The sequence below is a fragment of the Pleomorphovibrio marinus genome, assembly GCF_003347495.1.
GTDB lineage: Bacteria > Bacteroidota > Bacteroidia > Cytophagales > Cyclobacteriaceae > Pleomorphovibrio > Pleomorphovibrio marinus.
On the sequence record NZ_QCXY01000002.1, the window covers coordinates 346,029 to 403,699 of the forward strand.

The window sequence follows — 57,671 nt, forward strand, 5'->3', positions numbered from 1 at the left end:
CAGGGTTTGTCCAAAATTATCAGGCATTAATGTAACCTTGACGGGGGTTTGATCTTCAATTTCGGCTTTATTCAATTTAAATTCTTCTCCATTTTGATTTGCCAAGACCAATTGTTGCCCCTCCTCCCTTCTAAAAAGCCCCGAAACCTTTTCCCCATTTTTTAGAGAAATATTGTACATCCTGAAATTCTCGGAAATATTTCGGTTGGGATCCAGGATTTTTGTAGCCAAGGCATCAATTCCCCAGTTGCCTATACCATCCAGTTGAGGACCTATCATTCCTCCACGATTAGCAATTTGATGACAGCTCTGGCAATTTTTTTCATAGAGTTGTGCACCACTGACCAAACCATCCTCCATTCGCTTAAAGTCACTGGTTCGGCTTTTCACCAAAGCTTCTTTTTCTTTACTTACAGGTAAAAGGTTGGCAGTCAATCGATGAAACTCATTTTTTTGGGTCGTATTGGCAATTTTTAAAAATGTATCTTCTACGTTTCTTGCTTTTAGGATTCTGGCAGGAGCATTTCCTTCCCTTATATTTTCCAATACCAATTGCACACCTTCCTTGGTCTGTACCAATTGACTGGCAATGTTTTCTTGTAAAGAAATAGGGCTCCCCTTGATACTTTCTACTAGTACCCTTTGGGTGGCTGGATGAGCGTTTGCCCCTAAGGATTGAATTATTTTCTGCTTTAAGGAAACTTCCACATTAGGATTATTTATAAGCTCAATAATGTAGGAAGAATGGGCATCTGCGTCTGATGCCATAAGGTTTCCAGCAGCCATTGCTTTGGTCTCTTCATCGGCACTGTTTAGAGAAAGCAGGGTTTTATAGGAACTATCCGTATCCTTTAAGCGGTTTTTTCTAGCTTTTTGTAAGGCGAATTGGTATTTCTGTTTGGTATGATCTGTCCAGTTAAGATCCTTTGCGGGAGCTTCTTTTAAAATATCCCTGCTCACCTTTTCTCCCCATAAGTTTAAGGAACGAGGGATTTCTTGACCCCGTTGGTTTAACCCTTCTTCTATGGCGATGATCCATTCATGTTCAGTGGAGAAATGCTCTTTTGCAAAATCAATTAGCTCCTCTAGTTTTTGCTCCGAAATACCACGGGAAACGCTGCTTAGGTAAACCAATTGCTGTTCAGGAGAAACTTCCTCTTTTTTCAATTGCTGGAATAAAAACTCACTGGCTAATGGATGTTCTATATCTGACAAGGCAAGATTTAGTAGGGAGATATCCTTATTCTCCCAAGATTGGTTTACGGCCATCTCCAATATTTCCTCCTTTGACAAGTGATGGAATAAAGCCAATTTTGCAGTATATCTCAAGTGGGAGTCATATTCCGGAGTTCTTTCGTATAACTCCATCAGCTTTTTGTATCCTCCGGGGTGGGGATGCCTACTGAGTAAGGCTGCTGCTGCTCGCTGGACATGTGGATTTTTGTCGTCAAGAGCTGCAATGCCCCATTGATGCTGGTTCTCGTTTAACTCCGTGTGATTTGCCAAAGCCGTTAGGGTATGTACCTTGACAAGCGGAGATTCATGGGAAAGAGCCAGAAGGACCTGTTGTTCATCGAGTTCATTAATCCTGAATAGCGCCCAAATCGCCTGAATGAATTGTTCTTCACTGGTCTCTTCGGTTTCTATCATACTTCTTAGCCTATTGCTGGCTTTATTGCCATGGTAATCCACAAGGGCGTCTGTTGCACTCATCCTGGTATGTAGTATGGAGCTTCCCATACCGTCTAAAATTTCGTTCAAATCCGCCTTCGACCAATCTTTTGGTTTCCTTTCATTGCCTTTATAGGTTATTTTCCAAATACGACCACTTTCCCTGTCCCTTTCCGGATGATCTAAAGGGACCTCGTAATGTCCAATGATTTTATTGTAGAAATCAGCAACGTACATGGCTCCATCTGGGCCTATTTTTATATCAACAGGCCTGAACCAAGGATCTTTGCTTACCAAAAAATCCACCTTACGCCTTGCCTTGGGGGTGGTGCCTTCAAAATCCATGACACTTCGGCTGATTCTGCAGGTAACCACGTCTCCGGAATAAAAGCTGTTTTGGAAGGCTTCAGGAAATTGGTCATCGGTATAATATACCAATCCGGATAAAGCCGTAGAATTTAAACCATAATCCATCATCGAAGGGGCAAACCCCAAATTAGGTTCCTTTTTGCCCCATTGGGTATAGTTCCCTCCCCAGATCAATTGATAAATAGGAAGTGTATGGCAGTCTGCAGAATAATGATATCCCCATTTATCCAGATCCGAACCAAAGGGATTAATTCGCCCATCTGTTGTTTTTTCAACTCTTGATCCGTCTTGCCGGAACCTAAAAGTATTGCCAGAAGTCATTTTCACAGAGTCGCCGTCACTTCCTGCCACCACAGAAACATTAGAAAACCCATGGGATGCATGGATCCAACCATCAAGTCCTCTAAATAAGTTGTTCACCATGCCATGAGTGTCCTTATGCTCGAAATCAGCTATGAGTACCTCCCTACGATCAGCTACTCCGTCTCCATCCTGATCGTAAAACCTGAAAAGGTTGGGTATGCTATACCCTATGGCACCGTCTTTTACCGGGATGATGCCAATAGGTATGTTGAGGTCCTCAGCAAAATGTGTGATTAGGTCAGCTTTCCCATCTCTGTTGGTGTCCTCCAATATGCTTATTCTGTCTTTTCCTTCCCCTGACCCAGCCTTTATGGGGTACTCGGAGGATTGGGTCACCCAAAGCCTGCCTCGGTCATCAAAGGCCATATTAATGGGTTTGGAAATATCCGGCTCGGAGGCAAAAAGGGTTATCTCAAAACCTGGAGGCAATTCAAAACTAGCCATTTCTTCTTCCGGCGACTGAAAAGAAGAACTCCTGACATGTTCTGCATAAATGGAATCAGGTTCTTCCTCCTGGTAATCCGCGGTGTAATCTTTAACCTGATTAGTTTCACAGGCCATAGAGATAGCCAAAATCGAAGCAAAGGCAATAAATCTGAAATGTGTCATTTTGGGGTTCTTAACCGACCATAGTCAATGGCTAACCCTAAACTTAATCCAAATTTCCCAAAGAATCAACGGTAGGGTTTTAGATTTGATAAAAGGTCGGGGCTAAAGGATTTGCCCAGGTGGGATTAATTGGTAGTATCCTGTCAATGGTATAAAGGCAACCCCTTAAAAAAAAGATACTGCCCATTCGGCAACGGGCAGTATCTTTCAAAATACAATAGAAAAACGTTAATCGGCAGCTTGTATTCTATACACTCCACCATCCCCTTCATCCGTGACAACATAAAGGTCTCCGTCGGGGCCTTGTCTTACGTCCCTAATTCTTCCTATTTCGTCCTTAAATAGTTCTTCTTCTCTGCTTGCGGTTTCTCCATCTATACTTATTCGGTAAATGGCCTTTCGGTAAAGCGACCCGGCAAACAACTGTCCTTCCCATGCAGCAATATTGGAACCCGCATAGAATGCCAGCCCCGAAGGTGCCATACTATCTTCCCAAATATGTTTGGGGGCCTTTATTCCAGGAGCTTTTTGGCCAATACCTATTTTTTCGTCGGTACTGTATTCTTTTCCAAATGCCACTTGGGGCCAGCCATAATTACCACCCTTTTCTATTAGATGCAATAAATCACCTCCATTTGGGCCATGTTCAGTTGTCCATAATTTCCCAGTATTCGGATCCATGGCAAATCCTTGGTTGTTTCGGTGACCAAAAGAATAAATCTCAGGCCTGAGGTTTCCAGGAGCGACGCCTATAAAAGGATTGTCTTCCACAGCACCACCATCTTCCTTTAACCTAATGATCGAACCAGCAGGATCGGTAAGATCCTGGCTAGGCCACCTAAGCCCCCTATCCCCTATGGAAAAAAGCACTGTGCCATCTCCAGGGAATAGGATTCGTGACCCATAATGCCTCCCTGGATTGGTGCGCGGAACTTGCGCATATAAAGTTTCTACTTCTACCAGCTCTCCTCCTTGGATTTTTGCCCTGGCTAAGGCAGTGCCAGTAGCATAGTCATAATCACCCGTTACGGAATCGTCATCCCCAGGACTGGAATAGGTAAAATAAATCCAGCCATTAGTGGCGTAGTCGGGGTGAGGAACCACATCCATTAGCCCTCCCTGGTTCCCACCATCTGGGGCTGAAAGTTGATCCTCATCGGTATCGATTTTGGGCAGACCGGTTAATTCTGTGACTTTTTCTTCTGAAACATCTATTAGGTACATCTTTCCCGGCCTTTCAGTTACAATCATTTTGCCATCAGACAGCCAGTTTACAGCCCAGGGGTGCTCCAATCCTTCCACCACTTTGGTGACTTTTACTTTTGCCCCCTCAGTTTCTTTGTTTTCTAATACCGTCTCGTTTGTCACTCGCACCTGTGTGATCCCGTCCTGGGGCAAGGTTATGAATGTGAAAAGGAAATAAGAAAATAGTGCCCACAAAAAAGTATGAGTTTTTCTTTTTATTTTCATCGTTATAGTTGGTTTGGTTTTGTAATTCACTTACAAATCAAATTCCATACCCATTTCGGATTTGGGCGGGGTGCTTAAAGATCAAACTTTAAATATTCTCTTTAAAGTCAGGGGAAAAGGGGTATTGAAACTCTAAAAACAGGGGAAATCTGCTAGAAGAAAACAAGGAAAAAAAATAATCTTTATTTGCAATAAAGGGAGAAAAATTATCTAATTCAAGAAACAAACCTTTAATGAGTTTCGAAAATTTGGCAGGGCTCTCCTGCTTCCATCAACCCGTTTGAATCAATTCCAGTTAATGTGACTTTCTTCACTTCATTGATCAGCATGGGATCGTATTTCGCACTCACCCGAATATAGTTTTCCGTAAATCCATGCATTTTCCCTTCACTGATATCCTCTTCAAAAAGCACCTCTACATCCCTGCCTATATTTTCTTCATAAAATTTCCTTTTCTTCTTTTCAGACAGTATCCGAAGCATCTTTGATCTTTCGTTTCTTTTTTTCATGGGAACGACTCCATCCATTTCTATTGCTCTGGTATTGGCTCTTTCAGAGTATGTAAATACATGTAGATAGGAAACCGGCAATTCATTCAGGAATTTATAAGTTTCCATAAATAATTCATCTGTTTCCCCCGGGAACCCTACAATCACATCCACTCCTATACAACAAAATGGCATTAAAGATTTAATGGTTTCCACCCGGTTTTTGTATAGGTCTTTTTTATACCTTCTGTCCATAGCAGCCAAAAGTTTGTCACTACCGGATTGTAAAGGGATGTGGAAATGCGGCACGAAGCGTTTTGATCCTGCGACGAAAGAAATGATTTCGTTGGACAGCAAATTTGGCTCGATGGAAGAAATCCGAAACCTGTCTATGCCCTCTACTTCATCCAAGTCCTTCACTAGATCAGCAAAGCGTTCCTTTCTTTTTCCTTCCTGAATACCAAAATCCCCTATATTCACGCCAGTAATCACTACCTCCTTTACCCCTGAGGAAGCGATTTCTTTGGCAGCATTTATAATGTTAAGGATACTGTCACTTCTGCTTTTTCCCCTTGCCAGGGGAATAGTGCAGAAAGAGCACCCATAATTGCATCCATCCTGTACTTTTAGGAAAGTCCTGGTGCGATCTCCCATACTAAAGGCGGAATGAAAAGTGTTGGCCTCCTTAATCTCAGAAGCCAGGATTTTAGTTTCTTGTTCCTTGGCAAAACCATCCAAAAGATCTACCAGTTGAAATTTCTCTGCTGCACCAAGCACAGCATCCACACCTTTGATGGTGGAAATTTCCTTGGGTTTCAACTGCGCATAGCATCCAATGATAGCCACGAAGCTGTTGGGGGATATTTTTTTTGCCTCTTTTACAATTTTCTTGCATTTCTTGTCCGCATTATCTGTGACCGAGCAGGTGTTGATAATAAAAATATCCGGTTGCTCTGAAAAATCCACCTTGCTATAGCCCTTCTGTTGAAACATCCTGCTTATGGTAGAGGTTTCTGAGAAATTAAGTTTACAACCTAGCGTGTAGAAGGCTACTTTTTTCACAACAGTGTAAGTTTAAATTAACTCGCAAAGATAGATAAATTGCGCTAATTTTCAATTTCGGCAAAAAAACGGGTAAAGGCCCTTTTTTTTAGTCATTTGACAGTAAAATGACCATATTTTTTTACCGAAACCGTAAATTTTCAGAAATATGGCCTAAAAAGCGACCAAATTCCTTGTATTATGAGATATTTTCCTACTTTTGTGTATCGTTTTTAAACCACAAATTTAAACAATGGCAACACTAAGACAACATGCATTGATGAAGGTGCAGTCTAGGGAGAGAATTGATCCCGTAGCTCCTTCATTGAAAGTTTCTGATTATTTCGGATCTTTGGTATTTGGACTCAAGGAAATGCAGGAGGCCTTGGCGCCTACGGTTTTTCAAAGGGTGAGTTCTGCTATCGAAAAAGGGACGAAGATAGATATGTCCACAGCAGAGGAAGTAGCTACTGCGGTGAAAAGCTGGGCACTTTCCAAAGGTGCAACGCATTACACCCACTGGTTTCAGCCTCTTACCGGTTCCACCGCCGAAAAGCATGATACATTTTTCGATGCACTATCCAATATGGAAAAATTCAAGGGTAGTGCTTTGGTGCAGCAAGAGCCAGATGCCTCTTCTTTTCCCAGTGGTGGTATCAGAACCACCTTTGAGGCAAGAGGGTACACTGCTTGGGATCCTAGTTCCCCAATTTTCATTTATGACCAAACACTCTGTATTCCCACTATTTTCGTTTCTTTCACGGGTGAGGCATTGGATTTTAAGACTCCTTTGATTCGTTCCTCCGAGGCCATCAACAATGCCGCTGTGGAAATCTGTCAATTCTTTGACCGAAATGTGAAAAAAGTGACCCCATCTTTGGGGGTTGAGCAAGAATATTTTGTGATAGACCGTGCGCTTTATGCCACCAGACCTGACCTAGTGATGGCCGGTAGAACGGTTTATGGCCATAACCCTGCCAGGGGCCAACAGCTGGATGATCATTACTTTGGTTCCATTGCCCAGCGGGTAAAGCAATACATGAAGGATTTTGAAATTGAGGCCTGGAAATTGGGAATACCCGTTTCCACAAGGCACAATGAGGTCGCCCCAGGTCAATATGAGGTGGCTCCTCTCTTTGAGGAAATTAACAAATCCACAGATCATAATTTGCTTTTGATGGACTTGATGGAAAAAGTGGCTGAGAAACACGGTTTAAAAGTCCTTTTTCATGAGAAACCATTCGCAGGACTAAATGGAAGTGGGAAGCATAACAACTGGTCTCTTATTACAGATACTGGAGTAAATTTATTTCAACCCAGCAATTCTGCAAGGGAAAACCTTCAATTCCTTTGCTTTTTAGTGGGTACTATCAAAGCTGTTTATCAATATGCAGATTTGTTAAGGGCTTCCATAGCATCTGCTGGCAATGACTTCCGGCTAGGGGCAAATGAAGCTCCCCCTGCAATCATTTCTGTTTTCCTTGGATCTACGCTGACAAGCATATTGGATGAGCTTGAGAAAAACGGGAACGTAAAGATTGAGAAGGGTGACAATATGTATATGAAATTGGGCATTACCAAGATACCTGAGATCATATTGGACAACACGGACAGGAACAGAACATCCCCGTTTGCCTTCACTGGAAACAAGTTCGAATTTAGGGCTGTAGGTTCTAGTGCCAACGTTGCTGGACCTATGACAGCGCTGAATGTCATTGTTGCGGATGTGCTGAAAGAGCTGAAAAAGGATATCGACAAGGAGATAGAGTCTGGTAAAGAGAAAAAGATTGCGATCGTAAATGTGCTTAGGAAGTACATCAAAGAAAGTAAGAATGTCAGGTTTGAGGGAGACGGATACAGTGAGGAATGGGAAAATGAGGCTAAAAAGAGAGGTCTTTCCAATTTGAAGAGCACTCCCTTTGCCTTGGATACTTTGGTGGCTAAAAAAACCGCAGACCTGTATAAGCGGCATAATGTGCTAAATGAAACTGAGCTTCATGCCAGGCATGAAATCAGACTTGAAAACTATATCATGAGGGTTCAAATTGAATCCAGGGTGATGGGTGACTTGGCACTAAACCATATTATACCGACTGCTATTCAGTACCAAAACAAATTGATTTTAAATGCAAATGGACTTAAAGGACTTGGCTTGGATCATAGGGCCGCCATTGAGACCATTGAGGAAGTAAGTAAGCACATAGAATCGCTGAAAGCGAATGTGGGCGAGATGATCGAAGCTAGGAAGAGAATCAATAAGGTAGAGGATATTAGTGAAAAAGCAAAACTTTACAGCACTGATGTGAAGGATGCCTTCTTTGAAAAGATCCGATATGCTGTTGATAAGCTAGAGCTGCTAGTGGACGACGAGATCTGGCCATTGGTAAAATACAGGGAGATGTTATTTTTAAAATAAAATTGGAGTCTTCATTTGAATAAAAAAGACCCGGGGCAATCCGGGTCTTTTTTTTTAATTGCCATTAAACTTTTTAATGAATCCTTGTCCATTAACCATTTTTATTTAGTGGTATGAATATTGTGAACATAACCTATATCTTATCTGGGGTAATTATTCACAATTTTCAAGTTTGCCATGACTACAGGTTTAATCGGTATTATTCTATTAAGTCTATCAGGTTTTATTCTGGCTTTATATTCGCTTAAAAACCGTTCTAGTATCAAGGTGAAGGAAGACTCACCGATTGATCATATTAAGGGCATGTATATTCTAAAGATTCCCTACGAAAAGATTGTGGTAGGTTATTTCGGATTGATGTTACTCGCCTATACTTCTGCTTTTTTTATGGGTGGAAACCCTGAGAAAATTGACTTGATTTGGTTGCTAGTCAGTTCATGTGCTTTTCTGTTGTTTCTTTATAAGCTTGCATTGAGTTTTTCTGAGAAGGTGGTTTTTAAGTGGCCGACCCTGTTTTTTTCGTTGTTTAACCTTGCAGTTGCCTGGTTAATTTTCCAAAAGTTGGGACATCCCATAGAAAGCTTAATCAGAGCGGTGGAATATACCCTTACTTTTCATTTGTTAGGAATGATTTTGGGCCTAGGTGGGACTTTTATTTTGGATATTTTAATTTTCCATTTTTTGAGGGATTTTAAAATCAACAAACAGGAAGCAGTGATTATGCACCTGATTTCGCAGTTGATCATCATTGGCCTTATCCTGTTGATTGTTACTGGTTTTGCCCTTTTTCTTACTGATACGGAATCCTATTTGGCATCAGGAAGGTTTTTGATGAAAATGACAGCAGTTTTAGTGCTGACAGTGAATGGTTTGATATTGAATTTTTATATGATGCCGGAGATTGAGAAATTATCCCTTACAAAAGAGGATCTGGATAAGTACCAACCCATTAAGAAGGTGGCTTTCGCCGTAGGGGCAGTTTCTATGATATCCTGGTTTGCGGCTTTCTTTTTTGCCATGATTAAGGACCTTGAAACTTTTGACTATATCCCCATGCTCATTGTCTACGTAGTTTTGTTGATAGGTGGGGTAGGAGGTAGCCAGTTGGCGAAATTCAAACTCGAAAAAGAAGTCAGGGTGGGCAAAGACAAATAAATCTATGGACTATTTGTTTTTGAGCTTGAAAGCCACGTAATAATCTCCTGACTTAGTCCCCATTTTCCCACCCCCGGCTGCAATTACCACAAATTGTTCCCCATCGATTGCATAGGTAGCTGGCGTAGCATAGCCACCTGCCGGTAATTTGTACTTCCAAAGCTCCTCTCCGGTATTTTTATCAAATACCCTAAAATATTCGTCTTGGGAGGCTCCAATGAATAAAAGTCCACCATCTGTTACTACAGGGCCACCGTAATTTTCCGTTCCGGTTTTTGGAACACCTTTTTTGCTGAGTTCTTCAAATTCCCCCAAAGGCACTTGCCAGGCGATTTCTCCCTTGTTAAGGTCTATGGCATTTAAGGTACCCCAAGGTGGCTTTACTGCTGGGTATCCGTCCTCATCAAAAAACCGATTATACCCGGTATGAGTATAAGGTACCGAAATTAAATTTGATTCCATGCCCTGTTCATGTAGATCCTGTGAAGGTCCTTCGGCTTTTTCATCCAGGAGAAAAGCCACTATAGCCTCTCTTTGTTCTTCTTTTACATGTTTAAAGCCAGGCATTCTTCCTTTACCATTCGCCAGTATGGCGTGGATTTCTTCCTTGCTGTACCGCTCTTCCACCCCTAAAAGGGAGGGGTAATCTCCTGCAGTATCTCCCTTTAGATCCTGGCCGTGACACATCACACAATGGGCCAAATAAGCGGATTTCCCCAAGGTTGCCCCTTCCAAATCCATGGTGGGCACCATAGTTAGGATCCAAGGCATTTCATTGGCGTTCACATACAAAAAGCCTGTATTAGGGTCAAATGCCGACCCTCCCCACTCTGCTCCCCCGTCAAATCCAGGATAAATAATAGTGCCTTCTGTGCTTGGAGGCATAAACATATGACCGTACTTCAGTCCCTTAATTTTTTCCTTTACATAAGCAGTGGCTTCTGGAGATATATCGGTAATGACTTCTTCGGTAAAAACTTGCCTTGAAAAGGGAGGGGGAAGGGTAGGTAAGGGTTGGGATTTTGCAGTTTCCTCACCAATAAGATCGGATTCTGGTACTTCAATTTCCTCTATTGGAAACAAAGGTTCTCCTGAATCCCTGTCCAATAAAAACACTCTTCCGGTCTTGGTTACCTGTGCCAGTGCGTCAATCTTTTTTCCTTCGTGGTTTACACTGACCAAATTGGGTGGAGCCGGAAGATCCCTGTCCCACATATCATGTCGTATTGTCTGGTAGTGCCAAATTCTCTCTCCCTGATCTGCATCCAGGGCGATTATGGAATTGGCAAATAGGTTGTCTCCCAATCTGTTTCCTCCCCAGAAGTCAAAAGAAGCCGAGCCAGTCGGTATATACACTACGCCTCTGGATTCGTCAAGGCTCATACCCGACCAATTGTTGGCCCCACCCACTCTTTCATAGGCATCCTCTGGCCAGGTATCATAACCAAACTCCCCGGGTCTGGGTATGGTATGAAAAACCCAGTCTACTTCACCAGTCCTTACATTGAAGGCACGAATAAAACCTGGGGCAGCGTCATTGTTTTCTGAAACCCTTGTTCCGATAATGATTTTATCCTTATAGATAATGCCTGGTGAAGTGGATATCACAAAAAGATTTTGTGCCCAATCTCCCAACCCTGTTTTTAAGGACACACTTCCGTTGTTGCCAAAATCCCTTACCAACTCTCCAGTATCAGCATTTAGGGCAAATAAATAGGACCCCACGGAATATAAAATCCTTCTGTCTTCGCCACTCTGCCAAAAAGTGACGCCCCTGTTTACTGCCACACCCAGCTTGTAATGCTGATGAGGGTCAAATTCCCATATTCTTTTGCCATTGGCTGCATTCAGCGCTATGGCCTTTTGGGTGGGGGTGGTAGCAAACAACACCCCGTTGATAATAATTGGGTTACATTGGATTTGGGTGTTCTTGCCTTCTTCAATATCTCCCGTCCTGTAAGTCCAGGCTAATTCCAAATTTTGAATATTTTCGGTATTGATTTGGTTTAAGCTGGAATATTGGGAGCTGGCCTTGGTGCCAAGACTGACCGACCAATCACTGGAGCTTGCATAAACGGTTTCGTGTTGTTTTTCTTTACAGGCCAATAGAGTTACAAAAACCAGGATGAGCATCCAATGGTAATTTATACAGCCAAAGTAAACGGATTGCATAGGTTTTTTGAGAGATTGTTCCTTTGATTTAGCCTACATAAATAGCTAAATACATTCAATTTTCCTAAATTGATTCTTATATCCTTAGCGAAAAAACTCTTGAAATCAACCGCATAATCGTGAAAAAGTTGCTCTTAATCAGACATGCCAAATCTTCCTGGGAACACCCGGAATTGACAGATCATGAGAGGCCATTGGCCAATAGGGGTCTTCGGGATGCCCCTGAAATGGGAACAAGGCTCAAAAAAAGAGGAATATATCCGGATTTGATACTTACCTCGGATGCAGTAAGGGCAGAGCATACCGCCTTGATCATTGCTGAAAGGCTTGCCTTACCAAAAGATAAGTTGAAGACTACCTCCAGTCTTTATCATTCCTCTGCAACATCTATGTTGTCCTTGGTGAAAAACACTTCAGCTAGTATTCATACGCTTTTTTTGGTGGGCCATAACCCGGGCATGAACGATTTGATCGATAGGTTGGGAGGGGAAAATGATAACCTTCCCACTGCTGGTCTGTACGGTTTTATCTTTCCCATCAACGAATGGAAGGAGGCCAGTTACGGTAAGGCTAATTTTTGGTTTATGGACTTTCCAAAGTTAAAATTCCCTGACATCCTGTAGTACTTCGGTAAATTCATCCCTGTTTTCAATAAGATACATCACCTTTTTGGCGGTATCCTCCGGAGAGGAGAGCTCGTTTTGGGATTTGAAATTCTTGAATTTTTCAATTTGGCTAAAGTTCTCCTTTCCTGCAGAGCGGATGTTCTCTTGCATTGGGGTATCTATAATTCCAGGGCTAAGAGCATAATACCTTATTCCATAGTGATTGAGTTTGGACTCTGCATCAGCTACTAGGGTCATCTGGTTAAGGGCTGCTTTTGAAGCACAGTATCCAGACCAACCATCAACAGCCTTTCCGGCTGCTCCGGAGCTAATATTTACCACTGTTTTTTGCGCTTTCAAGGCCTTATAGTTACTAATAAAAGCGTTCATTAATACAGCAGGGGCGACTATGTTTATTTGATGGATCGCATTGATTCCTTCAGGGTCCAGCTTTCCCAAAGGAGCGATCTCACCAATCCATCCTGCATTGTTTACCAATATCACCTTGTCGTAATCTCCTTTGGGAAAAATTTCTGGCAATGCATTTCGCAACTTGGAAAGATCGGCCAAATCAATGGCGACATGCTTATAGTTGGTGGTGGATGGGATTGGTGACCTTGAGACCCCAACTACCTCATGCTTCGGGTTTTTAGTTAGGTGTTGGACCATGGCTCTCCCTAGTCCTTTACTTGCCCCAGTAATAATAAATAAAGAGTGAGTTTGGTTTTTCATCGATAAGTTTTTTATAAAATTGAAGATTTAACGGGTATTTAATAGCATCCTCAAGCTTAATCGGTGGAACCTAAGCAACAATAATACCGCAGTAACGGACAAACCGCATAGAAGGCCTATCCAGATCCCAATCTCATTGAACCCTAATTTAAAGGCCAGGATATACCCCAGAGGAAGACCGATTAGCCAATATGCGACTAGTGTAACCAGGGTAGGGATTTTGACATCAGAGAGGCCTCTGAGGGCTCCAAGCCCCACGACCTGCACACCGTCAGACAATTGGAAGATTCCTGCTATGATAATCAGACTAGAGGCTGTTTTTACCACCTCTATATCCTCGATATATAGCAATGGCAATTGGTTTCTAAGCAAAAGCAATACCACTGCGAATATGGTCATAAAGGCTATTACCATTCCGAAGATGGAAAAGCCAACCTCCCTCAAAGTTTTGATGTCCCTTCTCCCAAGTTGGTTTCCTACCCTCACCATGGCCGCAGCCGATAGCCCCGAGGCCATCATGTAACTAATGGAGGCCAAATTAATGGCAATCTGGTGTGCTGCCAAAGCATTTACCCCTATCCAACCCATCATGATGGCAGCAGTACTGAAAGCACCTACTTCAAAGACATATTGGAGTCCTGTTGGCACGCCAATTTTTAGCATTTTCCTCGATATAGGCCAACTTATGCTATTAATTCCCAAAGGAGTTTTAAACATGCGGAAACGGGAAGACTTTTTTACATAGAGGTAAATGACCAAGGCCATTAAAATCCTGGCTATCAAAGTAGCCCAGCCCGCGCCGTTTAACCCAAGTGCCGGAAACCCAAACTTGCCGAAAATCAAAAGATAATTAAAAACGACGTTCAATCCGTTACAAATAATCGTGATGACCATGGCCTGTTTGGTCTGCGAAAGCCCTTCAATAAACTGTTTGTAGTTTTGGAAGAACATAAAAGGAAGCAACGACAAGGTTATGATCAATAAATAGGGGATGGCAAGTACCACAACTTCCTCGGGTTGCCTTAAAAAGTGGAGTAAGGGAGAAAATGCCAGAATAAGGACAAAAAGCAACACCCCACAAATGAGGTTAATCAGTGAACCGTGCCTGAAATAGACAGAAATATTGTCGTGGTTGCCTTCTCCTTGGGCCATGGCTACCAGAGGGGTCATGGCCATGGACACACCGGTACCAAACATCAAAATCAAAAAGAAAATACTATTGGCAAGGGAGGCTGCTGCCAGAGGCTCAGCCCCTAAACGGCCCACCATGATGTTATCTGCCACACCTACCATCACCTGGCCCAGTTGGCTAAGCATCACCGGATAGGCGAGTTTAAAGGTGACCTTGGCTTGGCCAGTATAATGATGGAGTGACATTATTTACCGAATCTTCCTTCTTCAATTAGTATTTTCTCTACCTTTAAAATACCTGCTATACTTATAGCATCAGTGATTATGCCATCCATTACCATCTTCACTGCTTCTGCAAAACTGATTTTTCTTATCAGAAGGTCCTCTGTTTCATCAAAGGAGGTGTCTCCTTGCGAAAGATCTTCGGCAATAAACACAAAACCTTCTTCATCGGTAACAGAGTTTGAGGTATGTATCCTTAATATTTGCCTCCATCTCTGGGCCGATAAGCCTGTTTCCTCTTTCAGTTCTCTTTTTGCTCCCTCGAGTGGGGAAAGGTGGCCAGGCCCCCCGCCCATTGGTATTTCCCAAGAATATTCGTCAAGGGTATAGCGATACTGTCCTATGATCCAGGTATTAAGGGAATCATCCAAGGGTACTATCCCTATGGCTTTATTTTTAAAAAGTACTTTTCCATAAATACCATTTCCACCTGAGGGGTTGATGACCTTATCTTCCTCTACCTTTATCCAGGGGTTTTCATATTTTACTTCAGAACTTAGTTTTTTCCAGGGGTTTTTCATCTGTTTATAATTTTTTTTTCAGCGGTCATATAGCCTGCCCCTGCCTGCCCCGAACTTGATTCGGGGAACTTGGTTCGGGGGAATCTCGCTTTGATAATCATCCCCTCGTGTGTCGCTCGCGTCATGCCCTGACTGCCGTCAGGACAGGCTCGATTTCATCTCTTTACCTTAGAGACATATAGAAACAAAATAAAAGGGGTGACTCTATAGCCACCCCTTCTAATTTAAGACCTTATTCTACGATTACGCCGGAATCGGCAAAACTTTACTGTCTTTGAAAGTGGAAAGGATTACCATTGACTGCATAGAATCAACTTCCTTAATTTCACTTACTTTTTCAAGCATAAGTTTTTGGTAAGAGTTTATGTCTTTGGAGATGATTTTTAGGATAAAATCACCTGTACCAGTAATGTGATGGCATTCTATGACTTCCGGAATTTGGTGGATTTCTTTCATAAAGGCCTCAATATTTGTTTTATTGTGCCCCACCAAGCCTAGAAGCACGAAGGTGCTCACACCTAATCCAATTTTTTCTGGATCAAGTTTGGCATGATAGCTCTTGATGATTCCACTTTGTTCAAGCTTTTTGACTCTTTCCAGTGTTGGTGCTGGAGACAAGCCGATGTCCTTAGACAACTGAGCGTTAGTTATTTTCGCATTGGCCTGCAAAATCTCAAGAATTTTACGGTCGATTTTATCGAATTTCACCTTAACGTTATTATCCATGTTTTAAAGAATTTACCGAATTATATGTTGTGCAAAATTAATCTATTTTAAATTTATTTTAAAGCTATTTACGAAAAAAACGAAGGTATAATCGAAATATTGTTGTAATTTTAATTAAATAATCACCTTAAAACCTCCGAACCTGGCTTATTTCTTAGAAAAATTCAAATTTCCTGCTGAATTTATAATCTCCTAATAATTAAATAAATACTAAAGTTTATTTTTCTTGATAAAGTCTCTGGCTTCCTGGTGAGCGGGGTGTTTTCGTTTGGCAATTTTTTTTACCCTGTCGAAATATTCCTTTGCTTTTTTCTTGTCATTCTCCGCAGTGGCTATTTTTCCCAGTTGTATGAGGGAATACAGGAAGTAACCACTTTCCTGGTTTTCAGTTTCTTCCCCGAAAGAGATGGTTTGTCTGTAATGTTTCTTTGCTATATCGGTTTGCCCCATTTTCTCGTAGTGTTGAGCCACGAAAAAGGAAGCATACCTGCCACTGTTTGCCTCGTAGCCCGTCCACCCCTGTTCTATTCTCCTTAATATCTCTAGGGAGACCTCATAGGCCTCTGTCCCTCTACCAACGGCATAAAGCTGCCGGGCAAAAAACCGGTGAAAATAGGGGTTGTTAGGGTATTTGTCGTGAAGGTAACTTGTGATGGTCAGGGCCTTGAAAGGCTGCCTTTCTTCTGATGCGTAAAGCCTGAAGAGAAAATACTGCGCTTCAACCCTGGCGTAGAAGGCATTTTCCGCCACCTCTTCCAATTGTCTCAAGCCAAGGGCCTGATCTCCTTTTGGAAATAAAAGCATTACTGGTTTCAATAAGGGGTAGTTCTTGGGGATCCAGACAGAAAAGTAATTGAATAGGGCATCTCCTAGTAATAATTCAGGACTAAGTTCTTCTTCCCCTTTACTGTACTCCATATATTTGAGGGCATTTTTTCCGGAAACAGCAGCTTTAGTCCAATTTTGCCGTTCGCTGTGTAACCTGCCTTGGAACCCATGGGCTCCTGCTAGAAAAAATGCGGCTTCTTTATTTTCAGGATCTTTATCAAACAGCCTTTTCGCTTTCTCTATGGTTGTTTCCATATATTCATGGAAAATTTTGTCGTACTTTTTATCCTCCGTATCCACAGCAATCTTCCACCATTGGCTCAAGCCCATCAGAAAATAAGGAAGAGGGTGTTCCGGATAGGTGTGACGCATTACTGTAAAGCCCCTTTCCGCCTTCTCAAAATCAAAATTGTACATACTATTTACAGCATCGGTTATCCTGAATTGCAATCCTTTGTCCAAAAGGAGATATTCAGACTTTTTCTCCCCAATCTCTGTAACCATTGAAGAGTCCGCCATTTGGCCGTATAAAGAAATTACCGATGAAGCAAATAGGAAAATCAAACAAATCTTCCTCATTAAGTTATTATTCATTAAATGAAACCGCAGCAAAAGGGTTGATACATTTCAACGCCCCTTGACATAATTTATTTTTGAAATTCGAAGACCAAACCATAAAGCACTAAACTTAGTTCCTGTCTTACCTAAGGATAAAAAGGTTAAGGTCTTACAATTGTTTAAAATCATTGGTATAAATAATGCAAAAACAAAACCAAAGTTTTTTTGTGCCTTGCTTGGTAAAAAAAACAAGCCTATCTACCCAGAGGTTCCGCGAAGAACCCCGGGTAAATAGACCTGATTGGCAATTATTCAAAAAAATTAACAGCTTACTCTTCTACTTCTTAACCACCTCTTTGTAGTCTGAATGAGAAACCCCAGTTCTAAGCGTTTCCTTCCAAGCATCGTAAGCCAATGAGTCAGGGATGTCCACATCGTCAAAAGTAATGATTTGGCCAGGCGCTATATCTCTTTTAATATAAACCTCGCTCATTAAGCCAATAGGAACATGATTTGGTTCTTGGGCAATAGAAATTGCCTCTCCTCGAACCTCCATGCTGCCTATTCCCTTGTCAATCATTGATCCTGCCTCTAATTTCTTTTTTGCAATAGTAGCAACACTTGCATGGGGAACACTTCCGTTGTCCAGGAGCACCTCGTCCCTATGCAATAAATTTAAAATTGTTGCCGGTATTTCGAAAAAACATAGGTGCGTGGGCTTATACAATAAATAATAAGGCCCGTCTCCCAGTTTATATGTTCTTAATTCAGGTGCCAAATCCTCTTGATGGGTAGCAGTGATGAAAACACCCGGAGGCGATTCCCTGGAAATGATGTAATCACTGATGACCATGCCCAGTTCTTCGGCTCTTTCTGCCAAAGCAAATGCACCTTCCTGAAAATCATGAGTTTCATAACCTATCAATCCCTGCTGGGCAATTCCAACACCCAGACCGTTGGCAACTAGTACCTGTTCAATTTGGAGTTTGGTGCCATCGGTGAAGGAAGTCACCGAACTTAGGCTGTATCCCTGCTTTTGACCCCAGTAAAGCATGTCTTCTAGGGAAGGATTTTGGTTAAGAAATCCTTTGACGTTGCCATATACCAAGGGTTTGAATCCCATCTGGATTACTTCTTGGTTCAAGGATGCCAAAACCCCTGGCTGATCTCCATTGGCTTCAGTTATCACGCCTCTTTTGGACAGCCAAGACCCAGTTAGTACCTGGGTATCCGCATCCATGGTCACTACTGGAACTCCATAGTTAAACGCAATTTCAATGATTTTGGTAGAATAAATAGGATCACCTGTGCTCACTACCAGCACATCAGATAGTTCAATTACCCTATGCGGGTCATTCGTAAGATATTCTTGGCTTACCCCCAAGTCTTCAATAAACCCTTTTCTTCTGGTCAGTATTTTGGAGATGACCATATCTTGCCTTCTTGCCAAAAGTTTTGCAAGTCCCCTACTAATTCCGCCGGTCCCGACTATCCCTACTCTAATTAGTTTTCCGAAGTTGTTTTTCATATCTTAAAGTTAAAAATGTATGTTCTCCGATATCTTTTGTAAAGATAGGAAAAAATATTTTTCAAAAACACTTTTATGTATTTTAAATACAAAAAAAAATATGTCAATGATAATCTAGATTTCGTTTAAATTTTTTTTATCTCATTAAAAAAGAATAAAAAAATGTGTTTTATAATAATTCATTATTATATATTTAATAACAGTGAAAAATTAAAAATAAATTTTTTTCATTCACACCAAGAATTGGAGTTTGTTTTTAGCTGTTAGGGCAGGATTTTTTTTTCGGAAGCCATTTTAATGTTTTATAGGCTGGGTAGATGTTGAGCAGCTACAGGTTTTAAAAATGGTTAAAAAACGGAAAATTGTGCCTAAATTTTATAATTTCGTTTTTTAAAATAAAAATCCAATGCTCAATTATAATAAGGTAAATAACCTTACTGGCTGGTTTGTCTTTATTATCGCCTTTATCACCTACGCTGTTACCGCAGAGGATACCGCTAGTTTTTGGGATCCGGGTGAATTTATCGCCGTAGCTTACAAACTTCAAGTTCCCCACCCACCAGGGGCACCTTTCTTTTTATTAGTGTATAGGATGTTCAGCTTCTTAGCCCTTGGGGACGGCTTACAGGTAGCCTATTGGATGAATATTGGAAGTGCTTTATTTTCTGCGCTTACAATATTGTTTCTTTTTTGGACAATCACCCTATTGGGAAGGAAGTTATTGGCATTGGAGATGGGGAAGGAAAGTAAAGGCCACACCATAGCACTAATGGGTTCGGCCTTAATTGGGGCTTTGTCTTATACCTATTCGGATAGCTTTTGGTTTTCAGCGGTAGAGGCTGAAGTATATGCCATGTCTTCCTTTTTTACGGCGATTGTAATTTGGGCATTTCTTAAATGGGATGTAATCACAGATGTCAAGAAAGAAAACCAATATATGGTTTTTATCGCCTATCTCGTCGGTCTTTCCATAGGGGTCCATTTGCTTAATTTGGTTACCCTGCCGGCCTTGGCTTTGGTGGTGTATTTTAAGAAGTACAAAAAACCCAACCTCAAAGGGGGTATAGTGGCTTTTTTACTTGGAGGTGTGGCGTTGGTAATCATTAACAACATTATTATCCCCGGCCTTCCTAGCCTTGCCGGATCCATGGAAATATTCTTTGTCAATAGCCTGAGACTACCTTTTGGGTCTGGAATCATTGTCTTTAGTCTACTCTTCCTAGGAGGGCTGGTAGCTGCTATTATTTATTCCCTAAATCATGGCAAGGTGATTTTAAACACCATTTTAATATGTCTTACCTTTATACTTATAGGCTACGGATCTTATGCCTTGATTGTGATCAGGGCAAATGCGGATCCGGTGATCAACGAGAATGATCCCAAAGATATTATCAGCTTTGTGAGTTATCTAAAAAGGGAACAATACGGATACCGACCACTTCTCCACGGACAGTATTTTGATGCGGAGGTTATCGACCAGAAGGAAGGTGCACCGGTATATGCCAAAAGAAGGGATAGGTATGAAATAGTGGATTATCAGATTGTAAATGAATATGATCCAAGTAGAACGACCATATTGCCTAGGATATATTCCACCCAGGAAAGACACAAGCAAATTTATAGGTCTAAACTGGGGTTACGGGAAGGACAAAAGCCCACTTTTGCCGATAACATCTATTTCATGTTTGACCATCAACTAGGGCATATGTATTGGAGGTATTTCCTTTGGAATTTCTCTGGCAGGGAAAGTGATTACAGTGATGCCGCAGCCTTGACTTTATGGAAAACCATTTCAACAGATTTTCCCGAATACCTGAAGAAAAACAAGGCCCACAACAATTATTTTATGTTGCCGCTTTTTTTGGGGCTGATAGGTATTTTCTTTCAGGCTAAATACGACCCAAAATCCTTTTGGCTAACACTTATGCTCTTTCTGATGATGGGGGCTGTACTGGTGCTTTATTTAAATTCCCCGCCTGTGGAACCTCGTGAGAGGGATTATATTTATGTGGGATCCTTTTATGCATTTGCCATTTGGATTGGTTTTGGGGTATTAGGTTTGGCTCATCAACTGGCAAAACTGAACAAAAACCTGGCTATTGCTGGGACTATTGCCACTTTGATCACCTTTCCGGTACCCGCTATTATGGCTATCCAAAACTGGGATGATCACGACCGAAGCAATCGGTTTTTTTCCGTGGATTCTGCTAGGAATTTTCTCGCCTCCTGTGAGGAGAACGCAATTTTATTCACAGGTGGGGACAACGACACCTTTCCCCTTTGGTATGTACAGGAAGTGGAGGGCTTCAGGACGGATGTAAGGGTGATCGTGTTGAGTTATTTTGATACGGATTGGTATGTAAACCAAATGGCTAGGCCTGTGAATGAATCCCCTGCCTTGGATTTCACCCTACAGGAGGAGAATTACAGGAAAGGAACCAATGATGTGTTATATGTGACCGACAGGTTGGAATCCCTTCCTCTAAAGCAGTACCTCAACCTGTTGAGGGATGACAGTGACTTGTTGAAATTAAGCTCCAGTTTCTCAGGAACCATAAACACGGTCCCTTCCAGGAATCTGGTGCTAAACGTGGATACGGAGTCCGTCACTGCGTTGGGGGTAGTACCTGGTCAGTTTGAAGACCTCATAGTGCCGCAGCTTTCCATCCGTCCAAAAGGCTCCTATCTTACCAAAGGAAGCATGATGTTGTTGGATCTTATTGCCACTAATGATTGGAAGAGACCCATTTACTTCAATAATACCTCCCTTGCCACCATAGGGTTTGACTTGAGCAAACATGTGGTCATGGAAGGTCTAACTTATAGGCTACTTCCGATTCAGAAACCGGAAAACCAAGAAGAGTTGGTAAATACGGACCTGGCATATCATAATGTGATGGAAGAATTTGCCTACCGGGGCATGGACAATCCCAATAATTATTTTGATGATGAGTACAGAAGATTCACCTCCAATCACAGAAGTGTACTTAATAGTATAGCTATTGCACTATTGGACGAGGAAGATGAAGAGAGGGCAAGAAATGTGCTTCTTTTGAGTTTGGAGAAATTTCCCCATAAGGCTATTCCTTATGATTTAGCCAGTGGTCAGTCCGTTCCCCTGTACTTTGAGCTTGGAATGGAGGAAGAGGCTTTGGACATTGTCGAAAAGATGTCGGAAAAGTCCATTCAGATGCTTCAATATTATGACCAAACCGACCGTCCTTTAGACAGGGAAGCCAGTATTTCCCTAGAAATGCTCAAATATTTCCTTCCATTGCTAAGAGAAAGAGGGCATGATGAATTAGCGTCAAGAATCCAGAACGAATTTGACAGGATATTTGGAGACGGTTCCAACCCTCAAATTAGACTCCAAAGGAGATGAACAGATAGATTGCCGGAGGGTTTATGATGACCCTTCGGCTTTCCATCCTATTACTTCTTAAGAATGTAGTATAGGTCCAGGGCTTGTTCCGGGGATTGTAGAAGTGGGTAATCCTCATGCGTGATGCCTGTCACGTTTTTGCCTTGGGATTTATGCAGCAGGTTTCTGTTAATACGGTTCAAAACTTCATAGGGAAAGCGTAACCAAGTGGCGGGAAGCCTATATTGAAGGTTAAATATATCCCATCTAGTGAACTTTCTGACGGATAACCGGTTCGCATCGTGGTAAGACCAAACTTTTTTGTTTCCACCTATACCCATGGTTTCTACAGAAGTAAAAATGCCCTCACATAGTTGCTTTAGTGCTTCCGGTGTGTATTCCCGGATGTGCCAGGGATTTCTGGTAAGGGAATATTTAATGTTCGGGGTAGAAATGATGGCCTGCCCCCCTGGTTTCAATACCCTGTGGATTTCATTCAAGAAAAGGTCATCCTCTTCTATGTGCTCGATGACCTGAAAGCTCACAACAGTATCATAGGTGGAAGAGGGTAAACCTTGAAGTGGAGGAATAATGGCCTGTTGGAACCGATATTGAGGATATTTTTCTTGAAGTCTTCGCACAATTTCCGGGATCTTATCCAATCCGAGGTAGGACTCCGCTTTAGGGGCCAAAATCTCCACCCCCCTGCCTTCTCCGCATCCGATTTCCAGCAATTTCCCTTCTATAAAAGGAGTGGCGGCAATGTAAGCCTTTAGCAAACGTTGATGGATGGGGTTGTCACTGATCAACTTATCGGAAGTAATTTCCGTAGTATAGGTAGCCATTTAAAATTTTGTTATTTTCAGCAAAATTAAGGTTATTTTTAAAACCAACGATGAAAAAAACAAACACGTCTGACATGAGAATAAAAATCATAAGTCTGGTATGGGTGTGCCTTACAGGCTTTTCTGCTTTTGCGCAAAACAATCTACAATCCTTAAACCAAAGTCTTCGGTATTCCCGTTATTCCAGGATAGCCCCAAAGGTGATCCCAATAAAAACCGGAGACAGGTCATTTAAACTGCAAATGACTGTGGAAAAGATTGAAGAAGACGCAAGCTTTGAGGATTATTTATTTTCCTATGCGATTGTGGGCAGCTTTCAGGAGGAAATACCAGATGAATTGATCATCGCGCTTGACGAAGAAACTTTAGTTCGGGATGCCGACAGCCATTTTTACTTTGAGGAAGAGGTTGAAATTTCAAATGATCAAGAAGAAGCTTATGTGGTTTTTTGGGCCAAGGATTCCAGGCAAGGTGATGAATACGTTTATCATGCGGATTTAATAAGCCCATTTGTGGAGAACATCCCGAGTTTTGGGGCATATTATGGTAACGAAATCCCCTTCGACCAAACCTATCTAAATGTGGAGGAATCGCTATTATTCAAGGGGTATTCGGTCACAAATCTCCACCATTTCTTTTATCCGCAGGAATTCCCATTGCCATTGCCACCCATGGAGACCAAGCCCGGCCCTGTTGCCAGGGAGATTCCTGTAGAATATGAGGGGGATTTTCTGATTAATGTGCCCCAGGCTTTTGATAGAAGGGGTTATTATTTTATACAGGCCGACACTACTTCGAATAGCGGCTTGCTGGTGAAAACTACAGGGAAAAGCTTTCCAAGGGTTTCCTCTTGGGAAGAAATGGTGCAAATGGTTACCTACATCAGTACCAGGCAGGAACACGAAAAGCTCCAGGAAGCAGAAAATAAAAAACTCGCCTTGGATGAATATTGGATCAGGATGACAAAGGACGAGGACAAGGCCAAGGAGCTTATCAAGGAGTACTTCAGGCAGGTGGAATTTGCCAATATCCTTTTTACTGACTTTAAGGACGGTTGGGCCACAGACAGGGGCATGGTATATATCATCATGGGTCCCCCTCAGGAGGTCTATTTTAACTTGAACAGGGAAACCTGGAATTATTTGGGCAATGATCCGAATTCAAAAATTACCTTTACCTTTGCCAGGGTTAAGAACATTTTGACCCCCAATTATTACACCTTAAACCGCTCCAGGTCCTATCAACCGGAGTGGTTCAGAACTATTACGGCATGGAGAAACGGACAGATGGCTTTTTGATTTCCAAGAAGGAGCATCAAAAGGATTTTATATTTGGCATAAGGGCGGTCCTTGAGGCGCTTAATGCAGATCAAGAAATTGACAAGATACTCCTGAACAAGGAGCAAAATAACGAGATGATCAAAGAGGTCATACAGCTTGCCAAGACTAAGGGAGTTCCCATCAGCAAAGTGCCTGATGGAAAGTTCAACAGGATTACAAGAAAAAATCACCAGGGGGTAATCGCCTATGTCTCGGCCATCAGTTATGCCTCATTGGACAATGTAATAGATGCGTGCTTCTCTAAAGGAGTTGCACCATTGATCTTAATGCTGGACAGGATCACAGATGTGAGGAACTTTGGTGCTATCGCTAGGACTGCGGAGGTGGCGGGTGTACATGCCTTGGTGATCCCAGAAAAAGGTAGTGCCCAAATCAATTCCGATGCAGTAAAGACCTCAGCTGGGGCCCTTAACTTTCTGCCCATCTGCCGGGTAAGAAACCTTTATTACACCATTCTGGACCTAAAGAAAATGGGATTAAATGTGGTGAGCGTGACCGAAAAAACAGATCGGCAGTTGTTCCACGCCGATTTTTCAGTACCCACTGTCCTTGTTCTTGGATCAGAAGAAGACGGTATATCCAATGAGCTGCTTGGGGTTAGTGATGAATTTGTGAAGATTCCCGTTCATGGTCAGATCGAAAGCCTGAATGTGTCCGTAGCGGCTGCCGTTTCCATATACGAGGCGGTAAGGCAACGAATAAGTACCCAATAGGTGATGGAGATCCTGTTAGGCTTCTCCATAGTGGTTTTGGTGATTTCGGTGGTATGGACCGTCTACAGCCAAAGACAGTGTGGGCATTCCCTTCAGGAAAAACAGGAGCAACTACAGGAATTGGCGGTTGAAAATGCTTCCCTTGAAAAGGAAGTAAAATTCCTCAAAGAAAAATTAAACTACCAGAAACAGGAACTGGAAGAGGTTAAAAAAGGGTTTGCCAAGGAATTTGAGAATCTTGCCAATCGAATATTGGAGGACAAATCCCAGAAGTTTTCTCTCCAAAACCAGCAAAACATAGAGCGACTTCTGGCTCCACTGGGCAAAGAAATCGTGGCATTTAAGCAGAGGGTGGAAGAAACCTACGACAAGGAATCAAAAGAGAGGTTTTCCCTGGAAGCTAGGGTCAAGGAGTTGGCCCTTTTGAACCGGCAAATTAGCGATGAGGCAAAAAACCTTACAGAGGCACTCAGGGGAAATTCCAAAGTAAGGGGGAATTGGGGTGAGGCGATCCTTGAGACCATTCTCCAACAATCTGGTTTGGAAAAGGGTAGGCACTATGTTGTTCAGGAATTCCTTAAGGATGATTCCGGCAATCACCTTTTGGGTCCAGAGGGCCGCAAGTTGCAGCCGGACATCACCATTAACTTCCCGGATGACAGAAAGGTGATTGTGGACTCCAAAATCTCCCTATTGGCTTACGAACGCTATTTCCATGCGGAACCGGAAAAGGAAAAATCCAGATTTTTGGAAGAACATACCAAGGCCATTCGCCTGCATGTGGATCAGTTATCCTCCAAACAATACGAAGCCTACGACAAGGTGTTGGATTTTGTGATCATGTTTGTCCCCATCGAGGCGGCCTATATGGTAGCGTTGCAATCTGATGGTCAGTTATGGGAATATGCCTACAAAAAAAGGGTGTTATTGATTAGCAGCAGCAATCTCATCGCTGCCTTGAAGCTGATAAGTGACCTTTGGGTTCGGGACGACCAAAACAGGAATGCGCTGGACATCGCCAATCGAGGGGGTAGGCTTTATGACAAGTTCGTTGCATTTGTTTCCAGCCTGGAGGAAATAGGCAAACACCTAGAAAAAACCCAAGAGAGCTATTCAAAGGCACATAAACAGCTCCATTCAGGAAGTGGAAACCTAATCAGGCAAACAGAACAGCTGAGGGAGTTGGGTGTGAATGCCAGAAGCAAGATCCCGGAAAAATTGATCCGTAACGCAGACGTATCTACCAATACCCCTGAGGGAGAATAAACATATTGCCATCAGATAAATTCTCCCCCCCTTTTTTTCGCATCTGTAAGGAATTCCCGGAAACGGTCTTCTTCATTCAATTTACAAATAAGGAGCACATTTCCGTTTTCGGAGATAAGGTAGTTTTTCAATCCTTGAACCACAACCAGCTTTCCCTCAGCTACCTGTACAAAGCAGTTTTCCGAGTCATATAGCAAGGCATTGGCCTCCAACACGTTTTTTCTTTTATCCTTGTTTTTATGGTCATATAGATTTTGCCAGGACCCCAAGTCCGACCAGCCAAAGTCCCCCAAAATCACATACACACTATCCGACTTTTCCAATACTCCGTGATCAATAGAAATGTTTTTGATAAGGCTGTATGCTTTTCTCAAAAACTCTTCCTCCTCTGGAGTACAAAAATAAGCAGATCCCTCCTCAAAGACTTCTGCCAATTCAGGGAGGTGTTTTTCAATTGCCGAGATAATGCTGGTGTTTTTCCAGGCAAACATTCCGGAGTTCCATACGAAGTCTCCGCTGTCCATAAAAGTTTGGGCTAATTCAATGCCTGGTTTTTCAGTAAAGGTCTTTACTTTTTGCGCAGGAGTTTGGGGGTTTTCCACATACTGGATGTACCCGTAACTAGTGTCCGGCCTGTTGGGCCTTATTCCGACGGTAAGTAGCCTGCTTTCTAATTCAGCAGCCAAGAGAGCCTGATCAATAGATTGATTAAATGCAGCTTCGTTAAAAATCAGCTGATCGGAGGGCGACACTATCACCTTTGCATCGGGCTCCAATTTTTTTATTTTATAACTGGCTAGTGCGATTGAGGCTGCGGTATTTCTCCGTAAGGGTTCCACCAAAATTTGGTTGGAGTTAAGTTCCGGAAGCTGTTCTTTTACTAGCCCTACGTACTTTTTGTTGGTGACGACCAAAAACCTTTCCTTGGGATAAATGGCCAAAAACCTTTCATAGGTAAGTTGGAGTAGTGTTCTTCCAATTCCTAGTAAGTCTAAAAACTGTTTGGGTTTACTGTATCTACTTTGTGGCCAAAATTTAATCCCTAAACCGCCGGCCAAAATCACAATGTACGGTTGCTGCTTCATTTTTCAAACGATTCCTTCTTTCATCAAATCATGGATGTGTACAAACCCAACAATATCCTTTCCTTTAGTGGCTACAAGTTGAGTAATATTATGGGTTTTCATCAAGTTAAAAGCCCTTATTGCAAATTCATCCACTGGGATGGATTTTGGGTTGTTGCTCATAATGTCTTTGGCTTTTATTCCCGACAGAGGGTTCCCTTTTTCAAGCATTCTTCTAAGGTCTCCATCCGTAATAATCCCAATAAGTATTCCCCCATTATCCACCACAGCAGTGGCTCCCAGTCGTTTGCTGCTGATTTCCATGATTACCTCGGTCAAGGAACTTTCTTCCTTCACGATGGGTACAGCATGCCTTTCGGTCAAATCTCCTACCCTAAGGTATAACTGCTTACCCAAGGATCCTCCCGGATGGAACTTGGCAAAATCCACCGCTGAAAAACCCCTGCATTCCAGGAGGCAAATGGCTAGGGCATCACCCAAGGCCATATGAACGGTGGTACTGGTGGTAGGTGCGAGATTATTAGGGCATGCCTCAGCTGTTATTCCTGCATACAAAATAAAATCGGCCTGTTGCGCCAAGAAACTTTCCCTCTGTGATACTAATGCTGCAAGTTTTGACCCCAAATTTTTTAAGAGAGGTACCAAAACTTTGATTTCTGGGGTGTTGCCACTTTTCGAAACGCATATTACAAAATCTTCTTCTCTTATCATACCTAAGTCCCCATGAATTGCATCAGCGGCATGTAGAAATAGAGAAGGAGTACCTGTGGAATTTAGAGTAGCCACAATTTTATTGGCAATAATGGCGCTTTTCCCAATCCCTGTCACCACCACACGCCCCTTGCTGGATAAGATATTCTCCACGCAGGAGACAAAATCATGATCTATAAAACCAATAAGGTTCTTTATTGCATCTGATTCGTTTTGCAGGACTTTTATTGCCGTGGATTTAATATTTTTTTGTAATTTCAACTTTGCCGATCCTAATTATTAAATTTGTACAAAGGTAGAAAAGAAATTGTACATGATTAAATCAAGGGGTACGGCGTATGTTCTTAAATTATTCTTGGAGTGGATACAGTTGTTAAAGATAATTTGAAAAGGATTTTTGGTTTTAGCCATTTCAGGGGAAACCAAGAAGCTATCGTGGATAATATCCTGAAAGGAAACAATACATTCGTCATTATGCCAACGGGTGCGGGGAAATCACTCTGCTACCAACTGCCTGCCATTACCAAGGAAGGTACAGCAATAGTGATTTCACCACTTATTGCATTGATGAAGAACCAGGTGGACCAACTTAATTCCTACGGGATAAATGCCCACTTTTTGAACTCTACCTTGAGCAAATCAGAAACCAATAAGGTAAAGGCGGAGGTGCTTTCCTCAAGGACCAAGTTGCTTTACGTGGCTCCCGAATCCCTCACTAAAGAGGAAAACGTTCAATTCCTAAAGGAAGCCAACCTAAGTTTTGTAGCCATTGACGAAGCCCATTGCATCTCTGAGTGGGGGCACGACTTCAGACCTGAATATCGAAAGATAAAGAGCATCATCGCTCAGTTGGGGGGCAGTTTGCCCGTGATCGCCCTTACGGCTACTGCCACGCCAAAAGTACAACAGGACATTCAGCGGAACCTCCAAATGGAGGAAGCGGACCTGTTTAAATCCTCATTTAACCGTTCTAACCTATATTATGAGGTAAGGCCAAAAATTAAAAATGATACCAAAAAGGAAATCATTAAGTATATTAAAGGCCATAAGGGTAAATCCGGGATTATTTATTGCCTGAGCAGAAAGAAGGTAGAGGAGATTGCTGGGCTTCTCCAGGTTAACGGGATCAAGGCAGCACCGTATCATGCTGGGCTAGACGGGCATGTGAGGGTGAAAAACCAGGACGATTTCCTGAATGAGGAGGTGGATGTGATTGTGGCCACCATTGCTTTTGGAATGGGCATAGATAAGCCAGATGTCAGGTATGTGATTCATTACGATGTGCCCAAATCCTTGGAAGGCTATTATCAGGAAACCGGAAGAGCTGGCAGGGATGGTCTTGAGGGACATTGCCTGATGTTTTACAGGTATGAGGATATTGTCAAACTTGAAAAGTTCAACAAGGACAAGCCAGTAAACGAAAGGGAAAATGCCAAGGTACTGCTGCAAGAAATGGCAGCATATGCAGAAAGTTCAGTGTGCCGCAGGAGGTTTCTTCTCCATTATTTTGGGGAAAAACTCGATAAGGATTGCGGTTATTGCGATAATTGCAAAAAGACCAAAGAAAGCTTTGACGGACAAGATGATATCCTTCTTATCATCGAGGCAGTCAGGGAAACAAAGCAACGCTTTAGGTTAGACCATATAGTGGATTTGCTGCGTGGAGTGGAAAATGAATATATAAAAAGCTACGGGCACGACAAGTTATCCATGTATAAGAAGGGGGAAGAAAAAGACGAAACCCACTGGAAGACAGTAATCCGTCAAGCTATGATATATGGCTTTCTGGAGAAAGATATTGAAAGCTACGGTGTCTTGTTGCTGTCCGAGGAAAGCGAGAAGTTTTTCAAAAAACCTTATCCCGTCATGATAAGTAAGAACCACAATTTTGAAGAAATGGCCGAAAGCGTTTCTGCGGAGGAAATGGGCAATGTGGGCAAAGCCTATGACGAGCGCTTGTTCGATCTGCTAAAGGCGGAAAGAAAAAAAGTAGCCAAAGCCAAAAACCTTCCACCCTATGTGATTTTTCAGGATCCATCCTTGGAGGAAATGGCAACGGTTTATCCCACCACCAGAGAGGAGTTGGCACAGATCAACGGAGTGGGAATGGGCAAGGTGTCCAAATTCGGAACCCCATTTCTGAAGTTAATCGAAAATTATGTAGAAGAAAATGACATTATCACCGCCTCAGATGTAGTGGTGAAATCTTCTGGCACAAGGTCAAAGTTGAAAATTTCAATCATTCAACAAGTGGACAGAAAAATTGACCTGGACGAGATTGCAAACAACCTAAATATTAGCATGGCTGAGATGCTTCATGAAATTGAGCAGATCATCTACAGCGGTACAAAACTCAACATCAATTATTACATTCACAATATCATGGATGACGAAAGGGAAGAAATCCTCCATGATTATTTCATGAGTGCGGAATCTGACCAAATTAAGGAGGCTATGGCTGAACTGGAGGATGAGGATTTTTCAGAGGAGGAAGTAAGAGTGTATAGAATCAAGTTTATTTCAGATCACGCAAACTAATTAAGCCGATAAAACCAATGAATATATTATTGATAGGAAGCGGGGGAAGGGAACATGCCTTCGCGTGGAAAATTTCCCAAAGCAATCTTTGCAACCAGCTATTTGTGGCACCCGGGAATCCCGGCACGGCTGGTTTGGGTAAAAACCTGAATATCTCGATAACTGATTTTGAAGGAATCAAAGCGACTTGTATTGGACAAAACATAGACTTGATTGTGGTGGGCCCTGAAGAGCCTTTGGTGAAAGGATTGAGGGATTACCTTAAAGGATTTCCAGAGACCAAAGCCATACCCTTAGTGGGGCCGGGTAAAGACGGGGCCTTGTTAGAGGGGAGTAAAGACTTTTCTAAGGGATTCATGATAAAATATGGTATCCCTACTGCAGCATACCAAACGTTTACGAAGGACAACTTGGAGGATGGTTTGAAATTTATTGAAAGCCAGAGTCCCCCCATTGTACTAAAGGCAGATGGCCTGGCAGCCGGGAAGGGAGTATTGATCTGCGCAAATCATGCAGATGCCAAAATGCAGTTGGGAGAAATGTTGTTGGGCAAAAAATTTGGCGAAGCCTCCTCAAGGGTGGTAATCGAGGAATTTTTGGTCGGCATAGAGCTTTCTGTTTTTGTGGCCACAGACGGGGATGATTACGTAATACTTCCTGAGGCAAAGGACTACAAACGCATAGGTGAAAACGACACTGGCCCAAATACAGGGGGTATGGGTGCAGTTTCGCCCGTTCCTTTTGCCGATGAGTCTTTTATGAGCAAGGTGGAAAACCGGATCGTCAAGCCTACGATGAGTGGTCTGAAGAAAGAGGGTATAGATTATAGAGGCTTTCTGTTTATAGGCTTGATGAATAGGGAAGGGGACCCCTATGTGATAGAATATAATGTTCGGATGGGAGACCCAGAAACCCAAGCAGTCCTGCCCAGGATCAAGAGTGACTTTGTGGAGCTGCTTAGTCATATGGGCAATAAAACACTTAACGAATATAAGCTTTTGGTCAATAATTTCGTTTCAACTACCGTGGTGATGGTAGCTGGAGGCTACCCAGGTTCCTATGAGAAAGGAAAAACCATCATTGGGCTGTCATCATCTAATCAAGAAACTGGTTTATCCGTTGTCTTCCATGCCGGAACCAAGGAAGGGGAGAATGGTGAGATTCTAACTAACGGAGGAAGGGTATTGGGTATTACAGGCCAGGGAGAAACCATTCAATCCGCACTGTCTAATGCATACGATAGGGTGGACAAAATTCATTGGGAAGCTGTGAATTTCAGAAGGGATATCGGGCAAGATATCCTTAAATTGACAATCGATGCTTCTCACCAATAAGGAGGGGGAAACCCCCATAAATATATATACACTATGGCAGAATGTAATAGTTGCGCCACCGATTCTTCTGGTGGGTGCCAAAACAATGGCACCTGTGGTACAGCAGATTGTAATAAAATGAACGCTTTTGACTGGCTTTCCCATATGGGCTTGCCGGAAGTTGATAAATTCGATATCGTAGAGATAAAGTTCAAGGGAGGAAGAAAGGACTACTTTAGAAATGTGGATTATCTTTCCCTCACCACAGGGGATCCTGTAGTGGTGGATGTTCCGAATGGACATCACATCGGCTATGTGTCCCTTCAGGGAGAACTTGTGAGATTGCAGATGCAAAAACGCAAAATCAAAAACGACGACAATATCCTGAAGATTTATCGGGTGGCCACTCAGAAGGACATCGAAAAATGGGAACAGGCCAAAAATAGGGAATTGCCTACATTATACCGAAGTAAGCAGATCATCGAAGAATTAGGGCTAAAGATGAAGTTGTCAGATATTGAATATCAAGCTGACAACTCCAAAGCTACTTTCTATTACTCTGCCGATGACAGGGTTGATTTCAGGGAGTTGATCAAGGTACTGGCAGCGGAATTCAAGATAAGGGTAGAAATGAGACAAATCAGCCTTAGACAAGAGGCTGGCAGATTAGGTGGAATAGGGGTCTGTGGAAGGGAGCTTTGCTGTTCTACATGGATCCACGATTTCAAAAGTGTAACTACCTCGGCGGCAAGGTACCAAAACCTATCCCTTAACCCCAGTAAGCTGAGCGGACAGTGTGGAAGGCTAAAATGCTGTTTAAATTATGAGTTGGACAGTTACATGGCTGCTTTGAAGGACATACCTACAGTATCCAAACCACTATTGACAGATGCTGGATCGGCTAAACTCCAGAAAACGGATATTTTCCGAAAGCTTATGTGGTTTAGCTATAATGAGGATAACAATTGGCATAGTATTGACTGTGAAAGGGTTGCGAAAATAATCGCAATGAATGAAGCTGGGGAGGTGCCCCATAGCTTAAAGCAGGATAATGCCTTTGACGACGAATCCTCTTCAAGTCATTCTAATGCAGACCTGGAGATCTTGGATAAAAAGTTTAGCCAGACAAAACGGAAAAAGAAGCGAAAGCCCAGAAACAAGCGAACTGACCCTTCCCAACAAACTAATCCCAATCCTGGCAAAAATCAGCCGGAGCAACAGTCAAAGGAAGGAGATAAAGGCACTAAGGGTAGGAGGCCTAACTCTCAAAGAAGAAAACACACCTCTTCCCAAAAACCGCCTTCGGGACAAGTAAACCAAGGAACAAACCCAGGAAATAACCAAGGGAACACCCCTAAAAAGAGGAGAAACAACAAGAAAAGGCGAAACAAAAATAATGGCTCACAAAACCAAGGTGGTTCTTCCAATGCAAATTGAGGCAATACGGAATCTATGGTCAATCCTCCTTATTGTATTAATGAGTGTGACGATGGCATGTGAGCCCCAAAGGGTTTATGAGTTTCACCATGAACTGCAAGGAGGAACCTGGCATGTTTCAGATACTTTAGAGTTTGCTTTTGACGATAGGAGAGGATTTCCCAGTATGGCCCTGGTTGGTCTTAAGTATTCAGATGAATACGATTATCACAATCTGTATCTGCGGTATATTTTTTCCGATAGCCTGGGGCAAGTTCAATTCGATTCTTTGATAAACCTGTCCCTTTTTGACCCCAAAACAGGAAAGCCCCTCGGAGGGGGATTTGGGAAAAGCTATACCAAATTTGACACATTGCAAGTGGTTTTTGATACCCTAACGGTTCCCTCAAAAGCATCATTGATTCATTATATGAGAGAGGAATCCTTGGATGGGGTGACCTCTGTCGGATTGAAACTGCTGAAAGAATAGGTTTAAGGAGGATGTGTAAAATTGTTTTCGTTAGATTTATGGAATGAATGGAAGGCACTTCAAGTCTACGCTAATAGGGGATTTTATTCTCCTGCTTGTCCCTATGGTTGTCACCCTTTTTCTTAGTAACAGGGTGTACGCACAAACGTCTTTAGGTGAAGTGGATACTGTCCGCTTTCACTTGACTCCAAATCCTTGGGAGCCTTCTGAGCTGACCAAAGAAAGATTGCTACAGGTGATCGAAGAAACCTGTACTATCGTAGCTAAGCATCAAAATGAGGAGGGAGCCATAATCGACCCCTACCTCAACCGTGAGCATCAATATTCCACACCTTACTTCGCCTTTGCCGTGGGGACTTTATTAAATGAGGGAAAAGGAAATCATCTTAAAGAGGCAGGTATTCGGGCAATGGAGCACTGTACTGCTAATTTCGCCGCTGGGTCAGCTGCTATCCCTGATGAACATGGGGAGTTTTTCATCAGCCCACTAGCGCAAAGCCTAGCCCTATTTGAGCCCTTTGTGAAAAGGGAAATATTGGAGGAATGGGAGCAGCGGTTGAGCACTCCCTTAGCAGAAGTGATGCAAAATTTTGATGGCAGAATCAACAATTGGCGTACCTATGCAATGAAGGGGGAATGGACTAGGGCACAGTTGGGCTTGGTGGATAAGTCCCAAGCCAAGGAGTTTGTTGAGTGGGCATGGAGAAGTCATACCCAAAGGATTAGGATAATGAACGACAAGCACCACCTCTATCAAGATTGGAGCAGTGATCCCCAATCCCTAGCTGTGGAAGCTGTTGGTAGAGGTAACCTAATTGGTTTGTTTTTAGAAGGGTACGACGGAGAAGCCAGAGAAGAGTTGCAGAGAGCCATCAAAAAGGGCACCTATACCAGCCTTTTGCTCCAGGCGCCAGACGGTCAGGCTCCCGCAAATGGAAGAACGGATAACCATGTCTTTAATGATGTGTTATATTTTCTTGCTTTTGAGGCACTAGCCGAAATCACCAACAGGGAGGCTGATAGTCAACTTGCAGGACAATATAAAAGGGCTGCAAATTTAGCATTTGAAAGTATATTGAGATGGCAAAGAAAAGACGAGGGGTGGGAAGGTTCATTTTTTATCACCAAGAACCATTTTGACCCGAGTGAGCGTACAGGTTATCAGCCAGCCAGTCAATGGGGTAATTACACAGGGGCCATTATTCAGCACTTATCCGAAGCTGTGCACATCGGAGATTCCAAAATTCAACAGGCACCTGCCCCTGCCGAAATTGGCGGGTATGCATTTAGTACCGATTCAAGGTTTGGTTCCTTTTTTGCCAATGCGGGTGGCATGCAGGTGGTTTCGAACCTCAGAGGGGCTTCTATGCCCAAATATGGAAGGAGTTGGACTCCTCTTGGGGTTATTAGGTTTAGTAAACAGAACTGGGATGCCAGATTGGGGCCTTCAGATGGGGAGCATGACCTTAAATTTGGGGAGCCCACTTCCGTTTCCACTGCGGATGGGGATCTTCTGGACTCTTATACTCCACAAAGTGGGATAACCTTTGGCCCCGAATGGCAAGAAAGGGGTCGATGGATAAGAATTGCAGACGTCCCGAAGACCTACGAAGCCACCCCAGAAATTCATTTTGTACACCCTTTCCTGGTTAAATTTAGTTTACATTATTCCTATGTCACGGGTAGGGGTGGCCCATATTTCACCCAGGAATTCATCATTACCCCCGATTTGGTAGTTACCAGACTTAAATCCCCTCAGTCCCTTTCATTTGGACTAACGGTTCCCTTATTGGAAAATGATGGCACGGCACTGGAGCTTAACATTGACAAGGATCAAATGACTACCTCTTACGGAGATGGACAAGATCAGCAGTGCTATATACCCATTAATAGGGAGGTGGATATAGATTCTTCCGCAAAGTCGATAAAGAGTACTTACGGCTGGTTAAAACCAGTTAGAGTGACCTCACCTGAAAAAACGCTGGACATGTTGGTGTACCCTCGAAATGCAAATGACCCATCCGCAAGTCAGGTTAAGGCTTCTTTTTCATGGACCCAAAATGGATTTACCTCGATATTGGGAACGATGGAAGGGGATATCTATAGAGGAAATAATGCGGCGGGAGGATTTGGAGATAGGTTTGATACCAACCAAGATGGGATCATAGATTTGCGATTTGACAAAGAGTGCATGTTTGTTATTCAAATGGGGAATGGAAAAATTAAGGCTATTGAGACTGACAGGGAGGTGGTAGTAGAATTCGGTGAGGAGAGCTTACCAATCAAAGCTTACGAACCTTATACTTTTCCCTAACAAAACGATCCCCTTTATGTTTATGCATTTGGTGAGAGGGTATTTACCATCTAATTTAGGGTTTTATTCAAACTCGGATTAGGAAATCAAGCATGGCACAAGCTTCAGATGGTGAAATAATTTTGTGCCAATCGAGATTCTTCCAAATCGAGTTCCCAGAATCTCGAAAATTATCGGGACGTGACAAGCTTTGATCGCAAAAAAATAAACTAAAAACGAATGAACCATACGCACCTTATTAATTTTCTTTTTTCGCTTTCGGTTTTTACCCTTTTGGGATGCTCCGGCAAATTAGATGCTGGGGAGATCAATTTAGAAAATTGGAAGAAGGACAGGTATGGGTGTAAGGGGTTGAGATTAGAGGATGAACAGGAGATCAGGAAAATTAAAAACACCTTCCTAGAAAAAAACAACCAGCAACTTATAAGGACATTTGGCCGACCAGACAGGGTGGAATTAGCGGGGCAAAGTCAAACCTTTTTCATTTATTTTTTGGAGCCTTCTGACAACTGTGAGGGAAAAACGGAAAAAGAACCCCTTAAGGTTCTTTTTCGATTGAATGCTATCAATAGGGTAAGTGAAGTAACGGTCACCTATCTTAATCCATAAAGCAGAGTGCAGCGGCACCAAGTAAGCCAGCATTATTTTCTAAACTTGCCCTTTGTATGTGGAGTGCTTGTACATAGTAAGAGGATAGGTGCTTATGGATAACCTTTTCCATACTGGGTTGAATAAAGGGCAGTCCGGCTGAGATGCCTCCCCCAAAATAAACTTGAGTTACATCTAGTACACGGATGGTGGACACGAGTGCCTCTCCCAAGATCTCACCCACTTCTTTGAATGTTTCCATTGCAACCTTGTTCCCTTCTCCGGCACAAGCCACAAGGAGATGCATGCCCAGTTCCTCTTCGGCAAATCTGCCTTTTTGGTCGGGGTATTTTTCCATGTTGTTTGCCAGGATTTTAAGAATCCCATTTCTTCCAATAAGGACCTCTAACCTGATATTATTTCTGGACAACATATGCCCCATTTCCATCGCATTTCCTCTAGCACCCTTGAATACCTTTCCTTCTAAAATCAAAGCACTTCCAATACCCGTGCCCAAGGTGATGAAGAGAAAGCTTTCCGGGGTTTTCTCTTTACCGAAATAGTATTCCCCAGCCGCTGCAGCATTGGCATCATTTTCCAGGTGAAATGTAATACCAGCGTATCTTTTCTCAAGCTGGGTCCTTAAATCAAAACCATTCAGTTCTTTGATCGCCGGAATTTCCAAGGTGGTGTTTCTGTCTTTGCTGGTAAGTCCGGGTAGGCCTATACCTACGTGGTCAATATCCCCATACATTTTCAAGTATTTACCCACAATATCAAGGAAAGAAAGATTGAAGCCCACATCGCTAGATCGAAGGTTCGCAGTGATTTCCTTATGGAAATCCACGATTTCCCCATCGGTTTTTACCCTACCGATCTTTACATGGGTTCCCCCTACATCTATCCCCAAAAAATATTTTGAATGTGTATCCATATCCGGTAAACTTGCTTAATTTGAATGTGCTAAAATAGCAAAGACTTTAAATTCTTAATAGAAATACATTGACTTTAATCTGAACCCAGCCAAGTAATTCCTTTTTCACTAATGATTATCAGGTTTTTTTTGTAGAGTTGCCCTATGGATTTTTTGAAATGCTTTTTACTCATCCCAAATTCCTTTTTTATTTCCTCGGGCTCTGATTTGTCATGAAGCGGGATGAATCCCTTGGCTTTAAGTTTAGCCGTGATTATCTCTGCACCTTCGTCGTATTTCTGCTTACCCAAGGGGTTCAGCTGCAAATCTAATTTGCCATCCTCTCTTACTTTCTTGACAAAAACCCGAACAGTATCCCCTATGCTTATGGGGCGAAAAACCTCATTTTTATAAAGGAGTCCTTCAAAACGCTGTTCCAATAATACCTTGTAGCCCAAGTCAGTTGCATCAAAAACCAACGCCTCAACCTCTTGCCCTTCTTGGTACCCCCTAGTATCGGTATAGATAAAGTCGGCATATTTGGCGACTCCAATCAACCGGTCGGTTTTGTGGTCCAGGCAAACTTTTATCAAATACTTATCGCCCACGGTCATACCGGGTGTCATTTCGGATTTTGGCACAAATAAATCCTTTCCCAGCCCCCAATCCACAAAAGCACCAATTGGAGTTATCTCTTTTACTTCCATTACCCCAAACTCATCCAATAAGGCCAGGGGTTTTTCTGTGACTGCTACTGGCCTGTCCTCGCTATCAGTATAGATGAAAACCTCTATTTCCTGGCCCTCTTTTTCTTCACCTGCCAGGTACCTTTTAGGTAATAGGATTTCATCCCCATTCGAAAGTGCCAGATAGGCACCATGAACAGTAAACCTATTAATTGGTAATGACGAAATTTTGCCTATTTCTTCCATAATGCTTGATCCTAAAAGCCCCAAATGTACCAAAAAAATCGGATTTGGGAACTTATACCTATATTTTCAAAGTTACGTCTGCCCCAAATTTTAACCAAAAAATTTCTTTAGCGAGTAAAATTTTGCAATTATGGTGAATAATGGGGGTTGGTTCAGGAGTTTTAAAGATTTTATCCTTACTTGCGGCAACTTTATTAAATAAATTTATTGCACGGGAAAGAAATGGAAGATATCATTTTTGCCATCAATGAGGTGGTATGGAGTAATGCTTTGATTGTGTTGTGTTTAGGGGCAGGCCTTTTCTTTTCAGTCAAAACCGGATTTTTACAGGTCACTTATTTTCGGGAAATGGTTAGGCTCCTTTTTGGAGGGAAGTCTTCCGATAAGGGTGTTACCTCCTTTCAGGCTTTTGCCATAGCCATATCAGGACGAGTGGGTACCGGCAATATAGCAGGTGTTGCCACTGCCATTGCCATGGGAGGTCCGGGAGCGATATTTTGGATGTGGGTGATTGCCATCCTGGGAGCGGCATCTGCTTTTGTGGAGGCTACCTTGGGTCAGATTTTTAAGGAAATTAAGGATGGTCAATACCGTGGAGGGCCTGCATTTTATATAGAAAAGGGTTTGGGTATTAAGTGGTATGCCATGCTGTTTGCTTTTGCCACGATTTTGAGTACAGCTTTTTTCCTCCCAGGCGTACAGAGTAACAGCATTGCTCTGAGTGTGGAAAATGCCTTTGAGGTACCCACTTGGCTTACAGGGGTGGTGATATGTTCCTTCCTGGCATTAGTCATTTTTGGAGGCGTAAAGCGGATTGGAAAAGTGGCCGAGATTGTAGTGCCTTTTATGGCTGCGGCTTACATTTTAATGGCCATCATAATCATCACACTCAATATTACAGAAATACCCGGGGTGGTCCGGCTAATCTTCGCCTCTGCTTTTAATTTAGAATCCACCTTTGCCGGTGTTTTCGGAATGGCTTTGTCTTGGGGAATTAAAAGGGGGATATACAGTAATGAAGCCGGCCAGGGTACGGCACCACATGCAGCAGCTGCCGCAGAGGTTAGCCACCCTGCAAAGCAAGGGCTGGTTCAGGCCTTTTCTGTGTATGTTGATACCTTGTTTATCTGTACGGCTACGGCTTTTATGATCTTGTTTACTCAGCAGTATAATGTGGTCAACCCGGAAGGAGGATATCTGGTAGAAAACCTACCCGGCATTTCTTACGGACCAGAGTTTACCCAAAATGCAATTGGGGTTCACTTTCCGAGGTTGGGTGCAGGATTTGTGGCTATTTCCCTGGTTTTCTTTGCTTTTACCACCATAATGGCCTACTACTATATTGCGGAAACAAACCTAAGTTACTTGCAAAAAGACGTAAAAAGACGCTGGCCGATCTTATTATTGAGGATATTGATAATAATTGCGACTTTCTATGGTACGATTCGCACGGCCGAATTGGCCTGGACGCTTGGGGACATCGGTGTAGGGGTCATGGCATGGCTGAATGTAATCGCCATTTTACTCCTTCGAAAACCCGCCCTCGATGCCTTGAAAGATTACAAAGAACAGAAATCCAGAGGAATAGATCCCTCTTTTAATAGCGATACATTGGATGTTTCCCACACGGAAGACTGGGATAAAATTGAAGATGGAAAAGGCCACTTGTAATTTCTTTGAACTATTCTTTACTCCTAAGGGAAATTAGGCTATTTTTAAAAATAATTCAACAACAAAGCCGACATTATGGAAAATATCGAAAAACGAGTCCCTGTATTATTGCTTGTTTTTTCCTCCTTTATTTTTGCAACCACTTCTTTGTATGGACAAACCGACAAGGAAGAGCTAATTGGAAGATGGAACCTCCATGTAGACATGGATGGAAAGAACGCACCTTCCTGGCTGGAGGTGAAACTCTCCGGTTACAGTACTTTGGTGGGGTATTTCGTGGGGGACAATGGAAGTGCAAGACCAATTTCCGAAATTCAGTTTGACAAGGGAAACTTTTCCTTCGAGATTCCCGCTCAGTGGGAAGACACGGACAAAAACTTAAAGCTTGAAGGTCAGCTTTCGGGACGGAAAATAAATGGTAAAATTCATCATCCTTTGGGGAATGTTTATTCCTTTGAAGGAGTGGAAGCACCCTTATTGGAACGAGACCAAGAACCCAGCTGGGGCGAAGCAGTGGAGATTTTTAACGGCAAGGACCTTACGGGTTGGTACCCCGATGCTGACGAAAACCAGTGGATAGTTAAGGAAGGGGTTTTAATAAACCCCAAGGCTGGGGCAAATCTTATCACAGATGAAAAATATACCGACTTTAAATTGTTGGCAGAGTTCAGGTACCCTGAGGGAAGTAATAGCGGCATTTATTTGAGAGGTAGGTACGAAGTTCAAATAGAAGATAACCCCGGTACCCCTCCCTCTTCTGTATATTTTGGGGGTGTTTATGGTTTTTTGACCCCCAACGAAATGGTGGTAAAGTCAGCAGGAGAATGGCAAAATTTTGAAATTACTCTTGTGGGCAGGCGTGTTACCATCGTAGCAAATGGTAAGTCCATTATTTGTGATCAGATCATTCCCGGAATTACCGGAGGTGCTTTGGATAGCAATGAGGGAGAGCCCGGCCCCATCATGCTTCAAGGTGATCATGGGGAAGTGGAATTCAGGAAAATCACCATTATTCCAGCCCGGTAATCCAAAGAAATCAAAGCTATCCCCCCTCCCTTTTTTCAGGAAGTTGGAGGGGGGACTTTATTTTTAAAGGATTTATTTTTAAATTCCGGCTTTTTAATCCGTAGCAGCGAAAAATGGTAGTGATAAGGAAAGCAGAATTTGCGGATATTCCAGTCATTCAAAGGATAGCCTTCAAGACATGGCCGGAGACTTTTGGAGACATACTTTCAAGGCCACAGTTGTCTTATATGCTAGACTTAATGTATAGCGAGAATTCTTTGTGCCAGCAAATTAGAGAAAAAGGGCATGAATTTGTCATTTCTGGTTCTGAGGGATTTGCATCCTTTGAAATGAATTACAAGGACAGTTCTTCTACAAAAATCCATAAAATCTATATTTTGCCCACGGCCCAGGGTAGGGGAGTAGGAAAGGCCCTGTTTGGTCATATTGCAGCAATGGCCAAGGAGTGCAGTAATGACAAGCTGACTTTAAATGTCAATAAATTTAATTTATCCGCTATTTCGTTTTACGAAAAGCAAGGTTTTATGGAGGTAGGAAGGGAAGATTTGCCTATAGGCAGCGGGTATTGGATGGAAGATATTATTATGGAAAAGGCCATATAAAATTTATGATTGTATTTTTGGCGGAAACTGAGAAAGACCTACCCAATATTCCTCGATCTGATCGGCAACATCACTTAGATCTTTTCCACCTGAGGGTTTGGTAATGTAGCCGTTGGCATAATGATGATAGGCTGCGAAAATATCCTCCGGAGAACTAGAAGTGGTAAGAATCACTACCGGAAGATGCCTTAAGTCTTCTGAATGTTTTATGAATTGCAGCACTTCATGTCCATTTCTCTTGGGTAAATTGATGTCCAATAGGATAAGGTCTGGCAAATTCGAGCTTTCTGTTTTCAACCTATGCATTAACGTCTCAATAGCCTCCAAGCCGTCTTTGGCCACGCTCAATTGATGGCGGGCGCTGGTGTTTTCTAGGGCCTCCCTTATCATAAACACATCACCTTCGTTGTCTTCTACTAATAATATTTGGATTGCTGACATGTGGGATAAATTATAATTGGCAATAAACCAAAACTACTTAAATTAAGCAAGAGGGTGCTCACGAATACTTTGGTATGGTGAAATGGAAGACACTCCCTTGGCCTTGTCCCGAATCCACCCATATTTCCCCGCCTTTTTTCTCTATGATTTTCTTACAAATGGCAAGGCCTATTCCAGTGCCGGAATATTCGTTTCTGGCATGAAGACGTTGGAAAATTTGGAATATTCTATCGTGGAAGCTTGGGTCAATTCCTATACCGTTGTCCTTCACCAAAAAATGCCAGCTATCTAGGTTTTCTTTGGCACTGATCCTAATTTTAGGAGGGTTACCTGGTGACTGGTACTTTATTGCATTGATGATAAGATTTTGGAATACCTGCTGAAGAATAATCTTTTCCACCTTAATGGTAGGCATTTCTTCGATACTCACTGATGCCCCACTTTCCCTTATAATATGTTGGTTAAGATGGAGGATGTCCTTTATTAATGACTCCACTTCCACCGTTTCTATTTTCCCTAAATTCCTTCCCACCCTTGAAAACTCCAAAAGGTCCAAAATAATTTTACGCATCCTGTTACCCCCGTCAATGGCAAACTTTATGTATTTTTTGCCCGTTTCGTCCAGAAGGTGGTCGTATTTTTTTTCTAACTGTCCCAAAAAACCATTGACCATCCTAAGAGGTTCTTGCAAGTCATGGGAGGCAACAAAGGCGTATTGTTCCAGCTCCGCGTTGGAATGGGCCAAGGCTTTTGCCTTCTCTTCAAGTTCCTTATTTAACTTTTCTAAGGAATAGGCATATTCCTTCCTTTCAGTAATATCCTGCATGGCACCCAGCATTCTGTAGGGTTTTCCATTTTCGTCCCTGAGTATAATTCCCCTGTCCACGATATGTGTATAGCTCCCGTCCTTTCTTTGGAAGCGGTATTCTTTTTCGAGTTTATGGCAGTTGGGATTTCCAAGAGCGAGGTCTAGGACATCTACGGTGCCATTATGGTCATCTGGATGGATGTGACGCTTCCATATGTTTTTTTCAAAAGGGATATTTCCGGATGGTAGCCCAAACATCTTCTTGAACCCTTCCCCCCAGAAAAGCTTGTTTTTTTTAATGTCCCAATCGTATATGGCATCATTGGTGGCCTCTGCAACTTTGGTGAACCTTTCATTAGAAAGCCTTAATTTTTCCTCAGCCTCCTTTCTTTGGCTAACATTTTTGAAGAAAACGGACAACCCCCCTTCTGAGGGGTAGGCACTTACTTCAAACCACTGGTTGAGAGTAGGATAATAGCCCTCAAAATGTTGCGCCTCATTAGAGTCCAATGCCTTTTGGTAAAACTTGAAGAAGTCCGTGTCCACTGCATCCCTATAGGGATCCCAGAGGCTTTTGCCAAGCATTTCTTCCCTTGATTTCTGTAAAATTTTTTCAGCTGCACTGTTCCAATAGGTCACTTTACAGTCCCTGTCCAATGCGAAAAATCCATCACTTATACTTTCTAAAATGTTTACTTTTTCCTGTAAGGCTTCTACCAAATCCAATTCCGCCCTCTTCTTTTCGTCAATGTCTTGGAAACTCCCATATAACCTGGTGCATTTACCATCGTTGAAATCACTTTCTCCAATAGCTCTCACCCATTTTTCTTTTCCTTTTCCGGTGATAATGGGCAACTCAAAATCAAAGGAAATTCCTTGATTTTTTGTCTTTTCTACCGCCTCCGCTACAAAGGCCCTGTCTTCTGGCTTATAAAATTTAAGGGAGTTTTCGAGTGTAGGCTGAAAGTTGGGGGGAGACTCGTGTATTTTCCTGGTTGTCTGGGACCAATAAATCGTCTCAGTAGCAAAGTCCAACTCCCAGCTGCCAATTAAGGCAAGTTTGGATGTGTTTTCCAGTAATTGTTCAAGTTCTTTTTTGTCGGTGATATCCTTACCTACCGAAAAGACCAGGTTTTGTCGGAGGTCTATTTTAATCGTCCATCCCAACCAAACGGTTTTCCCGTTTTTAGTAATAAACCGATTTTCTAAATAATGCCTGTCCCCACTATTCAAGTTTTTTACCAACTGCTTTTTGGAGTGTAGTATATCTGAAGGATGGATAAAATGCGTATAGGGTTTAGCCAAAAGTTCCTCTTCTTGGTATCCCAGCACTTGAGTGGCTGCTTGATTCACCTTTTTGAAATATCCATCCAAACCCACCATACAAATGATATCCGGCACGGTATTGAAGATTTCCTCCAGTTCCTCTTCAATTAATTTTCTCTGAATAAGGGAACCCAACTTGTTTCCCAATTCATGATACAAGAATTTTTGCCGAGAAATATCTGGCTGATCTTGTCCCCAGCCCAATACAAGGACCCCGACAAACTCTTGCTGAAATTGCAGTGGTACCCCTTCCATGGATTCGATGCCGGCCTTTTGGGCTTGGCTTTTAAGCAATGAAACGTCCCCATTAACTTCCTCCCATTGTGTGATGGATTTCTTTTTCCAAACTGTCCCTGGAATTCCCTGGCCCAGTACATGATTTTCCAACTTTGGCAAACCCTTGTAAAACTCCTCCGTTTTTTTGTTGGAGCAAGCACATGACCTTAATGCTAGGCTGTTTTTGTCAGGGGAAACCAGCCAGATTTCAATTAGTTTAGCGCCAAGTAAGGCCAGTAGTTTTTTGTTTATTTTAGGCAGTGAATCTTTAAATCCATTGCCACTGTTCAAATATTGGGTGATTTCGATTATGAATTCATTAATGATTTCTGCATTTTTCTTATCTGTGATGTCCCTGCTCACCCCCACCAAACCAAAAACTTCATTATTCTTGCCAATTAGGGGCACCTTGGTCGTCAACAACCACTTTTCATTGCCTTTCCTGTCAAATATCTTCTCTTCCTTGTTAAAAATGCCTTTTCCGTTTATAATGACATCATGATCGTCTTTTTGTATTTCCTGAGCTTTCTTTTTGTCGAGGAAATCCAATAGGCCTCTACTTGTCTGGGGAGTCTCCTCTTTAATGTCCAAAAAATTCAGGTTTGCCTTGTTGTTGATAAAGTGATTGGATTTAGTGTCTTTGACATAGATTAGATCCGGAATATTATCGATTATAGTGCGTAGCAACTGTTTTTCTGCGATCAACCTTTCTTCTGCTCTCTTATTTTCGGAGATATCCTGCATGGCACCGATCATTCGTACAGCCTCTCCCTTTTCATTTCTGATTATGGCTCCCCTGTCTAATACAGGAATGTATTTTCCAGATGCGATTTTGAAGCGGTATTCTTGTGTCCAGATTTCTTTTTCGGATTGGATTACATCATTTATTTTTTTGGTTACCTTTTCGAAGTCCTCAGGATGTATTCGGTTGGACCAAGAGCTACCTTCAAGCGGTTTCTCGGGCATGGGGAAACCAAAAACCGTGTGGTATCCTTCTCCCCAACTGACAGTTTCTGCCCTTAAATCAGCATCCCAAATTACATTTAGTGAAGCTTTGTTTACGAATTCGAATCGGAGATTACTTTCCGCAAGTTGTTCTACATACTTTCTGTTTTCAAGTATCACGCTCAATAGGTGGCAAGCTCTAGCCAATGTTTTTTTCTCCTTCATGTTGGGGTTTTTGGCCCTGTGGAAAAACACCGTTAAAATGACTAAAACTTTCTTTTGTTTATCTAAAATAGGGATTGCCCAACATGCATGAAGTTCATTGGCTAGTGCTGTTTCGCTTAAGTCCCCCCAATTGGGGTCATCGGCAATACAAGGGACGATAAGTTCCGTTTTCTGTTTCACGACAGCTCCAAATAAACCTGGATTTTCCAAAACATCCATTCCTTCTAACGCTTCCATAAAGGTTTTTGGAAGTGATTTTGAAGACCAATTAAATATTAGGTTCCCCTCAAGTCTTAATATAGAGCACTTCATTCCATGATGTAGGCTTTCTATTCCATCCAGGTATTTCTCGAGGATTTCCTGAATGGAAATAGCCTGTTGAGCACTCAGCTCCAAGACAGATTTTTCCAGATTCTCCAGCAAATTGAGGAATTTTCCGTCATCGATATTTTGAAAGAAAAGTCTGATAAAAACCTGTCCATCATCGGGATCTGGCTCTTTGATGCTTGATACCCTCATCCATAAATAGTCCCCATGGGCATCTGCAACACGCTTTTCAAATTTGTACTGATTTTCCTCGCTGAGCAGAAAATGTTGTAGTAAAGGTTTCTCAAGTTGCCAGTCCTCAGGGTGGGTGATTTCTTCCATTGACTTACTGAGCAACTCTATTTTATCATACCGGAGAAATTTCAGGAAGGAATCGTTGGCCTCCTGTATAGTCAAAGTCCCATTTTCTTTATCATATTTCAATAAAAGACCTGGAAAGGGGAGGTTGCTAAATATGGTTGCTATAGTGTTGATCTTTTTCAATTAATATTCAGGCTAAAGTTTAGGAATGGTGAAGTAGAAAATACTGCCTTCGTTTTCTTTGGAAGTCACCCATATCCTCCCTCCTTCATCTTCTACTATTTTCTTACAAATAGCAAGACCCATACCTGAACCTTCCATGAATTTACCAGTTTCCAGCTTCTTTAACAATATAAATATTTTATTGATATGGGAGCTACTAATTCCCCTCCCATTATCCTTAATGAAAATTGTCCATTCCACTTCGGTGGCGTGAAATCCAATAGAAACCTTAAGGGGAATACTTTTCTTTCGGAATTTAAGGGCGTTGTTGATAAGTTGATAGAATAATTCCGTCATATGGGATTTAACCACTTTTACATCGGGTAGGTTTTCTATACAAATATATGCTTTAGTTTCCCGGATCATTTTGGCGTTCAGCCTTAAGGCCTTCTCCACGCTCGATTTAAGGTTTATATTTTCCTTGGGATATATGTTTTTAGAGATGGTCGCGTACTTTACCAATCCAAGCATTATTTGCTTCATGCTGCTCATTCCACCTTTGATCAGGCCCATATATTGCACAGATTTAGGATCATCTGGACTAACAAGTCTTTTTTCTAACAAATTTAAAAACCCATTCATCATTCTAAGGGGTACCTGCATTTCGTGGGAAGCTACCAAAATCAATTGATCCAATTCTTTTTTGGCATGCTCGGTACGTTGATGTTGAGATTGGATTTCTTGGTTGAGTTCCTGTACTGAAAGTAGTTTTTCCTTCAGTTGTTTATCATGTTTTATTAGCATAAAAAATAAAACAGCTCCCGTGGCAAAAACATAGGCAAATCCTTTGATGTTTTGTAAGATCACTATTTCATTGTAGGTACTTCCACTGTACAAAAATCCAATGAGCCTGTCGCTAAAAAAAATCCAAAGTACTCCCAAAAGCACATAAACTAATGTGTATTTTACACTTATTTTCATTCGTTTTAACTTTAATTCTAAAAACCAAAAACCATTTAGGTGAATGATTATTTACTGTAAAAAGGCTAATTAGCCTGCCCCAGCCTTCCTAGGTTCCGAAAATTATCGGGATTTGGGAAACTTGATTCAGGAAACATCCCATTTTACCTAGATAGGTATTGTGGCATCCCTCCGTGTGATGTTCTCCTCAAGCTCTAATTCAATAAATGATATATCCATTATTTTTATAATTTGGTTTGAAAATCCCAAATATGATAAATATAGATAGTTTAAATTTATGTCATTCTTTTTTAAATTACGCCACAGTTCCAAAAAATCCTTTCAAATGGCTAAATTTTTGGTTGCCTTTCCATTTATGGTAAACAATAGGAGTGGATGGTAGATTTCCAATATCCAAAATGAAAGAATTTCAACTATTTTCCATTACATCTACCTAGGGTTTCCTTGAAAATTGTTTTACCTTATTTATTAGGAGATTATTTTGGCCCTTGTTCTCTTTTTTTCCTGGTTTTGTTGGGGCATCATAAGTCCATTTGACATGGAAAAAGTACAATTCATCGAGTTTTCTTATTCTTGGAGTGGCTTTTTTGGGGTGCGGGCATACCCGTCCCTTGAAAGGCATTTCCATGTGCTTCCGGTTAAGTCTGGCTGCCCTATCCGATAGCAGGGGGGATATCTTTTTCTCCTTTCGCATGGCAATCTTTACGGTGTTGGCCGTCATGGTGGCGAGAAAAACCATCACCTTTTTCTTCTTCTCGCCTTTGCCCCTGATTTTCCTCAGCCCATAGTGGTTTTTGTAGTCCCCGAACACGCCTTCCATTACCGTGGACCAATGCCTGGATATTCCGCAACTCAGTATTTTTTCAGCCTCTGAATGCCTTCCGGGGCCTTTTTCGGAGTTTTTAACAAAATATATTTTATCTTATCATTTGATTATCGGAGGGTTACGAATATTGAAGAAAACCCTACGTTAAGGGGGATTGATATAAAATAGATTGGTTTAATCCCAATGACGTCGGCCATATTTAGGTTTTAATTTTTGCAAGGCTATTCAGTGTTCAGGTTTTAGGGGCTTTATTGGCTTCCAATTACCGCTATAATGGTTTTCAGGCTGAAAATTGGGGTCGTCCGTGCCATGGTATTCGCCAAACTCATTGGTGTACCAGTAATTGTAATGACCTTCTTTTTTGATCTGCTGGCCGGTATATGGGTCGTTGAAGCTACTATAGCCAGTTATTGCATCGGTGACCGCGGCATTTCCGGAGTAGGAGCCAGAGCCACTGCTTCCGAAGTTTCTGTCATACCAAGCCTGATTTTGTTGGTGGTAGGTTTGTCTCATGGAAGCCATGTTTTGTTGATGGGCATTGAATTGCTGTTGCTGTTGAGCCATTCTGGCTTGGTGGTCTTGGGACATGCGCTGGGTTTCCATGTTGATTATTTGGTTTCTCCTCTCTTCCCATTTGGGGCTTACTTCCATGTTAAAGTCAATCTCACGATTTTTTGCCTGCGCAAAGAGATTTTCGGGAGCCAACGCAAAACCTCCAATTACGACTCCGAATTTAGTGGTCAAGTAAGGGTTACTATCTACTACCCCTAGTTTGGCTCCTCGTATTACCCCTTTGTATGGGATGTTTTTCCGAAAGGCTGAGAAATCTAACCTGACCATATCAAAATCCATTTCCACCGGATCCCCCATCATTTGACTTACCATGTTTGCGAATGATACTGCATGTTCCCGGAATTGTCTACCTTCTTCTTTTTGAAGAGCCTCTCTGTCCGATTCGAGACTTCCAGGTGAAAATTTCTCCAAAAATGGACTGGAACAGTAGTGCATTAAATAATAAATCAATTGGTCGAAGTACATGCCACCTTCTTGTCCGAAGGACTGGGTATAATTGTAATTCATCATCAGTGGTAAAAATCCCTGAACTTCTCCTTCGGGGCTTTCCACAGCCAATAGAAACTTCAAGTATCCAGTTCCATTGGGGTTGGAGGCTATATCCTGATGCAATGTCCAGCCGTTAGGGACATTTAGGGAGACCATGGTCATGTTCAAGGTCTGGTCATTAATGTCTACCCTTTGCAAATCTTCTATATTTGTAGGAGTGATGTATGCAGTATTAACAGCAGGAGCCTCTACTTTGTCGGTAACAGACATGGTCACATTGACAACATCTTCTTTAGGGTTTGAGAAGGAAACCAAGCTAAAGCACATATGACTTAGCATAGAGACGAGGGTTAAAAAGGTTGATGTCATAATTGGTAAAGTATTTTTTGTCTTTACCTATACATAGCAGAAATTGAAAAATGTCATCCAAAAAAATTAGCCATCCTCAAATTTTTTTTTTTAAAATCAACAATGTATTGCCTTCCCCAGATATTTTGGGTTTTGCCAATAAAAAAATCTAACATTATTGAATTCCCCAATTAATCAGGTTAACGCCCCACTTTTCAATGCCTTAACGGCGAAGTCAACGGCTCTGGCTGTAAGTGCCATATAGGTGATGGAGGGGTTTTGGGTGCCGGTTGAGGTCATACAAGCCCCATCCGTGACAAACACGCTGGGACAGGCATGCATTTGATTGTACCCATTGAGCAGCGAGGTTTTCGGGTCTCTTCCCATCCTGACTCCACCCATTTCATGGATATCCAGACCGGGAGACTGCTTGGTGTCCCAACCCCTGATGTTATAGCAGCCGGCCTTTTCCAGCATTTCCGTCCCTTGCTCTAAAAAGTCCTTTAGGGACTTTTCATCGTTGTCATCATAACCCACATTTACCTTCAGAAGTGGCATGTCCCATTTGTCCTTTTTATCAGGGTCCAAGCTTACCCTGCTTTCTGACTTGGGGATAGTTTCTCCCTGCATCATCATAAAGACGTTCCAATCTCCCAGTTCAGCGTTTTTTTCTTTGTATTCAGGCCCAAAATCAGCATCTCTGGCACTGCCCCACCCTTTGCGACCAGCGGTGTAAAAGGTCATGTATCCCCGAAGGAAGTCCATTTCCTGCTTTTTGACATTTCTGAAATTGGGCATCATGATGGAAGTAGGCCTTCTACCATAATAGTAGGAGTCCAAGTGTTTGTCCATGGATGCGGATATATTACCCCTGTAGTTATGGAAAGCAATGTATCTACCAAGAAGGCCGTTATCGTTTCCCAGCCCCTTTGGAAAACGGGTGGAGGTGGAATTCAATAAGATTAAATTAGTGTTCAGGGCAGAGGCGTTGACAAAGATCAGCTTAGCAAAGTAGCTAGTACTCTCCATTGTCTCGGAGTCTATTACATTTACCCCTGTCACCTTTCCCTTTTGATCGTCATAGATAAGGGAGTGTACCACAGAGAATGGGCGTACTTTTAGGTTTCCTGTGACAGCAGCAGCGGGTAGGGTGGCTGCATTCGAGCTGAAGTATGCCCCGAAGGGACATCCCCTTTGACACAGGCTCCTGGCCATGCACTGGCCCCTCCCAAGAGCAACATGATGTTCAGCGGGTTTAGTAAGATGAGCACAACGGCCGATGATTACATTCCGGTCCTTGTAGCTGGACATGATGCTCTGTTGGATTTCCCTTTCCACTTTGTTCATTTCCCAAGGTGGAAGAAACTCCCCATCCGGAAGGGTTTCCAGTCCGTCCTTATTGCCACTCACCCCTATGAATTTTTCCACATGGCTATACCATGGAGCGATATCCCTGTACCTGATGGGCCAATCCACAGCGAAGCCATCCCTGGCAGGACCTTCGAAATCGTATTTGCTCCACCGCTGTACCTGCCTTGCCCATAACAAGGACTTTCCTCCCACCTGGTATCCACGGATCCAATCGAAGGGTTTTTCTTGAATATAAGGGTGTTCTTTGTCCTTTACAAAAAAATGATCCGCATCATCCTTAAACGCATAGCATTTGGACACAATCGGGTTTTCCCTTTTCACATCCAAAGACAAATTTCCTCGAAGCGGAAATTCCCATGGAGGGGTATGCATGGTGGGGTAATCCTCCCTATGCCTGACATCCCTGCCACGTTCCAGTACCAGGGTTTTGAGGCCTTTTTCACAAAGTTCCTTCGCAGCCCAGCCACCACTTATCCCGGAGCCTACTACTATCGCATCGTAAGTATGATCGTTCATTTGGTCTGATTATTCGTATCTCAGTGAATCTATGGGGTCTAGTTTACTGGCTTTGTAGGCGGGGATATAGCCGGAAATGAGGCCTACCAGTATGCAAATGATAAAAGATAGTATCATCCAAACCCAAGGTACCAGAAACCCTCCAGGTCCTAGTAAATTACCCACTAAATTTCCTATTCCTATCCCCAATAGGACCCCTAAGATACCTCCCAAGACGCAAATGACAATAGCCTCGATCAAAAATTGCTGCCGGATTCTAAGAGGAGTGGCCCCTAATGCCTTTCTGATGCCTATTTCCTTGGTCCTTTCAGTCACAGAAACAAGCATTATGTTCATCAGCCCAATGGCAGCCCCTAACAAGGTAATAAACCCGAGGCCAAACCCTCCCATCCTGAGGAAAACCGCAATTTCTTCCAGCCTTTCACCTATTGTGCGGGATTTAACTACCTCAAAGGAATCTTCCTCTCCCAATCTGTCTTGCCTTATTCCTCGCATGATGCCGGTAGCCTGTCCCATTTCATATTCCATCTTAATAGGGTCGGCAGCACCCACGGTAATGGTATATCTAAAAGTACCTGACCTGTCTAGGTTTCTGGCATTGAGGAGGGGTATAATAAGGGTCCTGTCCCTGCCAGTGTCTCCTCCTACTCCTCCCTGCTTTTCCATAACCCCCACCACTAGATACCTTTTTCCATAGAAATTGACGTGGCTATTAATAGGATCTTCCCTATCCCCAAATAAGGATTTTACAATTTCGGTTCCCAGAATACATACATTGCTACCATACTGGATTTCGACTTCGCTAAAGTTCCTCCCTCGGTCTATACTTATACCATTGATAAGAAAATAATTTTCATCGCCCCCAATGATGGAGGTGTTTGGATTTGTCTTTTTGGACTGTCTCTTTATTTCAGCGCTTCCAGATATGGAGGTAGTCACCGTCAGCCCCCCCCTTTCACTATATGCCTGTTTGAACTGGGAGGCCTCTCTATAGGATATCGGAGTGAAGGTCTTTGGTGCCAGTCCTGAGGAACTTGCTCTTCCCCCTGTAGAGTACTTGCCACGGATATTAAAGTTATTTGCACCAAAACCGGATAGGCTTTCCTCTATCTGTGCTTTCATGGCATCAATTGCAGTCAACATGCCTACTAAGGAGGTTATCCCAATGGCAATGATCAAACCTGTCAAAATTGTTCTGAGAAGATTAGACTGAACTGCCCTTAATGCTTCTTTAATGTTTTCTAAAAGATTCATGCTGACCCTGTTGAATACGATTGCTAATACTACGAAAAATTCTCGATATGTCCTTCACTGGTCATGACCTATCCTTAATGCATACGATCCCCTCTTATTTCCAGGCTTTCCATCACCCGTTTCTCGTAGATCAACCATTCTTTCCATCTTTTTTCCACTTTCTCTACTGGGAAGTAGGTTTTAGCAAGATCAATAAAATTCACATAATGTCCCGCCTCCGATACCATCAGTTCATAATAAAATGCCTTAAGTTCCTCGTCTTCCAAATTTTTCCAAAGTAATTTGAACCTTTCGCAGCTTCTGGCCTCAATCAATGCATTCATCAGCAGGTATTCGGTAAGGTGTTCCATCCTGCTTCCCCCTTTTTTGATGAACTTCATCAATTCTGCCACATAAGTGTCCTTTCGGGGTTTGCCAAAAGGAAGCCCTCTTTTCCTCAGCTGGGAAATAACACGCTGAAAGTGATCCCATTCTTCAGCCACCACTGGGGTAAGCACCTCCACCAGCTTTTCCAGTTCAGGGAACTTTACAATGAGGGAGATACAGGAAGATGCCGCTTTTTGTTCACAATAGGCATGGTCTACAAGTATTTCCTCGATGCTCATTTTAGCCACATCTACCCATCTTGGATCAGTAGGTAGCTCCAGCCTGAGCATTTTTCCTTGGGTTTTTTCTTGCCAATTCATGTGTTTATATTTTCTTTTCAACGGCCATATAGCCTGCTCCGAACTCGTTTCGGGAGCCTGTCCCTGCCTGCCCCGAACTCGTTTCGGGGAATTTATTTCGGGAGAATCTCGCAATCTTAATCATCCCTCCGTGCGTCGCTTGCGTCATGTCCTGACTGCCGTCAGGACAGGCTCGATTTCATAGGTAATATGTTTAATCAAAAAAGGACCAACTAATCCCCACATCCAGCATTCCTTTCAATCCTGTGTAACCCGGAGTCACGAAATAACCTTGCTGATTCATCATCCCCTCATTAAGGTGATTATACCTGAATAAAACCCTTGTTCTTGAAATTCTAAAATTCAGGAAAGCATCTACTACGGGATAAGCAAATACATTAAAGGTGTTTTGCAAATGGAATTGCTGGGTGGCAGGCATATAGGCTTCCGCAAAATTATCGCTTCTATACCTGCCTTCTATCCCTAATTGTACGTAAATGTTTTCGTCAAACAAAGGGCCGTCAAAGAAAAATCGGGTATTGACAAACAGATTAGGGATTCTGAAACTATCCGCAGCCCCACCAGTGATGACCGTATAAACCGCCTCGGTTTGCCAATGCCACTTTTCGGCTAGCACAAAGTGTGCATTAACGCCGGGCATGACCATAAATGCCTCTCCTGTAGCCTGCTCCGGCATCATTTCCTCATTGAAATAAATATAATTGTTTATGCGGTTAATCGTGAGGTTGGGCCGAAATTGCCAGTTGTTAACATCTACCTTGATCACGCCCTTGGCCTGGTCCACACCAATACTGGAATAAGTGTTGTTCCAGCGGAAGAAGTTGCCGTTATACCTTTCCTGCATCAAGGTTGGCCGGTAAAGTGCCTTGGTATAGCTCAAATCAAGGAATGGTGATTTAAACAACCCGTGGATACGATAACCATCTGGGATCAAATATTCCCCTTCGGCCTCAAAAGACCATTTTTCACTGATATCCCCTCGCAATGCACCTCCAAGATAGAGTTCGGTAAAGGAATTGTTTTCTTCAAAAAAAACACTTGCCATCCTGCCAAACCTCAACTTGACAAAGGCATTGTAATAAATAGGTCCAAAATCCCCTTTAAAACCAAATTCATTTCTCCACTCGGAAAAATGATTGTGGTTATTGGTGCTGTCGGGATTGTGGTGTAAAAGGGTGGTATCAGAAGAAATAAAGCGGTTGTCATTAAAAAACTCGGCGTCAGTGCTGTTTAAATTGGAGAAAAAACGTACTTCCTGCTTTTTCTTGTCAAAAATATGATAGGCTTGCCAGCCTTTCAAAATCTCATATTGGTGGTATAGGTGGTAATCCTGCCTAAGATCCGTTGCCCTGGAATTTCGGAGCCATACCTTGGAATCCTCATAGGTGAAATAAACCGATGTAGAATCTATCTCCGGAGGAATAATGCCCCCCTGTTCGTTTACCACATGCCGCATCCTTGAAAAGTTGGCCATCAAAAAATACTTCTCATTTTCGGAGGTATAGTTGGTGTGCATGCTGTAAGAGTCATTTACTACCATATTATCATCCCTTCTAGTGGGGTTCAGGGTTTTCCTGACTCTTAGAGTTCCATAGTTGAAGCCCACATTCCAGTTTGGGGTGATGTTCCTGGCAAATCCAATGTCCAGTTTGTTTCTGTTACCTCCCCCAAAGAAGGCTTCTAGCTGTGTGTAAGGCGATTTTGTATCAAAGTACTTCATGCTGTCCGGTGAGTTATAATACAAGTCGTAAGCATGAAAACCCGAGGTTCTCCCGATTTGTCGAGGAGCTTCATAAAAAACAGGTTTGGCGGCAGAACCCATATTCCCAAGATCCTGATACTTGTACCAGGTATCCGCAACAGGTTCATAATTGTGGAAACCCGTAAGCGAGGTGTCTATTTCTATCTCCTCAAACTTGTTGAAGCGCATAAACTTCTCATAATAATAAAGGGAAGTTTTAGGCCCATATACCATTTTAGTGGAATCGTCAAGGAGTCCTCTCCTTGGTGCGTCGGGGTCTTGTTCCTGCTCTTGTCTAGGTTGTTGCTGCTGTTGTTGTCCAGGTTGCATAGGTTGTTGTTGCCCCCCGGGTGGGCCTTGTGGAAATTGTGCAAATACAGGGAATACCCCAAGCATCATTCCAATGAAAAAGAGTAAGCCTCCCTTAAACCTCACTGCTGTATTTTTTTCTCCTAATTGATTGTTGTACCAAGGACAAAATTTCCGTGGCATCTTCTTTTTTAAAATCCATGCCTATGGGTAGGGCAAAAATCGGAATTTCTTTCAAATATGGAAGGAATTCCTGCTGCTTTAATTTCACTGCATCCTTTTCAGTAGTCAAAAGAACGGGGTTTTCCATCCTGTGCTCCCTGAATTTTCGTTGGATCAACTCCATATCCTCTTTTTTGTATTGGTGGTGGTCAGCAAACGAAATGTTTTCCAGAACCTCATGCGTTTTAGAAACGGTCCTTATCAGGTTTTCATTGTTGGCAATACCACTTAGAACCAGTACTTTTTTGGCATTCGATGGGAAATTGCCCTTCTCGAACAATGGGATAGGGGCATGGTACCTTACCCCCGCAAAAAATACCGGGGTTCCGGCAGAGGCATATTTATGGATTTCCCTGATGAAATATTGCTTTTCTCCTGCAGAGATCTGGTCTGGGCACTTGGTGACAATAATGATGTTAGCCCTATTAGACCCCTTTCTGCTTTCCCTTAACCTACCTAAAGGTAAGAGGTGGTCACTGAAAAAGGGACGATCAAAGGTGGTAAGCAAAATATTTAGGTCACCCGACACGTACCGGTGTTGGTAGGCATCATCCAGCAATATGACCTGGGTTTCCGGATGCTCAGCGAGGATCATAGGAATGGCTAACGCCCTTTCTTCCCCTACAGCCACCCTAACATTGGGATGAAATTTTTGAAATACCTGAAAGGGTTCATCCCCGATTTCCTCAACTCGTGTATGCGCATTGGCCAATTGGAAGCCGTTGGTTTTTCTTCTATAACCCCTGCTTAACATGGCCAGAGAGTAGGTGTCCTTCAACTTCGTTATCAACCATTCTACCATCGGGGTTTTGCCTGTACCTCCCACCGATAAATTCCCAATAACAATCAGGGGGATTTCAAAGGAACTGCTTTTTTTGATACCCAAGTCAAAAAGGTGGTTGCGCAGGTCTGTGGCAGCCCTGTACATAAGAGAAAAAGGGATCAGCAGTGGATCAGAAAGGCGCATTCCTTGAAATTTACTACATTTGAATTTAAACCAAGGACAAATATATGGCTTATTTATTAAGGGAACTGATAGCTCATCTGGAAACCATAGCTCCTCCGGCCTACCAGGAAAGTTATGACAACGCCCAGCTCCTGGTTGGGGATCCCGCCATGGAAGTAAGAGGGGTGTTATGCAGCCTGGATGCCACCGAGGAAGTAGTAAAAGAAGCTAAGGAAAATAATTGCAACGTCATAGTGGCACACCACCCAATAATCTTCAAGGGGTTGAAAAGTCTTACCGGGAAAAACTATGTGGAAAGGACGGTGATCAAGGCCATCAAAGAGGAGGTGGCCATTTATGCCATACACACTAACCTTGATCACGTGGCCCATGGAGTAAATGCTAAAATTGCCCAAAAATTAGGACTGGAAAAGACCGGGATTTTGGCTCCTAAGCTGCAGCTAATGATGAAGTTGGTTACTTTTGTGCCATTGGGGGATACGCAGGCCGTACTCAATTCCCTTTACCGAGCTGGTGCCGGTGTGATCGGAGAATATAGTGGATGTAGTTTTAGGGTGGGCGGCACTGGTACTTTTCAACCCTCTGACAAGGCCAATCCCACCATTGGCAAACATGACAAGCCTGAGGAGGTAGAAGAAAATCGCATTGAAATCATGTTCCCAGCTTATCTGAAACAAAAGGTGGTTTCAGCCTTGAAACAAGCCCATCCTTATGAAGAGGTAGCATATTACTTGCATGAGCTGGAAAATGAAAACCAGGAAGTAGGTGCAGGTATGGTTGGTTTTCTGC

General features: G+C 42.6%; 42 protein-coding genes (2 of these 42 cut by a window edge). 17 read left to right on the forward strand and 25 right to left on the reverse strand.

Features of this window, described 5'->3' with window-relative positions; translation table 11 throughout:
• The 3 genes from DB520_RS07470 to mtaB all read right to left on the reverse strand — a co-directional run.
• Positions 1–3,012, reverse strand: partial view of a PVC-type heme-binding CxxCH protein gene (locus tag DB520_RS07470; protein ID WP_114749065.1) — the 5' portion only. The gene continues 51 nt to the left of window position 1, outside the view; 3,012 of the gene's 3,063 nt are visible here — the first part of the coding sequence; it begins with the start codon at positions 3,010–3,012; its stop codon lies beyond the left edge, outside the window.
• A 228-nt stretch (positions 3,013–3,240) separates the two neighbouring features.
• Positions 3,241–4,482: a PQQ-dependent sugar dehydrogenase gene (locus DB520_RS07475; RefSeq protein WP_114749066.1), complete on the reverse strand. Its 1,242-nt coding sequence runs from the start codon at positions 4,480–4,482 to the stop codon at positions 3,241–3,243.
• 230 nt (positions 4,483–4,712) lie between these two features.
• On the reverse strand, positions 4,713–6,032 hold the full coding sequence (mtaB, locus tag DB520_RS07480) for a tRNA (N(6)-L-threonylcarbamoyladenosine(37)-C(2))-methylthiotransferase MtaB (protein WP_114749067.1): 1,320 nt from the start codon (positions 6,030–6,032) through the stop codon (positions 4,713–4,715).
• Between the two features lie 232 nt (positions 6,033–6,264).
• On the opposite strand from mtaB, the gene DB520_RS07485 reads away from it, so the two are divergent.
• Together DB520_RS07485 and DB520_RS07490 are read left to right on the forward strand one after the other, a co-directional pair.
• The gene (locus DB520_RS07485) at positions 6,265–8,427 is read left to right on the forward strand and encodes a glutamine synthetase III family protein (RefSeq protein WP_198675265.1); all 2,163 of its coding nucleotides are present in this window, start codon (positions 6,265–6,267) and stop codon (positions 8,425–8,427) included.
• Between the two features lie 177 nt (positions 8,428–8,604).
• Complete coding sequence (locus DB520_RS07490; protein WP_114749069.1) at positions 8,605–9,582, forward strand: hypothetical protein; 978 nt, start codon at positions 8,605–8,607, stop codon at positions 9,580–9,582.
• Between the two features lie 9 nt (positions 9,583–9,591).
• On the opposite strand, the gene DB520_RS07495 is transcribed toward DB520_RS07490, so the two are convergent.
• Positions 9,592–11,754, reverse strand: coding sequence for an outer membrane protein assembly factor BamB family protein (locus tag DB520_RS07495; RefSeq protein WP_232834882.1), 2,163 nt, complete (start codon positions 11,752–11,754; stop codon positions 9,592–9,594).
• Between the two features lie 119 nt (positions 11,755–11,873).
• Here DB520_RS07495 and DB520_RS07500 point away from each other — a divergent pair, with 119 nt between their 5' ends.
• The gene (locus DB520_RS07500; RefSeq protein WP_114749071.1) at positions 11,874–12,377 is read left to right on the forward strand and encodes a SixA phosphatase family protein; all 504 of its coding nucleotides are present in this window, start codon (positions 11,874–11,876) and stop codon (positions 12,375–12,377) included.
• Here DB520_RS07500 and DB520_RS07505 read toward each other — a convergent pair.
• The 6 genes from DB520_RS07505 to DB520_RS07530 form a co-directional block, all read right to left on the reverse strand.
• Positions 12,354–13,091: an SDR family NAD(P)-dependent oxidoreductase gene (locus tag DB520_RS07505; RefSeq protein WP_114749072.1), complete on the reverse strand. Its 738-nt coding sequence runs from the start codon at positions 13,089–13,091 to the stop codon at positions 12,354–12,356. The two genes, DB520_RS07500 and DB520_RS07505, sit on opposite strands and share 24 nt — an antisense overlap.
• 27 nt (positions 13,092–13,118) lie before the next feature.
• Complete coding sequence (locus DB520_RS07510; protein WP_114749073.1) at positions 13,119–14,468, reverse strand: MATE family efflux transporter; 1,350 nt, start codon at positions 14,466–14,468, stop codon at positions 13,119–13,121.
• Positions 14,468–15,025 carry an NUDIX domain-containing protein gene (locus DB520_RS07515; protein ID WP_114749074.1) on the reverse strand — a complete coding sequence of 186 codons (558 nt, stop codon included), beginning with the start codon at positions 15,023–15,025 and terminating at the stop codon, positions 14,468–14,470. The genes DB520_RS07510 and DB520_RS07515 overlap by 1 nt, the downstream gene beginning before the upstream one ends.
• Positions 15,026–15,268: 243 nt before the next feature.
• Positions 15,269–15,751 (reverse strand): Lrp/AsnC family transcriptional regulator, encoded by a 483-nt coding sequence (locus DB520_RS07520; RefSeq protein WP_114749075.1) that lies wholly within the window; start codon positions 15,749–15,751, stop codon positions 15,269–15,271.
• A gap of 210 nt (positions 15,752–15,961) precedes the next feature.
• Entirely contained in the window at positions 15,962–17,098 is a 1,137-nt protein-coding gene (locus DB520_RS07525; RefSeq protein WP_232834898.1) for a tetratricopeptide repeat protein, read from the reverse strand.
• Positions 17,099–17,474: 376 nt separating this feature from the next.
• On the reverse strand, positions 17,475–18,665 hold the full coding sequence (locus tag DB520_RS07530; protein ID WP_114749077.1) for an NAD(P)-dependent oxidoreductase: 1,191 nt from the start codon (positions 18,663–18,665) through the stop codon (positions 17,475–17,477).
• A 406-nt stretch (positions 18,666–19,071) separates the two neighbouring features.
• Here DB520_RS07530 and DB520_RS07535 point away from each other — a divergent pair, with 406 nt between their 5' ends.
• On the forward strand, positions 19,072–22,047 hold the full coding sequence (locus tag DB520_RS07535) for a glycosyltransferase family 117 protein (protein WP_114749078.1): 2,976 nt from the start codon (positions 19,072–19,074) through the stop codon (positions 22,045–22,047).
• Positions 22,048–22,097: 50 nt separating this feature from the next.
• Here the strand turns inward: DB520_RS07535 and DB520_RS07540 are convergent, their stop codons facing one another.
• Positions 22,098–22,871, reverse strand: a complete 774-nt coding sequence (locus DB520_RS07540) for a class I SAM-dependent methyltransferase (protein WP_114749079.1) — start codon at positions 22,869–22,871, stop codon at positions 22,098–22,100.
• A 74-nt stretch (positions 22,872–22,945) separates the two neighbouring features.
• On the opposite strand from DB520_RS07540, the gene DB520_RS07545 reads away from it, so the two are divergent.
• Genes DB520_RS07545 through rmuC form a run of 3 tightly spaced genes read left to right on the forward strand, consistent with a single transcriptional unit; the run spans position 22,946 to position 26,190 of the window.
• Positions 22,946–24,169: a GWxTD domain-containing protein gene (locus DB520_RS07545; protein WP_114749080.1), complete on the forward strand. Its 1,224-nt coding sequence runs from the start codon at positions 22,946–22,948 to the stop codon at positions 24,167–24,169.
• On the forward strand, positions 24,142–24,924 hold the full coding sequence (rlmB, locus tag DB520_RS07550) for a 23S rRNA (guanosine(2251)-2'-O)-methyltransferase RlmB (protein ID WP_114749081.1): 783 nt from the start codon (positions 24,142–24,144) through the stop codon (positions 24,922–24,924). The genes DB520_RS07545 and rlmB overlap by 28 nt, the downstream gene beginning before the upstream one ends.
• Before the next feature lie 3 nt (positions 24,925–24,927).
• Positions 24,928–26,190, forward strand: a complete 1,263-nt coding sequence (rmuC, locus tag DB520_RS07555; RefSeq protein ID WP_114749082.1) for a DNA recombination protein RmuC — start codon at positions 24,928–24,930, stop codon at positions 26,188–26,190.
• Between the two features lie 11 nt (positions 26,191–26,201).
• Here the strand turns inward: rmuC and DB520_RS07560 are convergent, their stop codons facing one another.
• Positions 26,202–27,275 carry a mannose-1-phosphate guanylyltransferase gene (locus tag DB520_RS07560; protein WP_114749083.1) on the reverse strand — a complete coding sequence of 358 codons (1,074 nt, stop codon included), beginning with the start codon at positions 27,273–27,275 and terminating at the stop codon, positions 26,202–26,204.
• Between the two features lie 3 nt (positions 27,276–27,278).
• Positions 27,279–28,247, reverse strand: coding sequence for a KpsF/GutQ family sugar-phosphate isomerase (locus tag DB520_RS07565; RefSeq protein WP_114749084.1), 969 nt, complete (start codon positions 28,245–28,247; stop codon positions 27,279–27,281).
• 99 nt (positions 28,248–28,346) lie between these two features.
• Here DB520_RS07565 and recQ point away from each other — a divergent pair, with 99 nt between their 5' ends.
• From recQ to DB520_RS07595, 6 genes are all read left to right on the forward strand, one after another.
• On the forward strand, positions 28,347–30,524 hold the full coding sequence (gene recQ / locus DB520_RS07570) for a DNA helicase RecQ (protein ID WP_114749085.1): 2,178 nt from the start codon (positions 28,347–28,349) through the stop codon (positions 30,522–30,524).
• Between the two features lie 17 nt (positions 30,525–30,541).
• Complete coding sequence (gene purD, locus DB520_RS07575; RefSeq protein ID WP_114749086.1) at positions 30,542–31,858, forward strand: phosphoribosylamine--glycine ligase; 1,317 nt, start codon at positions 30,542–30,544, stop codon at positions 31,856–31,858.
• A gap of 117 nt (positions 31,859–31,975) precedes the next feature.
• Positions 31,976–33,274, forward strand: a complete 1,299-nt coding sequence (locus tag DB520_RS07580) for a PSP1 domain-containing protein (protein ID WP_114749087.1) — start codon at positions 31,976–31,978, stop codon at positions 33,272–33,274.
• Positions 33,275–33,314: 40 nt separating this feature from the next.
• Positions 33,315–33,743, forward strand: coding sequence for a gliding motility lipoprotein GldH (locus DB520_RS07585; RefSeq protein WP_157971974.1), 429 nt, complete (start codon positions 33,315–33,317; stop codon positions 33,741–33,743).
• 43 nt (positions 33,744–33,786) lie between these two features.
• Entirely contained in the window at positions 33,787–36,057 is a 2,271-nt protein-coding gene (locus DB520_RS07590) for a hypothetical protein (RefSeq protein WP_114749089.1), read from the forward strand.
• A gap of 219 nt (positions 36,058–36,276) precedes the next feature.
• Positions 36,277–36,666, forward strand: a complete 390-nt coding sequence (locus DB520_RS07595) for a hypothetical protein (RefSeq protein WP_114749090.1) — start codon at positions 36,277–36,279, stop codon at positions 36,664–36,666.
• On the opposite strand, the gene DB520_RS07600 is transcribed toward DB520_RS07595, so the two are convergent.
• A complete protein-coding gene (locus DB520_RS07600) occupies positions 36,656–37,579 on the reverse strand; it encodes an ROK family protein (RefSeq protein WP_114749091.1) in 924 nt (307 codons plus the stop codon). The genes DB520_RS07595 and DB520_RS07600 overlap by 11 nt on opposite strands.
• Positions 37,580–37,653: 74 nt before the next feature.
• Positions 37,654–38,490, reverse strand: coding sequence for a CvfB family protein (locus DB520_RS07605; RefSeq protein ID WP_114749092.1), 837 nt, complete (start codon positions 38,488–38,490; stop codon positions 37,654–37,656).
• A gap of 222 nt (positions 38,491–38,712) precedes the next feature.
• Here DB520_RS07605 and DB520_RS07610 point away from each other — a divergent pair, with 222 nt between their 5' ends.
• The 3 genes from DB520_RS07610 (at position 38,713) to DB520_RS07620 (ending at position 41,789) form a co-directional block, all read left to right on the forward strand.
• Positions 38,713–40,161: an alanine/glycine:cation symporter family protein gene (locus tag DB520_RS07610; RefSeq protein WP_114749093.1), complete on the forward strand. Its 1,449-nt coding sequence runs from the start codon at positions 38,713–38,715 to the stop codon at positions 40,159–40,161.
• Between the two features lie 75 nt (positions 40,162–40,236).
• Positions 40,237–41,187: a 3-keto-disaccharide hydrolase gene (locus DB520_RS07615; RefSeq protein WP_114749094.1), complete on the forward strand. Its 951-nt coding sequence runs from the start codon at positions 40,237–40,239 to the stop codon at positions 41,185–41,187.
• A 113-nt stretch (positions 41,188–41,300) separates the two neighbouring features.
• The gene (locus tag DB520_RS07620) at positions 41,301–41,789 is read left to right on the forward strand and encodes a GNAT family N-acetyltransferase (RefSeq protein WP_114749095.1); all 489 of its coding nucleotides are present in this window, start codon (positions 41,301–41,303) and stop codon (positions 41,787–41,789) included.
• A gap of 3 nt (positions 41,790–41,792) precedes the next feature.
• On the opposite strand, the gene DB520_RS07625 is transcribed toward DB520_RS07620, so the two are convergent.
• The 10 genes from DB520_RS07625 to lpxK form a co-directional block, all read right to left on the reverse strand.
• On the reverse strand, positions 41,793–42,230 hold the full coding sequence (locus DB520_RS07625) for a response regulator (RefSeq protein WP_114749096.1): 438 nt from the start codon (positions 42,228–42,230) through the stop codon (positions 41,793–41,795).
• 58 nt (positions 42,231–42,288) lie between these two features.
• Entirely contained in the window at positions 42,289–46,620 is a 4,332-nt protein-coding gene (locus tag DB520_RS07630) for a PAS domain S-box protein (RefSeq protein ID WP_114749097.1), read from the reverse strand.
• Positions 46,621–46,632: 12 nt separating this feature from the next.
• Positions 46,633–47,580 (reverse strand): sensor histidine kinase, encoded by a 948-nt coding sequence (locus DB520_RS07635; RefSeq protein ID WP_114749098.1) that lies wholly within the window; start codon positions 47,578–47,580, stop codon positions 46,633–46,635.
• Positions 47,581–48,013: 433 nt separating this feature from the next.
• Positions 48,014–48,496 carry a transposase gene (locus tag DB520_RS07640; protein WP_394340933.1) on the reverse strand — a complete coding sequence of 161 codons (483 nt, stop codon included), beginning with the start codon at positions 48,494–48,496 and terminating at the stop codon, positions 48,014–48,016.
• A gap of 135 nt (positions 48,497–48,631) precedes the next feature.
• Positions 48,632–49,807 (reverse strand): hypothetical protein, encoded by a 1,176-nt coding sequence (locus DB520_RS07645; RefSeq protein ID WP_157971976.1) that lies wholly within the window; start codon positions 49,805–49,807, stop codon positions 48,632–48,634.
• Between the two features lie 204 nt (positions 49,808–50,011).
• Positions 50,012–51,703: a GMC oxidoreductase gene (locus DB520_RS07650; RefSeq protein ID WP_114749101.1), complete on the reverse strand. Its 1,692-nt coding sequence runs from the start codon at positions 51,701–51,703 to the stop codon at positions 50,012–50,014.
• Positions 51,704–51,712: 9 nt separating this feature from the next.
• Positions 51,713–52,957, reverse strand: a complete 1,245-nt coding sequence (locus DB520_RS07655; RefSeq protein ID WP_114749102.1) for an ABC transporter permease — start codon at positions 52,955–52,957, stop codon at positions 51,713–51,715.
• A 74-nt stretch (positions 52,958–53,031) separates the two neighbouring features.
• Positions 53,032–53,643 (reverse strand): tRNA-(ms[2]io[6]A)-hydroxylase, encoded by a 612-nt coding sequence (miaE, locus tag DB520_RS07660; RefSeq protein ID WP_198675266.1) that lies wholly within the window; start codon positions 53,641–53,643, stop codon positions 53,032–53,034.
• A 193-nt stretch (positions 53,644–53,836) separates the two neighbouring features.
• Positions 53,837–55,876, reverse strand: a complete 2,040-nt coding sequence (locus DB520_RS07665; protein ID WP_317047751.1) for a putative porin — start codon at positions 55,874–55,876, stop codon at positions 53,837–53,839.
• A complete protein-coding gene (lpxK, locus tag DB520_RS07670) occupies positions 55,809–56,882 on the reverse strand; it encodes a tetraacyldisaccharide 4'-kinase (protein ID WP_114749103.1) in 1,074 nt (357 codons plus the stop codon). The genes DB520_RS07665 and lpxK overlap by 68 nt, the downstream gene beginning before the upstream one ends.
• Before the next feature lie 44 nt (positions 56,883–56,926).
• Here lpxK and DB520_RS07675 point away from each other — a divergent pair, with 44 nt between their 5' ends.
• On the forward strand, positions 56,927–57,671 hold the 5' portion of the coding sequence (locus DB520_RS07675; protein ID WP_114749104.1) for a Nif3-like dinuclear metal center hexameric protein. It continues 356 nt past the right edge of the window; the window shows 745 of its 1,101 coding nt (coding positions 1–745); the start codon lies at positions 56,927–56,929; its stop codon lies off the right edge, out of view.

Coding starts and splice junctions, on each gene's coding strand:
- DB520_RS07475 (WP_114749066.1), bottom strand. CDS start 4,482: ATGAAAATAAAAAGAAAAACTCATACTTTTTTGTGGGCACTATTTTCT.
- DB520_RS07485 (WP_198675265.1), top strand. CDS start 6,265: ATGGCAACACTAAGACAACATGCATTGATGAAGGTGCAGTCTAGGGAG.
- DB520_RS07490 (WP_114749069.1), top strand. CDS start 8,605: ATGACTACAGGTTTAATCGGTATTATTCTATTAAGTCTATCAGGTTTT.
- DB520_RS07495 (WP_232834882.1), bottom strand. CDS start 11,754: ATGCAATCCGTTTACTTTGGCTGTATAAATTACCATTGGATGCTCATC.
- DB520_RS07505 (WP_114749072.1), bottom strand. CDS start 13,091: ATGAAAAACCAAACTCACTCTTTATTTATTATTACTGGGGCAAGTAAA.
- DB520_RS07510 (WP_114749073.1), bottom strand. CDS start 14,468: ATGTCACTCCATCATTATACTGGCCAAGCCAAGGTCACCTTTAAACTC.
- DB520_RS07515 (WP_114749074.1), bottom strand. CDS start 15,025: ATGAAAAACCCCTGGAAAAAACTAAGTTCTGAAGTAAAATATGAAAAC.
- DB520_RS07520 (WP_114749075.1), bottom strand. CDS start 15,751: ATGGATAATAACGTTAAGGTGAAATTCGATAAAATCGACCGTAAAATT.
- DB520_RS07525 (WP_232834898.1), bottom strand. CDS start 17,098: ATGGCGGACTCTTCAATGGTTACAGAGATTGGGGAGAAAAAGTCTGAA.
- DB520_RS07530 (WP_114749077.1), bottom strand. CDS start 18,665: ATGAAAAACAACTTCGGAAAACTAATTAGAGTAGGGATAGTCGGGACC.
- DB520_RS07535 (WP_114749078.1), top strand. CDS start 19,072: ATGCTCAATTATAATAAGGTAAATAACCTTACTGGCTGGTTTGTCTTT.
- DB520_RS07540 (WP_114749079.1), bottom strand. CDS start 22,871: ATGGCTACCTATACTACGGAAATTACTTCCGATAAGTTGATCAGTGAC.
- DB520_RS07545 (WP_114749080.1), top strand. CDS start 22,946: ATGAGAATAAAAATCATAAGTCTGGTATGGGTGTGCCTTACAGGCTTT.
- rlmB (WP_114749081.1), top strand. CDS start 24,142: ATGGAGAAACGGACAGATGGCTTTTTGATTTCCAAGAAGGAGCATCAA.
- rmuC (WP_114749082.1), top strand. CDS start 24,928: ATGGAGATCCTGTTAGGCTTCTCCATAGTGGTTTTGGTGATTTCGGTG.
- DB520_RS07560 (WP_114749083.1), bottom strand. CDS start 27,275: ATGAAGCAGCAACCGTACATTGTGATTTTGGCCGGCGGTTTAGGGATT.
- purD (WP_114749086.1), top strand. CDS start 30,542: ATGAATATATTATTGATAGGAAGCGGGGGAAGGGAACATGCCTTCGCG.
- DB520_RS07580 (WP_114749087.1), top strand. CDS start 31,976: ATGAACGCTTTTGACTGGCTTTCCCATATGGGCTTGCCGGAAGTTGAT.
- DB520_RS07585 (WP_157971974.1), top strand. CDS start 33,315: ATGAGTGTGACGATGGCATGTGAGCCCCAAAGGGTTTATGAGTTTCAC.
- DB520_RS07590 (WP_114749089.1), top strand. CDS start 33,787: ATGAATGGAAGGCACTTCAAGTCTACGCTAATAGGGGATTTTATTCTC.
- DB520_RS07595 (WP_114749090.1), top strand. CDS start 36,277: ATGAACCATACGCACCTTATTAATTTTCTTTTTTCGCTTTCGGTTTTT.
- DB520_RS07600 (WP_114749091.1), bottom strand. CDS start 37,579: ATGGATACACATTCAAAATATTTTTTGGGGATAGATGTAGGGGGAACC.
- DB520_RS07605 (WP_114749092.1), bottom strand. CDS start 38,490: ATGGAAGAAATAGGCAAAATTTCGTCATTACCAATTAATAGGTTTACT.
- DB520_RS07610 (WP_114749093.1), top strand. CDS start 38,713: ATGGAAGATATCATTTTTGCCATCAATGAGGTGGTATGGAGTAATGCT.
- DB520_RS07615 (WP_114749094.1), top strand. CDS start 40,237: ATGGAAAATATCGAAAAACGAGTCCCTGTATTATTGCTTGTTTTTTCC.
- DB520_RS07620 (WP_114749095.1), top strand. CDS start 41,301: ATGGTAGTGATAAGGAAAGCAGAATTTGCGGATATTCCAGTCATTCAA.
- DB520_RS07625 (WP_114749096.1), bottom strand. CDS start 42,230: ATGTCAGCAATCCAAATATTATTAGTAGAAGACAACGAAGGTGATGTG.
- DB520_RS07635 (WP_114749098.1), bottom strand. CDS start 47,580: ATGAAAATAAGTGTAAAATACACATTAGTTTATGTGCTTTTGGGAGTA.
- DB520_RS07645 (WP_157971976.1), bottom strand. CDS start 49,807: ATGCTAAGTCATATGTGCTTTAGCTTGGTTTCCTTCTCAAACCCTAAA.
- DB520_RS07650 (WP_114749101.1), bottom strand. CDS start 51,703: ATGAACGATCATACTTACGATGCGATAGTAGTAGGCTCCGGGATAAGT.
- DB520_RS07655 (WP_114749102.1), bottom strand. CDS start 52,957: ATGAATCTTTTAGAAAACATTAAAGAAGCATTAAGGGCAGTTCAGTCT.
- miaE (WP_198675266.1), bottom strand. CDS start 53,643: ATGAATTGGCAAGAAAAAACCCAAGGAAAAATGCTCAGGCTGGAGCTA.
- DB520_RS07665 (WP_317047751.1), bottom strand. CDS start 55,876: ATGCCACGGAAATTTTGTCCTTGGTACAACAATCAATTAGGAGAAAAA.
- lpxK (WP_114749103.1), bottom strand. CDS start 56,882: ATGCGCCTTTCTGATCCACTGCTGATCCCTTTTTCTCTTATGTACAGG.